This window comes from Nonomuraea deserti (assembly GCF_004348685.1).
Classification (GTDB): Bacteria; Actinomycetota; Actinomycetes; order Streptosporangiales; family Streptosporangiaceae; genus Nonomuraea; species Nonomuraea deserti.
On the sequence record NZ_SMKO01000078.1, the window covers coordinates 1 to 41,522 of the forward strand.

The 41,522-nt window shown below is 70.6% G+C and carries 36 protein-coding genes and 2 pseudogenes; 22 read left to right on the plus strand and 16 right to left on the minus strand.

From position 1 onward, the window contains the following. From E1292_RS52835 to E1292_RS26035, 5 genes and pseudogenes are all read left to right on the plus strand, one after another. Window positions 1–313 (plus strand): annotated as a pseudogene (locus tag E1292_RS52835) (hypothetical protein); the annotation flags it as partial. Window positions 314–667: 354 nt separating this feature from the next. After that, window positions 668–1,120 carry a dUTP diphosphatase gene (dut, locus tag E1292_RS26020; protein WP_132597832.1) on the plus strand — a complete coding sequence of 151 codons (453 nt, stop codon included), beginning with the start codon at window positions 668–670 and terminating at the stop codon, window positions 1,118–1,120. Window positions 1,121–1,194: 74 nt separating this feature from the next. Next, on the plus strand, window positions 1,195–1,833 hold the full coding sequence (locus tag E1292_RS26025; protein WP_132597833.1) for a DUF3710 domain-containing protein: 639 nt from the start codon (window positions 1,195–1,197) through the stop codon (window positions 1,831–1,833). Window positions 1,834–2,042: 209 nt separating this feature from the next. Next, window positions 2,043–2,249, plus strand: a complete 207-nt coding sequence (locus tag E1292_RS56145) for an OB-fold nucleic acid binding domain-containing protein (RefSeq protein WP_225289212.1) — start codon at window positions 2,043–2,045, stop codon at window positions 2,247–2,249. Between the two features lie 4 nt (window positions 2,250–2,253). Continuing rightward, window positions 2,254–2,922: a DUF3159 domain-containing protein gene (locus E1292_RS26035; protein ID WP_246090337.1), complete on the plus strand. Its 669-nt coding sequence runs from the start codon at window positions 2,254–2,256 to the stop codon at window positions 2,920–2,922. Between the two features lie 65 nt (window positions 2,923–2,987). Here E1292_RS26035 and E1292_RS26040 read toward each other — a convergent pair whose 3' ends face one another. Further along, the gene (locus E1292_RS26040; protein WP_132597835.1) at window positions 2,988–4,718 is read right to left on the minus strand and encodes an HAD-IIB family hydrolase; all 1,731 of its coding nucleotides are present in this window, start codon (window positions 4,716–4,718) and stop codon (window positions 2,988–2,990) included. 153 nt (window positions 4,719–4,871) lie between these two features. Between E1292_RS26040 and E1292_RS26045 the strand changes: the two genes are divergently transcribed. After that, the gene (locus E1292_RS26045; RefSeq protein ID WP_132597836.1) at window positions 4,872–5,099 is read left to right on the plus strand and encodes a hypothetical protein; all 228 of its coding nucleotides are present in this window, start codon (window positions 4,872–4,874) and stop codon (window positions 5,097–5,099) included. 52 nt (window positions 5,100–5,151) lie between these two features. On the opposite strand, the gene E1292_RS26050 is transcribed toward E1292_RS26045, so the two are convergent. Together E1292_RS26050 and E1292_RS26055 are read right to left on the minus strand one after the other, a co-directional pair. After that, complete coding sequence (locus E1292_RS26050) at window positions 5,152–5,811, minus strand: potassium channel family protein (protein ID WP_132332330.1); 660 nt, start codon at window positions 5,809–5,811, stop codon at window positions 5,152–5,154. Further along, complete coding sequence (locus tag E1292_RS26055) at window positions 5,811–6,476, minus strand: potassium channel family protein (protein ID WP_132597837.1); 666 nt, start codon at window positions 6,474–6,476, stop codon at window positions 5,811–5,813. Before E1292_RS26055 ends, E1292_RS26050 begins: the two co-directional genes overlap by 1 nt. 102 nt (window positions 6,477–6,578) lie before the next feature. Between E1292_RS26055 and E1292_RS26060 the strand changes: the two genes are divergently transcribed. After that, window positions 6,579–8,621, plus strand: a complete 2,043-nt coding sequence (locus E1292_RS26060; protein ID WP_132597838.1) for an APC family permease — start codon at window positions 6,579–6,581, stop codon at window positions 8,619–8,621. Here the strand turns inward: E1292_RS26060 and E1292_RS26065 are convergent. After that, the gene (locus E1292_RS26065; RefSeq protein ID WP_246090338.1) at window positions 8,608–10,245 is read right to left on the minus strand and encodes an alpha/beta hydrolase; all 1,638 of its coding nucleotides are present in this window, start codon (window positions 10,243–10,245) and stop codon (window positions 8,608–8,610) included. The genes E1292_RS26060 and E1292_RS26065 overlap by 14 nt on opposite strands. Window positions 10,246–10,334: 89 nt before the next feature. On the opposite strand from E1292_RS26065, the gene E1292_RS26070 reads away from it, so the two are divergent. Further along, window positions 10,335–11,585 carry a class I SAM-dependent RNA methyltransferase gene (locus tag E1292_RS26070; protein ID WP_132597840.1) on the plus strand — a complete coding sequence of 417 codons (1,251 nt, stop codon included), beginning with the start codon at window positions 10,335–10,337 and terminating at the stop codon, window positions 11,583–11,585. Window positions 11,586–11,708: 123 nt separating this feature from the next. Here the strand turns inward: E1292_RS26070 and E1292_RS26075 are convergent, their stop codons facing one another. From E1292_RS26075 to E1292_RS26090, 4 genes are read right to left on the minus strand one after another with little or no spacing between them, the layout of a single operon-like run. Continuing rightward, entirely contained in the window at window positions 11,709–12,308 is a 600-nt protein-coding gene (locus E1292_RS26075) for a response regulator transcription factor (RefSeq protein WP_132597841.1), read from the minus strand. Between the two features lie 34 nt (window positions 12,309–12,342). Further along, window positions 12,343–13,449, minus strand: a complete 1,107-nt coding sequence (locus tag E1292_RS26080; protein ID WP_165974743.1) for a sensor histidine kinase — start codon at window positions 13,447–13,449, stop codon at window positions 12,343–12,345. Then, the gene (locus E1292_RS26085; protein ID WP_132597843.1) at window positions 13,446–14,561 is read right to left on the minus strand and encodes a sensor histidine kinase; all 1,116 of its coding nucleotides are present in this window, start codon (window positions 14,559–14,561) and stop codon (window positions 13,446–13,448) included. Before E1292_RS26085 ends, E1292_RS26080 begins: the two co-directional genes overlap by 4 nt. 51 nt (window positions 14,562–14,612) lie before the next feature. Next, a complete protein-coding gene (locus tag E1292_RS26090) occupies window positions 14,613–15,602 on the minus strand; it encodes a glycoside hydrolase family 18 protein (protein ID WP_132597844.1) in 990 nt (329 codons plus the stop codon). 119 nt (window positions 15,603–15,721) lie between these two features. On the opposite strand from E1292_RS26090, the gene E1292_RS26095 reads away from it, so the two are divergent. The 4 genes from E1292_RS26095 to E1292_RS26110 are packed head-to-tail and all read left to right on the plus strand — an operon-like array spanning window position 15,722 to window position 22,242. Then, complete coding sequence (locus E1292_RS26095; RefSeq protein ID WP_132597845.1) at window positions 15,722–16,639, plus strand: LLM class F420-dependent oxidoreductase; 918 nt, start codon at window positions 15,722–15,724, stop codon at window positions 16,637–16,639. Window positions 16,640–16,681: 42 nt separating this feature from the next. Beyond that, on the plus strand, window positions 16,682–18,328 hold the full coding sequence (locus E1292_RS26100; RefSeq protein ID WP_132597846.1) for a 3' terminal RNA ribose 2'-O-methyltransferase Hen1: 1,647 nt from the start codon (window positions 16,682–16,684) through the stop codon (window positions 18,326–18,328). After that, window positions 18,312–20,786: a polynucleotide kinase-phosphatase gene (locus tag E1292_RS26105; RefSeq protein ID WP_132597847.1), complete on the plus strand. Its 2,475-nt coding sequence runs from the start codon at window positions 18,312–18,314 to the stop codon at window positions 20,784–20,786. The genes E1292_RS26100 and E1292_RS26105 overlap by 17 nt, the downstream gene beginning before the upstream one ends. 55 nt (window positions 20,787–20,841) lie before the next feature. Continuing rightward, window positions 20,842–22,242, plus strand: a complete 1,401-nt coding sequence (locus E1292_RS26110) for a sugar porter family MFS transporter (RefSeq protein ID WP_132597848.1) — start codon at window positions 20,842–20,844, stop codon at window positions 22,240–22,242. Between the two features lie 63 nt (window positions 22,243–22,305). On the opposite strand, the gene E1292_RS26115 is transcribed toward E1292_RS26110, so the two are convergent. After that, a complete protein-coding gene (locus tag E1292_RS26115; RefSeq protein ID WP_132597849.1) occupies window positions 22,306–23,121 on the minus strand; it encodes a CAP domain-containing protein in 816 nt (271 codons plus the stop codon). 506 nt (window positions 23,122–23,627) lie between these two features. Here E1292_RS26115 and E1292_RS26120 point away from each other — a divergent pair. The 7 genes and pseudogenes from E1292_RS26120 to E1292_RS26145 all read left to right on the plus strand — a co-directional run bounded on the left by E1292_RS26120 (window position 23,628) and on the right by E1292_RS26145 (window position 31,170). Continuing rightward, window positions 23,628–25,385, plus strand: a complete 1,758-nt coding sequence (locus tag E1292_RS26120; protein WP_132597850.1) for an ABC transporter substrate-binding protein — start codon at window positions 23,628–23,630, stop codon at window positions 25,383–25,385. 73 nt (window positions 25,386–25,458) lie between these two features. Beyond that, on the plus strand, window positions 25,459–26,454 hold the full coding sequence (locus E1292_RS26125) for an ABC transporter permease (protein ID WP_132597851.1): 996 nt from the start codon (window positions 25,459–25,461) through the stop codon (window positions 26,452–26,454). After that, complete coding sequence (locus tag E1292_RS26130; protein ID WP_132597852.1) at window positions 26,451–27,335, plus strand: ABC transporter permease; 885 nt, start codon at window positions 26,451–26,453, stop codon at window positions 27,333–27,335. Before E1292_RS26125 ends, E1292_RS26130 begins: the two co-directional genes overlap by 4 nt. Beyond that, on the plus strand, window positions 27,332–28,273 hold the full coding sequence (locus E1292_RS26135; RefSeq protein WP_132597853.1) for an ABC transporter ATP-binding protein: 942 nt from the start codon (window positions 27,332–27,334) through the stop codon (window positions 28,271–28,273). The genes E1292_RS26130 and E1292_RS26135 overlap by 4 nt, the downstream gene beginning before the upstream one ends. Continuing rightward, window positions 28,273–29,151, plus strand: a complete 879-nt coding sequence (locus E1292_RS26140; RefSeq protein ID WP_132597854.1) for an ATP-binding cassette domain-containing protein — start codon at window positions 28,273–28,275, stop codon at window positions 29,149–29,151. Before E1292_RS26135 ends, E1292_RS26140 begins: the two co-directional genes overlap by 1 nt. A 99-nt stretch (window positions 29,152–29,250) precedes the next feature. Beyond that, a pseudogene (locus tag E1292_RS56150) lies at window positions 29,251–29,700 on the plus strand (glycosyl hydrolase 2 galactose-binding domain-containing protein); the annotation flags it as partial. 84 nt (window positions 29,701–29,784) lie between these two features. Next, on the plus strand, window positions 29,785–31,170 hold the full coding sequence (locus E1292_RS26145) for a hypothetical protein (protein ID WP_439331905.1): 1,386 nt from the start codon (window positions 29,785–29,787) through the stop codon (window positions 31,168–31,170). Here the strand turns inward: E1292_RS26145 and E1292_RS26150 are convergent. From E1292_RS26150 to E1292_RS26160, 3 genes are all read right to left on the minus strand, one after another. Further along, window positions 31,134–32,075 (minus strand): NAD-dependent epimerase/dehydratase family protein, encoded by a 942-nt coding sequence (locus E1292_RS26150; protein WP_132597855.1) that lies wholly within the window; start codon window positions 32,073–32,075, stop codon window positions 31,134–31,136. The two genes, E1292_RS26145 and E1292_RS26150, sit on opposite strands and share 37 nt — an antisense overlap. A 154-nt stretch (window positions 32,076–32,229) precedes the next feature. Next, a complete protein-coding gene (locus E1292_RS26155) occupies window positions 32,230–32,733 on the minus strand; it encodes a DUF1707 SHOCT-like domain-containing protein (RefSeq protein ID WP_165974744.1) in 504 nt (167 codons plus the stop codon). A 56-nt stretch (window positions 32,734–32,789) separates the two neighbouring features. Further along, window positions 32,790–33,515, minus strand: a complete 726-nt coding sequence (locus tag E1292_RS26160; RefSeq protein ID WP_132597857.1) for a PadR family transcriptional regulator — start codon at window positions 33,513–33,515, stop codon at window positions 32,790–32,792. 309 nt (window positions 33,516–33,824) lie between these two features. Between E1292_RS26160 and E1292_RS26165 the strand changes: the two genes are divergently transcribed. The 3 genes from E1292_RS26165 (at window position 33,825) to E1292_RS26175 (ending at window position 38,943) form a co-directional block, all read left to right on the plus strand. Then, the gene (locus E1292_RS26165) at window positions 33,825–34,553 is read left to right on the plus strand and encodes a metal-dependent hydrolase (RefSeq protein ID WP_132597858.1); all 729 of its coding nucleotides are present in this window, start codon (window positions 33,825–33,827) and stop codon (window positions 34,551–34,553) included. A 320-nt stretch (window positions 34,554–34,873) separates the two neighbouring features. Then, window positions 34,874–37,603 carry an aconitate hydratase AcnA gene (gene acnA, locus E1292_RS26170; protein WP_132597859.1) on the plus strand — a complete coding sequence of 910 codons (2,730 nt, stop codon included), beginning with the start codon at window positions 34,874–34,876 and terminating at the stop codon, window positions 37,601–37,603. A gap of 308 nt (window positions 37,604–37,911) precedes the next feature. Next, window positions 37,912–38,943 (plus strand): endonuclease/exonuclease/phosphatase family protein, encoded by a 1,032-nt coding sequence (locus tag E1292_RS26175; protein WP_132597860.1) that lies wholly within the window; start codon window positions 37,912–37,914, stop codon window positions 38,941–38,943. 28 nt (window positions 38,944–38,971) lie between these two features. On the opposite strand, the gene E1292_RS26180 is transcribed toward E1292_RS26175, so the two are convergent. The 4 genes from E1292_RS26180 to E1292_RS26195 form a co-directional block, all read right to left on the minus strand. After that, window positions 38,972–39,721 (minus strand): endonuclease/exonuclease/phosphatase family protein, encoded by a 750-nt coding sequence (locus E1292_RS26180; protein WP_132597861.1) that lies wholly within the window; start codon window positions 39,719–39,721, stop codon window positions 38,972–38,974. Window positions 39,722–39,855: 134 nt separating this feature from the next. Next, complete coding sequence (locus E1292_RS26185; protein ID WP_132597862.1) at window positions 39,856–40,626, minus strand: neutral zinc metallopeptidase; 771 nt, start codon at window positions 40,624–40,626, stop codon at window positions 39,856–39,858. A gap of 79 nt (window positions 40,627–40,705) precedes the next feature. Then, the gene (locus tag E1292_RS26190) at window positions 40,706–41,038 is read right to left on the minus strand and encodes a type II toxin-antitoxin system PemK/MazF family toxin (protein WP_132597863.1); all 333 of its coding nucleotides are present in this window, start codon (window positions 41,036–41,038) and stop codon (window positions 40,706–40,708) included. Next, window positions 41,019–41,339 carry a hypothetical protein gene (locus tag E1292_RS26195; protein WP_132597864.1) on the minus strand — a complete coding sequence of 107 codons (321 nt, stop codon included), beginning with the start codon at window positions 41,337–41,339 and terminating at the stop codon, window positions 41,019–41,021. Before E1292_RS26195 ends, E1292_RS26190 begins: the two co-directional genes overlap by 20 nt. Between the last annotated feature and the right edge of the window lie 183 nt (window positions 41,340–41,522).

A 41,522-nucleotide genomic window follows, 5' to 3' on the forward strand; every position in this document is an offset into this window, starting at 1 on the left:
GGGGTCCCCCGCGCCCGGCGACATCCCCGGCCCTCGCCCGGCCGCCGGCTCGGGGGAAGCCGGAGACGTCCCCCAGCCCAGGGACGGCGACGCCGATGAGCACACGGACGGCACGGAGACGCGCTCCGAGTCCGCCGGCCAACAGGGCCGCACCGCGGCCCGGCCGCGGGGCGACGGTCCCGAGCAAGGCGGGGACGACGCCGGTCCGCGTCAACAGGCCGGTGATGCCGAGGAGCGCGGGCACGCCGCCGTTGACCGGCCGGCGGGCGGCGGGAGGGGGAAGACGGACGGCGGGTCAGCTGACACCGAGTAACCTCGTCACCCGTGACGCGTTCCTCCGTGACCGCCCCGCCGTCGGCGCGCCCCGAGGCGCCGCCGCCGGGCACCGCCCTGCGCAGCCGCTGCGACCGCGGCTTCGGGCACGGCCGCGATCAGCCGGGCGGCCCGCGCCTCCCCGTTCCCGTGGGCACGACACTCCACCTGCGTGCCTGGTGCAACGGCATCGCGGGCCGGAAGGCGTACCTTGAGGCTGAGGGGCGAAACGCGCCCCCGGCGGCGCGGTCGCCGTCCGCGTGGCAGCCCCGCGCATCGAGGTGAACATGGAACACTTCGCCAAGCACGGCGATCGGGCCGGCATCGCCGCCGAACACGACTACGAGGTGAACCCTTGACCAACGCAGGTGCGGGCCCCGAGGTCCTCATCCAGCGGCTCGACGCCGAGCTGCCGATGCCGTCCTACGCCCACCCCGGTGACGCGGGCGCCGACCTCTACGCGGTCGAGGACGTCGAGCTGATGCCCGGCGAGCGGGCCGTCGTCGGCACGGGAGTGGCGATCGCCCTTCCCGACGGCTACGCCGCGTTCGTGCATCCGAGGTCGGGGCTGGCATCCCGGCACGGTGTCACCCTGGTCAACGCGCCCGGCACGGTCGACGCCGGATACCGCGGCGAGATCAGGGTCACGCTGATCAACACCGACGCCAAGGAGCCGTTCCGCCTCCGGCGGGGCGACCGGATGGCGCAGCTCGTGGTCCAGCGGGTGGAGCGCGCCGCCTTCTACGAGGTCCAGCGCCTGCCCGGTTCGGTGCGCGGCGCCAACGGATTCGGATCGACAGGACGCTGACCGGCGGGCCGCGCCCGCGGCCCATCGACATGGCGGGCCGCCAGGCGGCCCGGTGAACAAGGAGAGTGAGGAACGTGTTCCGACGTCGTCGTCGTGAGCAGCCGGAACAGGCGATTGAGCAGGAGTCTGCCGCGCCCACCCGAGAGTCCGGCCCGTGGGACGCCGACGAGCCCCACCCCGACACCGACAGGATCGACCTCGGCGGCCTGCGGCTGCCGCACAATCCCGACTTCGACGTACGGCTGGCGTCGGTCGGCGACCAGCATGTCGGCGTCGTGGCCCTGTACGAAGACAGCTCGCTGCAACTCCAGGCCCTGGCCGCGCCGCGCAGCTCGGGGTTGTGGGAGGAGATCAAGGCCAAGATCCTGGCCCAGGCCAAGCACCTGGAGGAGCAGGAGGGCCCGTTCGGCAGCGAGCTGGCCGGCGAGATGAAGGCCGACGGCAACACCAGGCCCGCCCGCTACATCGGCATCGACGGGCCGCGCTGGTTCCTGCTCGCGGTGATCTCCGGCAAGGCGGCCCTCGACGAGACGATCGCGACGGCGTACATCGACTTCATCAAGGACGTCGTGGTCGTGCGGGGCGACGAGCCGATGGCCCGCGAGGAGCCGATCCCGCTGCGCCGCCCCAACGAGCCGGGAGCCGAGCAGCAGCAGGAGCAGCAGGGGTTCAACCCGTTCAGGAGGGGGCCGGAGATCAGTGAGATTCGCTGACGGCTGACATCACATAGGCTGGCTCCATCATGAGTACGGCAGAGCCCCAAAAACGCAGGGGATTGCGCGGGTTCTTGGATCGGCTGGCATCTTCCCAGTCCGAGATCGAGGCCCAGGAGCTGCGGGAAGACGTCGATGAGGTCGGCGCCACCCCCATCGCCTCGTGTGGCGGGCGCCGGCGCTTCTGCGTGGCGGGTACGCTACGTACAGTGACACTGCGCCCGAGGGGTGGTGCTCCCGCGCTTGAGGCCGAGCTCTACGACGGGTCAGACGTGATCGACCTGGTCTGGCTCGGCCGCCGCAAGATAGCGGGCATCGAGCCCGGCCGCACGGTCAAGGCCGAGGGCCTGGTCAGCATGCAGGACGGGCGCAAGGTGATGTTCAATCCGCGTTACGAGCTGCGCCCAGGGAGTTGATCGAGTGAGTGCCGAGGCGGAAGAGGTCGCCCACGACACGGTTGAGGCGGCGGTGCGAGCCCAGCTCGCCAAGGCCTTCGGCGGCGTGCGCGGCATCATCGAGGCGGCGGTCCCCACGATCGCCTTCACGGTGTCCTGGATCACCACGGAAGACCTGAAGCTGTCGTTGATCATCAGCGTCGCCCTGGCGGTCGTGCTGCTGGCGGTCAGGATCGTGCAGCGGTCCACGCCACAGTTCGTGATCAACAGCTTGATCGGCATCGCGATCGGCGCGTTCTTCGCCAGCCGCACGGGCGACGCGAAAGACTATTTCCTGCCCGGCATCCTCTGGAACGCCGCCTACATGCTCGCCATGCTGGTGTCGATCGTCACGCGCTGGCCGGTGGTCGGGTTCCTGATCGGCTCGGTCACGGGTGATCCGACGGCCTGGCATAAGGACCAGGGCATCGTGCGGCTCTGCACCCGGCTGACGTGGCTGCTCATGTTGCCGTGCGCGGTGCGGGTGGCCGTGCAGGGGCCCGTCTACCTGTTCGGGGGCGGCGACCAGGCGGTGGCGGCGCTCGGGTTCGCCAAGATCGTGATGGGCTGGCCGCTCCAGGTGGCCGCGTTCGCCGCGATGTTGTGGGTGCTCGGCCGCGGCCGCACCCCGGTCAAACCGGCCGCGCCGGCCTGACCGTTCCGTGGCGACGCCCGCCCTTCCGCGTCTTCCGCGTCCTTGCGCACCCTTGCGCGGGGAGCTCAGCGGTCGTCGTGGTCCGGGTCGAAGGCGGTGGGCTCGGCGGGGAGGGTGTAGCGCTCGCCGATGAGGTCGGCCACCCGCTGCCTGCTCTCCGCGGGCTCCGGCTCGTCGGCCCGCTCCAGCTCCGCCACTTCGTCGGCGAGGCCGGCGTCCCCGAGGCAGTCGCGGATCCACTGCGAGTAGTCGCCCCTGCGCAGGTGGTGCAGCCAGGTGTCGTCGTCCACGCCCTCGGCCAGCTCGACGAAGGTGTGCAGGTTACGCGCCCGCAGCCGCAGCCGCTCGCCGGGCCCGGTGAAGTAGAAGCTCTTGTCCTTGGCCATGGTGCCCGCCGCGTACTTGCGGCGGTGCCGGGTGCGTTCGACGGTGGCGGGCGTGAGGGTGAGGTGCTGGGCCGTCTCGTCCCCGCGCTGCCACAGCGCGATGTCGCCATCGGCGACCGGGTCGAGTGAGGGCGCCTCCTGGCCGAGGGCGCCGGCGAACGCGGCGAGCGTGCTTTCCGGTTCCTTGCCCACCGCGATCGTGGTCGTCACCAGGCGCAGCGCCTCGGCGCTCACCGCCTCGGGATGCACGGTGATCATCAGCAGCGAGCCGAGGTCGGCGGCCTCGCCCAGCGGCACGCGCCGCACCTCGGCGGGCAGCAGGTGGTGGACCTCGTCGACCACCACCCAGTGCGGATGGCCGAGCTTGGCGCGCACGCCGGTCAGCCGGGGCAGCAGCTCGGCGAAGTACGTGGGGCGGTCGCGCAGCTGCAGGCCGATCAGGTTGACCACGACGCTCTGCCGCGGCTGCTCCAGCACGTGCGTGACCTCCTCCACGCCGGGCACCCGGTCCGGGTCGCCGAGCACGGTGATGCCCGGGTAGTCGGCGTAGTCGCCTTCCGGGTCCACGATCACGCACTGGTAGCCGTCGCCGACGAGCCGCTCCAGCAGCGCCGTCGTCACTGTGGACTTGCCGCTGCCCGAGGGGCCCGCCACCAGGAGCCCGGAGCCGTACGGGCGCAGGCGCACCTCCTCGCCGTCGCGATGGCCGAGCAGGACGTGGCGGCGCGGCACCTCCACCGCGTCCAGGTCGCCCGAGAGCATCATCCCGGCCAGCTCGGCCACCCCGTCGCCGGCCTCGCCCGCCAGGCGCAGGTCGCACGAGTCCCTGAGCGCGGGCAGCGCGTTGGCGACGGCGGCGCCGCACTCGGCGGCGGCCAGGAACGCGTGGTCGTTCTCCCCGTCGCCGACCGCGACCGTGCTGTGCGCCGACAGCGACAGCCGGTCGAGGGCGGCGGCCAGGCCGCTCGCCTTGTTCACGCCCGGCGGCAGCACCATGACGGCGCCCTTGTTGTAGATCACCTGTAGCTCCAGCCCGAGCTCGCGGATGGCCCCCAGGACGCGTACGTCGTGCGGCTCCCGCGTGGCGACGACCACCTGCCCCACGCCCAGCGGGCTGACCCCTTCGCTGCGCAGCCGGTCGGCCAGCGCGGCGGGCGGGGGCGTGGCGAGGGCGTCGCAGGTGCGCTGCCCCGGGTCGTACAGCAGGCCGCCGTTCTCGGCGACGATCAGGTCGAACAGGCCGGGGTGCGGGAACACGGAGAGCAGGTCGTCGAGCTCGCGTCCGGTGACCAGCACGAGTTTGATGCCGGCGCGGGAGAGCCGCTCCAGCGCCTCGATCGTCGTCTCGGTCACGTGGCCCCCGCGGGCCAGGGTCTCGTCGTAGTCACAAGCCAGCACGTTGTGGCGCATGGGCTCCCCCTACCCGCCGTCGCGGGACATCCGGCCGGGGCGCGGGAAAGTCTGCGACGTTAAAGACCTCGGGAAGTATCTCTTAAGTACACGATTCGCTACGCAGGGTAAGAAAACCGGCAGAACTGCCCTCTCATCCGTACGGGAGCCATCATGCTCAGAAGCGTTGTCGCCGCCCTCACCTTGACCGCCGCGGCCCTGCTGCTCGCGGCCGTGCCCGCCATCGCCGATGACGACACCGACCCGCAGAACCTGACCTGCGGGAAGGACATCAGCAGCGAGATCGACGTCAACATCCCAGACCAGTCACCGCGCACCCACCGATTCTGCGCCGATGAGGACGACCCAGACCAGATCCACGAGTTCGTCTGGGAGTCCTGACGGGCGGCGCGGAGACAGGCCCCCTCGCGCGTCGCTCGCGAGGGGCCTTCCGTCAGTGTTGCGACAGCAGGTGGGCCAGCTCCTGCTCCACTTCCTGGTTGGCCACGAAGAGCAGCTCGTCGCCCGCCTCCAGCGGATCGTCCGCCGTGGGGACGAGCACCCGCCCCTCGCGCAGGATCGCCACCAGGGCGGCGTCGACGGGCCACGGCACCGAGCCGGCCCGCTGGCCCACCACGGGGGCGTCGTCGGCGAGGGTGAGCTCGACCAGGTTGGCCTGCCCTTGGCGGAACGTCATCAGGCGTACCAGGTCACCGACGCTCACCGCCTCCTCCACCAGCGCGCTCAGCAGGCGCGGGGTCGAGACGGCCACGTCGACGCCCCACGACTCGTTGAACAGCCACTCGTTGTTGGGGTGGTTGATACGGGCGACCACGCGCGGCACGCCGTATTCGGTCTTGGCCAGCAGCGACACCACCAGGTTGACCTTGTCGTCGCCGGTGGAGGCCACCACGACATGGCAGTTGTTGAGCCCGGCCTCGTCGAGGGAGGCGATCTCGCAGGCGTCGGCGAGCAGCCACTCCGCGCGGGGCACGCTGTCGATCTTGATGGCGGCGGGATCGACGTCGATGAGCAGCACGTCGTGGCCGTTCTCCAGAAGCTCGGCCGCGATGGAGCGGCCCACGGCGCCCGCTCCGGCGATGGCGACGCGCATCAGTCGTCCTCTTCCGGTGCCGCGGCGAGCACCTTGTTGATCCGATCCATGTCGCTCTCGGCGGCGATGACGTGCAGCCCGTCGCCCTCCTGCACCACCGTGTCGGGCCCGATGGTCACGGCCTCGCCCATGCGGTTGATGAAGGCGATGCGTGCCCGCGCCCGCTCCTCGAGCTCGACGACGCGCGTGCCGATCCAGGCCGGGTGCGCGGCCGCCTCGGACAGCACGACGGTGCCGGTGGGGTCGCGCCAGAGCGGCTCGGCGCCCTCGGGGAGGATGCGGCGCATGATCTGGTCGGCGGTCCAGCGCACGGTCGCCACCGTCGGGATGCCCAGCCGCTGGTAGACCTCGGCCCGGCGGGGGTCGTAGATGCGGGCCACCACGTTGTCGACGCCGAACGTCTCACGCGCCACGCGGGCGGAGATGATGTTGGAGTTGTCGCCGCTGGAGACGGCCACGAACGCGGTGGCGGACTCGACGCCCGCCTCGGTGAGCACGTCGCGATCGAAGCCCACACCCGTCACCCGCCGCCCGCGGAACCCGGCCCGCAGCCGCCGGAACGCCTGCGGGTCGCGGTCGATGATGGCGACGGAATGTCCGCCGTCTTCGAGGATGTGCGCGAGGGTCGAACCCACCCGGCCACATCCCATGATCACAATATGCATTTCCCCCCGCATGTTCGCGGTCGGCAGCTTGCTCGACACCAGTATGGCCCGATAGGGGCTGCCGCGTTCGATCCCCCCGGCAGAGGACTAGCATCTCGTTACGTGTCGAAGGTGACGGATCTCGTCAAACGCGTGCTCGTGGGGCGTGCCTTGCGTAGCGGGCAGCTCCACGAGCAACTCCTGCGAAAACGCATCGCCCTGCCTGTCTTCGCGAGTGACGCCCTCTCGTCCGTGGCGTACGCGCCCCAGGAGATCCTCGTCATCCTCTCGCTGGCGGGCGCCTCCTTCTACGCCTACAGCCCGTGGGTGGCGCTCGCCGTCGTGGTCGTGATGCTCACGGTCGTGGCGTCGTACCGGCAGAACGTGCACGCCTACCCCAGCGGCGGCGGCGACTACGAGATCGCGACCACCAACCTCGGCCGCAACGCGGGGCTCACCGTGGCCAGCGCTCTCATGGTCGACTACGTGCTGACCGTCGCCGTGTCGGTCGCCAACGGCGTCGACTACGTCGGCGCCACCATCCCGTTCGTGGGCCAGCACAAGACCGCCGTCGCCGTCGCCATCGTCATCCTGCTGACCGTGGTGAACCTGCGCGGGATCCGCGAGTCGGGCGCCGCGTTCGCCGTCCCGACGTACGCGTTCATGGTCGCCGTCCTGGGACTGATCGCCTGGGGCGGGTTCCGGCTGCTGGTCCTGGGCGAGCAGATCCAGGCGCCCAGCGCCCACTTCACCATCAAGCCCGAGCAGACCGACCTCACGGCCTTCGCCGCGGCGTTCCTGATCCTGCGCGCGTTCTCCTCCGGCTGCGCCGCCCTGACGGGCGTCGAGGCCATCAGCAACGGCGTGCCCGCGTTCAGGAAGCCCAAGAGCAAGAACGCCGCCACCACGCTGCTGATGATGGGACTGGTGGCGATCAGCATGTTCGGCGGCATCATCGCCCTCGGCCTGGCGTCAGGGGTGAAGGTGGCCGAGCCGTCGGTGGTCGCCGAGGACCTGCTCAGGCCGGACGGCACGCCCGTCGGCCCCGACTACTACCAGCAGCCGATCATCTCCCAGGTGGCCGACGCGGTGTTCGGGGGCGGGTCGATGCCGTTCGTCGTCGTCTCGGCGGTGACGGCGCTGATCCTCTTCCTTGCCGCCAACACGGCCTTCAACGGCTTCCCCGTGCTCGGCTCCATCCTGGCGCAGGACCGCTACCTGCCGCGCCAGCTGCACACCCGCGGTGACCGGCTGGCCTTCTCCAACGGCATCGTCATCCTGGCGCTCGGCGCGTGCCTGCTCCTCTGGGGGTTCGACGCGGACGTCAGCCGCCTGCTCAACCTCTACATCGTCGGGGTCTTCGTCTCGTTCACGCTGAGCCAGACCGGCATGGTCATCCACTGGACCCGCCATCTGAAGATTGAGACCGAGCCCAGGATCCGGCACCAGATGCACCGCTCCCGCGCGATCAACTCCTTCGGGGCGATCATGACAGGGCTGGTGCTCATCGTCGTGCTGCTGACGAAGTTCCTGGTCGGGGCGTGGATCGTGGTGATCGTGATGCCGATCCTGTTCCTCACGATGAAAGGCATCAGGCGCCACTACGACAACGTGGCGGCCGAGCTGGAGATCACCGAGGACTACGAGCCGGCCATGCTGCCCGCGCGCAACCACGCGATCGTGCTGGTCTCGAAGATCCACAAGCCGACCATGCGCGCCCTCGCGTACGCCCGCGTCACCCGGCCGTCCACGCTGGAGGCCGTCACCGTGGGCGTCGAGGGGGAGGAGGCGCGCAGGCTGCAGGAGGAGTGGGAGCGCCTGGGCATCCCGGTGCCGCTCAAGATGCTCGACTCGCCCTACCGCGAGATCACGCAGCCCATCCTCGACTACGTCAAGACGCTGCGCAGGCGCTCGCCGCGCGACGTGGTGACCGTGTTCATCCCCGAATACGTGGTCGGCCACTGGTGGGAGCACCTGCTGCACAACCAGAGCGCGCTCCGGCTGAAGGCGCGCCTGCTGTTCAAGCCGGGAGTCATGGTGACCAGCGTGCCCTGGCAGCTGCACTCCTCCGACCGGCTCAAGGGCAGGCCCGAGCCGTTCGCGCCCGGCGCGGTGCGGCGTCCGGCGCAGCAGAGCGACGACGAGGGGCGGGTCAGTTCCCGCTGATCAGCTCGCGCAGCCTGCCGGTGTCGTCCGCGCTCCAACCCGGCGGCGGGGCCACGGCGGCCCACCCGTCCACGATGTCGGAGTTGTACCGGTGCCCGTGACCGGGCGGCACCGACAGCGCGGCCGTCATGTCCACCAGCACCTGCCAGAACGTCACCAGCGGGAACCAGTTCATCTGCGGGTTCATGCCCGGCGCCCGCGGTTCCTCCAGCCAGGCCGGCCTGCGGTAGATCAGCTCCGGCGTCCACCACACCACCGGGTCGGAGGCGTTCTGCAGGTAGACCACCCGCGGGTGCAGCCACGGGCCGGGCGGGCGGCTCAGGTCGGCGGGGCGCTGGGCGAACCTGGCCGTCCTGCCGCCTTCGTAGACCGGCCGCCACACAGGGCTGCCCGGCTCGCGGCCCTCGGTGAGCCGCCGCCAGATCGGGTCGGCGTTCGGCGGCCCGACGAACAACGCGCCGTCCGTCCTGGCCACCATGTCGTCCAGGTCGCCGAACGCCCGCTCCAGCTCGTACGAGCCCAGGCTCTCCCCCGACAACACCAGCCGCGGCCGGTCATCGGGCGGCAGCAGGGCCAGCCGGGCGTGCACCGCCTCGAACAACGCCTTGCCCGCGGCCGCCGCCCTGCCCCTGTCGACCAGGAACGACACCCAGCTCGGCAGGTAGGAGTACTGCACCGCGACCATGGCGGAGCGGCCGTTGTACATGTACTCGAGCGCGTCGGCGATGTGCTCGTCCACCCAGCCGGTGCCGGTGGTGCCGAGCACGGCGATGATCGGCCGGTCGAACGCGCCGGTGCGCTCCAGCTCGCGCACGGCCAGCTCCGCCTGCGCCTCGGGTGTGGCCGCGGCGTCGAGGCCGACGTACACCCTGACCGGCTCGGCGGCCGGACGGCCGGAGAAGGCGGTCAGCAGGGCGGGGGTGACGGCGCTGCCGGCGAAGCTACGGCCTTCCCTGCCCAGGGAATCCCAGCTCACCAGCGAGCCGGGACCGCCCGACAGGGAACGCGACTCGGGCCGGCGCACGCCCGGGTTGGTGCCCTTGTTGGCGACCGACGAGACGTCGCTCACCCTGGCCACGAACCCGGAGAACAACACGTCGTTGGCCAGCACCCCCACCAGGACGGCGATGACGAGCACACCGATGGCGTGCCCCGCGTACGACGGCAAGAACCGGTCCAGCCAGCCGATCAGCCTGCGGCCGCCCAGGCGTACCAGCCTGCTCAGGAACAGGATCACGGCGAACAGGCTGAGGGCCACGGCGAGGATCACCGGCGGGAACCAGCTGATCCGGGTGTCCATGCCCATGAGTTCCCGCAGGTCGCGCTGCCAGTCGTAGCTGTACCAGAGCGTGATCGCCCCCACCGCCGCGCAGCCCGCGATCAGGACCTGCCAGGCGATCCACCGTGCCCGCTCGGACGGACGGTAGCTGATCACCGACCGCCCCAGCGCGCCCAGCGCCGCGCCCGCCGCATAGCCGATGACCCCGGTGACGGCGCCCATGACCCCCTGGTAGAGCCACGTGCGGGGCAGCAGCGACGGCGTCAGCGAGGCGCAGGCGAACAGCACGGCCAGCAGCGTCCCCCCGAACCCGAGCCGCCGACGTACCACCCGCCCCTCGTTCACGATCACCTAGGGTAACGGCCCGCCCGTAGCGGACGGCGGCGCCCCCCGCCCGTGACAGGCCGCCGCGCCCGCGCACATAGGGTGTCGGTGTGGAACAGGCATCTCTCGAGCTGACGGTAGGTCCGGTCGCCCATGGCGGCTGGTGCGTGGCACGCCACGAAGGGCGCGTGGTCTTCGTCCGCCACGCCCTGCCCGGCGAGCGGGTGATCGCCGACGTCACCGAGGAGACCACCCGGTTCCTGAGGGCCGACGCCGTGGAGATCCTCGAGCCGTCGCCCGATCGTGTCGTCCCGCCCTGCCCCTACGCCGGACCGGGGCGCTGCGGCGGCTGCGACTGGCAGCACGCCACGCCCGAGGCGCAGCGGCGGCTCAAGGCGCAGGTCGTGACCGAGCAGCTGCAGCGGCTGGCGGGCATCCGGCGTGAGGTCGTGGTCGAGGAGGTGCCGGGGGCCAAAGACGGTCTCGGCTGGCGCACGCGGGTGCAGTTCGCCGCGCTGCCCTCCGGCGAGCTGGGCTTCCGCCGCCACCGCTCCCACGAGATCGAGGTCGTCGACGCCTGCCTGATCGCCCACCCCGAGGTCGAGGCGGTCGCCGCCGAGGAGCACACCTGGCCCGGCGCGTCGAGCATCGAGGTCATCACCTCGTCCGGCGGCGACCGGGCCGTGGTCGTCACGCCCAGGCCCCGGCGCAGCGTCACGGTGCCCGACCTCGAAGCGCCCGCCTCCGTCCTGCTCGACCAGGGCAAGGGCCGCACGGTGCCGCGGCGCGGCTCGGGCGTGCTGCACGAGCAGGTGGGCGAGCGCCGGTTCCGGGTGGCGGGCAGCGGCTTCTGGCAGGTGCACCCCGGGGCCGCCGAGACGCTGCTGGACGCGGTGCTGGCGTACGCCGCGCCCGAACCGGGGGAGTGGGCGCTCGACCTCTACTGCGGCGTGGGCCTGTTCGCGGCCGGCCTGGCGGAGGCCGTGGGGCCCGAGGGAGCGGTGTTCGGCGTCGAGTCGGAGGAGTCCGCGGTCCGTGACGCCCGCGCCAACCTCCGCGACCTGCCGCAGGCGCGGGTGGAGCGGGGGCGCGTCGAGGACGCCCTCGACCGGTTCCAGATCGAGCGGGCCGACCTCGTCGTGGTCGACCCGCCGAGAGCGGGGCTGGGGCGCGAGGTGGTGACGCGCATCGCGTCCCTGGACGCCCTGCGGATCGTGTACGTGTCGTGCGACCCGGCCACCCTCGCCCGCGACCTGGCCTGGCTGGCGGAGCGCGGCTACACCCTGTCGGAGCTGCGGGCGTTCGACGCGTTCCCGATGACCCATCACGTGGAGTGCGTCGCGCTGCTCGTCCGGGCGTAGGCCGGGTGGCCTGGGCAGGCCGGATGGTCGTGTGCGGGCCGGATGGTCGTGTGCGGGCCGGGTGGTCCCGCGCGGGCCGGGCGGTGCCGTGGCGGGCGTGCCGGACGCCTCAGCGTGCGGAGCTCAGAGCCAGCCCATGCGCTGCGCCGTGCGGATCGCCTCCAGGCGGTTCTGCGCGTTGAGCTTGGTCATGGCACTGGACAGGTAGTTGCGTACGGTGCCCTCGGTCAGGTGCAGCTCTCCCGCGATCCTGGAGATCGTGGCCCCGTCGCCCGCCAGGCGGAGCGCGTCGCGCTCGCGCTCGGTCAGCGGGCTGTCGCCGGCCGCCATCGCCGCGGCGGCCAGCTCGGCGTCGAGGTAGCGCCCGCCCGCCTGGACCTTGCGGATGGCCATCGCCAGCTCCTCCGCCGAGGCGTCCTTACCGAGAAAGCCGCTCACGCCCGCCGCCATGGCCCTGCGCAGGTAGCCGGGACGGCCCAGGCTGGTCAGGATGACGATCTTGCACTGGGAGCTGATCTGCTCGGCGGCGCTGAGGCCGTCCATGCCCGGCATCTCGATGTCGAGGACGGCCACATCGGGCCGGTGCTCGGCCACCGCGGGCAGGATCTCGTCGCCCCGGCCCACCTGGGCCACGACCTCGATGCCGTCCTCCAGGTCGAGCAGGGCCGCGATGGCGCCCCTGACGAGGTGCTCGTCGTCGGCGAGCAGCACGCGGGTGGTCATGCGGGCGTCCTCCTCGTGCACGGCACGCGCGCGGTCATGCGGGCACCGCCGCGCGCAGGACGTAGCGGCCCTCGCGGGTCGGCTCGGCCTCCAGGGTGCCGCCCGCCGCGCGCACGCGCTGGGCCAGCCCTGCCAGGCCGTTCGGCGCGTGCTCGCCCACCGGCCCGTTCACCCCGTCGTTGGACATCTCCAGCACTCCGTCCTGGATCGTGATCGTGCAGCGTTCGGCCTTGCTGTGCTTGAGCACGTTCGTCGCGCCCTCGCGCACGACCGTGGCCAGCAGCGTGCGCGTCTCGGGCGACAGCGAGGAGATCTCGGCGCGCACGGTGCAGCGTACGTCCGCCGCCTCCAGCACCGCCCGCACGCTGGCGAGGACCTCGTCCAGGTCGATCGCCCGGTAGTTCTGGACGACGTTGCGCACCTCGCGCAGCGACTGCCTGGCCAGGTCGCGCACCTCGAACATCTCGGCCGCGGCCGCCTCCTGCCCGGAGCGCAGGGTCTGCTCGGCGTGGGAGGTCCTGGCCGCGATGTCGGTGAGGCTCTGGCCCAGCAGGTCGTTGAGGTCGCGGGCGAAGCGCAGCCGCTCTTCCGACACCGCCAGCCTGGACAGCGCCTCCTGCCCTTCGTGCGCCTCCTTGGTCAGGTGCCAGAGCCGCAGGTTGGCCCACGTCCCGCCGACCGTGAGGGCGGTTATCAGCACCTGGACGAGCGCCAGCTCGGGGAGGAAGGAGTTGGCCAGCGTCACGTACAGGTTGACTGCCACGATCGACGCGACGGACAGGGCGATGACGGTCGTCTTGCGGGCGAACGCGGCGACCAGCCCCAGCCACGTCGCGATCGCCCAGAAGACGGGGACGACCGACAGGAGCAGGACGATCACCCCGGTGACCGCGAGGATGGCTGTGGGCCGCTTCCCGCCCCTGGTGGCGATCCTGAACGGCCGCAGGCTCAGCACGATGAAGACCAGCAGCAGCCCGGCGGCGGTCACGGCCAGCGGCCAGGGCCAGCCCTCCTGCCATCCGACGTACAGCTGGACGAAGCCGAGGGCGGCCACGATCAGGAGCGTGTCGGAGGAGCAGATGATCACCCAGCGGGCCTTGTCGAACTTCGTCGCGTTCCGCACGCGGGAGATCACGCTCACGACGGCACCGCCGCGCGCAGCAGGAACTCGCCCGACCTGGTGGGCGCCGCGGAGAACGAGCCGCCCGCCGCGACCAGCCGCTCCGACAGCCCGCGCAGGCCGTTCCCGGGCGTGCCCGGGCGCCCGTTCACGCCGTCGTTGACCATCTCGAGCACGCCCCCGTCGATCGTGATGGCGCAGCGGGTGGCCCTGCTGTGCTTGAGCACGTTGGTGCCGCCCTCGCGCACCGCCCACGCCAGCAGCGTCCTGGCCTCCGGCGCCAGCCCGTCGGCCCTGGCCTCGATCACGCAGCGGGCGCCCGTGGCCTCCAGCGCCACGCGTACGCCGGCGAGCTCCTCGTCCAGGTCGAGCATTTGGTAACCGTGCACGGCCTGCTGCACCTCGGCCAGCGACTCGCCGGCCAGCTCGCGTACGGCGGCCATCTCGGCGGCCGCCCTCGCGGCGTCCTTGGTGGCCAGCTTGGCGGCCAGCTCGCTCTTCAGCGTGATCACCGCGAGGCTGTGGCCGAGCAGATCGTGCAGGTCACGTGCGAAGCGCAGCCGTTCTTCCGCGACGGCCAGGCTGGCCTTCGCCTCCCGGCTCTTGTGCGCGTCCCTGATCATCCACCAGAGCCAGCGCCACAGCAGCATGGCTCCGATCATGAAGACGGCCACGGCCGACTCGCCGAGCAGGACGCCCTGCCACGCCTGGCCGGTCATGTGGACGACGAACGCGGTGGTCAGGGCGACGGTGACCGTGGCCAGGCAGACCGTCGCCCACAGCGGCAGATAGAGGGCGGCGGCCGACAACCACAGGGTGACGCTCTCCCAGCGCAGGCCGGTGATGCTGCCGCTGTGCGGCATGAGCAGCAGCATGCCCGCCGCGAACACCGCCGCGAGCGCCAGTTTCGGCGTGGGCCCCGGCCGGTGGTCGAAGGACTGCCTGAGGAGGAGGGGGTAGAGCCCGAAGAAGCCGAGCAGGCACGCGAGGATGGCCGCCCCGCGGAGGACGGAGATCGTGCCGGCCGCCGTCTCCACGACGGTGATCGCGCCGAACATCACGGCCATGAGGGCCATCACGGCGTCCATCCAATAGAGGAGGAGCTGTCTGGCCGTGTCGGGACGTGCCGCCATCACGCCCTCCCCTTACTGACAAAGACCTCACCGCTCCCCGGAATCCTATATTCAGGACAGCGCCCGCCAGAGAATCCGTGAGACGCCCTGCGGTGGCTCCGCTCCGCGCAGCGACAACCAGGCCAGCCGGTGGCGGGTGGCGTAAGCGGCCAGCGTACGCGCGTCCGACGCGCCCAGATCGGAGCCGCCGGCCAGCACCGGGGTCAGCGCGATGCGCTCCCACGCCTCGCGGGGATCGTCCAGGTCCTGCGCCCGCGCGATCTGGACGCGGGCCGCTCGCACGGCCGTCGCCACCCTGCCCAGCCGGATGCGGTGCGCCGTGCTCCGCCCGAGAGCGGCCAGCAGGTTGACGGTCCCGATGTCCGCGCCCGCCCGGCGGGTGGTCCGCAACATCGCCGCGTCGGCCGGGCTCAGCCCTCCGGGCCTCAGCGGCAGGGTGAAGCTCACGCGCAGGTCGCGCTCCTGCTGCAGGGTGTGGATGGCGCGCGCCCTGCGCAGCACGGCGGCCTTGTCGGCGCTGTCGCGGACCTCGAAGTCGACGGCGGCGGCGTCGTACGTTCCGACGATCCTGCGGTAGGCGGTGGCGAGCGCGCCGGGCCGGGTGCACGTCGTGGCCAGCTCGCGCCCGCCCGGCCCGCCGAACACGAGCACGGCGTCGCCGCCCAGCGCCCTGAGCCGGCCGATCGGCTTGCCGGGAGCGGGGGAGCCCGTCCACGTCGGCACGCAGCCCTCGCCCCCCGCGACGAGGTGGCCGAGCGCGTACTGCCGGACGCCGGTGCGGCGGGACAGCGCGGGAAGGTCGAACTCGGGCTCGCCGGCGGTGTCGACGAAGGTCACGTACGTCGTCGGCGGCGGCTCCTCGGAGACCACGGGCGAGAGCGACGGCGACGGCCGCGCGACCGGTGGCGGCGCAGCCGGCGGAGGCGCGCCGTCCGCTGGGAGCAGGCGGATCGCGGCGCCGGTGCCCGCGACGAGCGCGAGCGCCCCCAGGATCGCCAGAGGACGCGGGAGCAGGCCGGGCTCCCTGGTGTGCCGCGGCATAGGCCACCCCGTGTGTTCGGTCGGCTACGTACAGCGCTGGCGGGTGCACGCTACCAACCACGGGCGGCACGGCGCGGCCCTTTTCAGATTCGCGTCCGTTGTGTGCGGATAATGTGGGCATGAAGCTGCGGATCTTCACCGAGCCCCAGCAGGGCGCGACATATGACGACCTGCTCAACGTCGCAAAGGCCACCGAACGCCTTGGTTTCGACGCTTTCTTCCGGTCTGACCACTACCAGCGCATCGGCCCCGGCGACCCGGGTCCAGGCTCGACCGACGCGTGGATCACGCTTGCCGGCCTGGCCAGGGAGACCTCGAGGATCCGGCTGGGCACGCTGGTGAGCCCGGCCACGTTCCGGCTGCCGGGGCCGCTGGCGATCAGTGTGGCCCAGGTCGACCAGATGAGCGGGGGCCGGGCCGAGCTGGGCTTCGGCACCGGCTGGTACGACGGCGAGCACGCCGCGTACGGCATCCCGTTCCCGCCGACGGGCGAGCGTTTCGCGCGCTTCGAGGAGCAGCTCGAGATCATCACGGGCCTGTGGACGGCGGAGAAGGGCTACTCCTTCGAGGGCAGCTACTACCGGCTCGCCGACTCGCCCGCCCTGCCCAAGCCCGTCCAGCGGCCCAGGCCGCCGGTGATCATCGGCGGGTTCGGCACCAAGCGCACGCCCCGGCTGGCGGCGACGTACGCGGACGAGTACAACGTGCCGTTCCGTACGCTGTCGGAGACCAAGGAGGCCTTCGACCGGGTGCGTGCGGCGTGCGAGAGCACCGGGCGCACCGTGCTGCTGTCGACGGCGCACACCACGGTCGTGGGAGCCGACCGGGCGGAGGTCGAGCGTCGTGCGGCGGCCATCGGCGAGAACCCCGACACCCTGCGCGAGCACGGCCTGGCCGGCACCCCCGCAGAGGTGGCCGAGAAGATCGCCAAGCTCGCCGAGCTCGGCGCGGAACATGTTTACCTGCAGATCCTCGACCTGGCCGACCTGGAACACCTGGAGCTGATCGCCGCCGAGGTGCTTCCGCACGTGGCGTAATCGATTGGCGGCGCTTCGCGTGGTTACGGCACACTTGGGCGGGTGCTGCTGACGATCACGACCACCGCGAGGCCCGCCACCGATCTCGGCTTTCTCCTGCACAAGCATCCCGAGCGCGTGCAGGAGTTCGGCCAGTCGTTCGGCACGGCCACGGTGTTCTACCCCGAAGCCGGCGACGAGCGCTGCACGGCGGCGCTCGTGCTCGAGGTCGACCCGATCGCGCTGGTCAGGTCGCGCGGCAAGGGCTCGCCCGACTTCAGCCTGTCGCAGTACGTCAACGACCGCCCCTACGCCGCCTCATCGCTGCTGGCCGTGGCGCTGGCCGACGTGTTCCGCACCGCGCGGGCCGGCCGGTGCAGGGCCAGGCCCGAGCTGCCGGGCACGCCGCTGCCGCTGGAGCTGCGGCTGCCCGCGCTGCCCTGCCGGGGCGGGCCCGACCTGGCGCGGCGGCTGTTCGAGCCGCTCGGCTGGGAGGTGGCCGCGCAGCCGATCGTGCTCGACGACGGCTTCCCGGAGTGGGGTGAGTCGCGCTACGTCCGGCTCACCCTGAGCGGGTCCGCCCGCCTGGCCGACGCGCTCAACCACCTGTACGTGCTGCTGCCGGTGCTCGACGACGGCAAGCACTACTGGATCGCGCCCGACGAGGTCGACAAGCTCATCAGGGCCGGGGAGGGATGGCTGCACGGCCACCCGGAGCGTGGCCTGATCACCCGGCGCTACCTGGGGCGGCGCTCCAAGCTGGCCCGCACCGCGCTGGCGCGCCTGGCCGAGCTGGGCGACGAGACCGAGGAGCAGCTCGAGCCCGCGGTCGAGGAGGACGCGCCCACCGGCGCGACCGCCGCCGACGAGGCCGCCGAGGCCGCCGAGGTGACAGAGACCGCAGGGCCGTGGAGCGCGGAGACGGAGACCGCTGCCGCCGCCGGCGAGCCCGCCGAGCCACCGGCCGGCGTCGGCGCGGCCCAGGACGCCGGAGCGCAGGACGCCGGAGCGCAGGACGCCGGAGCGCAGGACGCTGATGTTCAGGACGCTGATGTTCAGGACGCCGGGGTTCACGACGGTGGGTGTGGTGGCGCACCCAAGGGCAGGCCGCTCAGCGCGCGGCGGCGCGAGGCCGTGCTCGCGAAGCTGGAGCAGCTCGGCGCGGCCAGCGTGATCGACCTCGGGTGCGGCCATGGCGAGCTGCTCGGCGCGCTGCTGGCCAGGCCCCGGTTCGCCAGGGTCGGCGGCATGGACGTCTCGTCGATGGCCCTCACCATCGCCGCCCGCAAGCTGCGCCTCGACCGCATGCCCGACAGCAGGCGCGCCCGGCTCACCCTGTTCCAGGGCGCGCTCACCTACACGGACAAGCGGCTGTCCGGCTACGACGCCGCCGTCCTCATGGAGGTGATCGAACACGTCGACCCGCCTCGGCTGGCCGCGCTCGAACGCGTCGTGTTCGCCCACGCCAGACCCCGGCACGTGCTCGTCACCACGCCCAACATCGAGCACAACGTCCGCTACGAGTTCCTGACCGGGCTGCGCCACCCCGACCACCGTTTCGAGTGGACCCGCGCCGAGTTCGCCGCCTGGGCCACCCGGGTGGCCGGGGAGCACGGCTACCAGGTGGCGTTCGAACCGGTCGGCGACGACGACCCCGAGGTCGGCCCGCCCACCCAGATGGGAGTGTTCACCCGTGATCAGCGTTCCTGAGCTCTCCCTCGTGGTGCTCGTCGGCGTCTCCGGCAGCGGCAAGTCCACGTTCGCGGCCCGGCACTTCGGGCCCACGCAGGTCATCTCCTCCGACTTCTGCCGGGGCCTGGTCTCCGACGACGAGAACGACCAGTCGGCCACCCCGGCGGCGTTCGACCTGCTGCACCACATCGTCGGCGTGCGCCTGGCCAGAGGGCTGCTCACCGTCGTCGATGCCACCAACGTCCAGTACGCCGCCCGCAAGAGCCTCATCGACCTGGCCAGGAAGCACGACGTGCTGGCGGACGCGATCGTGCTCGACGTGCCGGAGGAGGTGGCGATCGAGCGCAACGCCGCCCGCCCCGACCGCGACTTCGGCCCCGGCGTGGTGATCCGGCAGCGCAAGGACCTGCGCCGCTCGCTCGGCAAGATCTCGCGCGACGGCTTCAGGAAGGTCCACGTGCTGCGTGGCCTCGACGAGATCGACGCCGCCACGATCGGCTACGAGAAGGCGTGGTCCGACAGGACGGAGCTGACCGGCCCGTTCGACATCATCGGCGACGTCCACGGTTGCCGCTCGGAGCTGGAGACCCTGCTGCTGGAACTCGGCTGGCAGCGCGGTCCGCAGGGGTTCACGCATCCCGGGGGCCGCACCGCGGTGTTCGTCGGCGACCTGGTGGACCGCGGGCCCGACACGCCGGGCGTGCTGCACCTGGTCATGGACATGGTCGAGGCCGGCGCCGCGATCTGCGTGATGGGCAACCACGAGCAGAAGCTGGTGCGCGCGCTCAACGGGCGCAAGGTCAAGGTCGCGCACGGCCTGCAGGAGTCGCTCGACCAGCTCGCCGCGCAGCCGCCCGGGTTCACCGAGCGCGCCAGGACGTTCATGGACGGCCTGCTCAGCCACTACCGCCTCGACGGCGGCCGGCTCGTCGTCGCGCACGCGGGGCTGAAGGAGGCCTACCACGGCCGCGCCTCGGGCAGGGTGCGCGCGTTCGCCCTGTACGGCGACACGACCGGCGAGACCGACGAGTACGGCCTGCCGGTCCGTTACCCGTGGGCCGACGAATACCGGGGCCGGGCCACGGTCGTCTACGGCCACACGCCCACCGTCGCCCCCGAGTGGGTGAACAACACGATCTGCCTCGACACCGGCTGCGTGTTCGGCGGCCACCTGACGGCGCTGCGCTACCCGGAGCGCGAGATCGTCCAGGTGCCCGCCGAGAAGGTGTGGTACGAACCGGCCAAGCCGCTCGGCGCCGCCCAGGTGCGCGATCCCGGCATGCTCGACATCAACGACGTGATCGGCACCCGGCACGTCGAGACCAGGTTCGGCGCCCGGGTCAAGATCATGGAGGAGAACGCGGCCGCCGCGCTGGAGGTCATGAGCCGGTTCGCGGTCGATCCGCGCTGGCTGGTCTACCTGCCGCCCACCATGGCGCCGCCGGAGACCTCCACGCTCGACGGCTACCTGGAGCACCCGCACGAGGCGTTCGAGGAGTTTGCCGCCGCCGGGGTGCGCGAGGTCGTGTGCGAGGAGAAGCACATGGGTTCGCGGGCCGTCGCCGTGCTGGCCAGGACGCCGGAGGTGGCCGCCGCCCGGTTCGGCGTGAGCGACGGCAGCGCGGGCGCGGTGTTCACGCGCACCGGGCGGCCGTTCTTCGCCGACACCGCGCCCCTGGTGGCACGGCTGCGCGAGGCCTGCGAGCCGCTCTGGGCGGAGCTGGGCTCCGACTGGGTGGTGCTCGACTGCGAGCTGCTGCCCTGGTCGGCGAAGGCGGGCGAGCTGATCAGGTCGCAGTACGCCTCCGTCGGGGCGGCCGCCCGCGCCGCGCTGCCCGAAGCGATTGCGGCCCTGGAGGCGGCGGCAGGTCGCGGGCTGGACGTCGGCGATCTGCTCGACCGCACCCGGCGCCGCTCCGGCAACGCCGCCCTGTTCCGCGACGCGTACGCGCGTTACTGCTGGCCGGTCGACGGGCTGGAGGGGATCCGGGTGGCGCCGTTCCAGATCCTGGCCTGCGAGGGGAGGGCCACGGCACTGGAGCCGCACGCCTGGCACCTGTCCACGCTGGGGCTGCTCGACTCCCCGCTGATCGCCAGGACCGAGCACGTCTTCGTGACGCTCGGCTCGCCCGAGTCCCGGGCCGGGGCCACCGCCTGGTGGGAGTCGATGACAGCGGCGGGCGGCGAGGGCATGGTGGTCAAGCCGGCCGCGTACGCGCCGGGCCGCGTGCAGCCGGGGGTCAAGGTGCGGGGGCGCGAATACCTGCGGATCATCTACGGCCCCGACTACACCGAGTCGCTCGACGTGCTGCGCAGGCGGTTCCTCGGCAAGAAGCGCTCGCTGGCGCTGCGCGAGTACGCGCTGGGGCTGGAGGCGCTGTCGCGGCTGGCCGACGGCGAGCCGGGATGGCGCGTCCACGAGCCGGTCTTCGCGGTGCTGGCCCTGGAGTCGGAGCCGGTCGACCCCCGCCTGTGATGGGCATACGTGCGTGACCTGCGGGTAGTTCCCCCGGCCTGGGGGAAGGACCTGCATGGCTACTCAGCACACCCATCAAGAGCATCTGAGTCACGTCGTGTTCATCACGGCGGCGGCGGCCGTCGGCGGGTTTCTGTTCGGGTACGACAGCTCTGTCATCAACGGCGCGGTCGTGGGGATCCGGAACCACTTCCGCGTGGGGGCGTTCGAGATCGGGTTCGTGGTGGCGATCGCGCTGCTCGGCTCCGCCCTGGGCGCCTGGATGGGCGGCCGGCTGGCCGACCGGCTGGGGCGCACCCGGTCCATGCAGGTGGCGGCGGTGCTGTTCGCGATCAGCTCGATCGGGCAGATGCTGCCGTTCACCGTCTGGGACCTGGGGTTCTGGCGGATCGTCGCGGGTTTCGCCATCGGCATGGCGTCGGTGCTCGGGCCCGCGTACATCGCCGAGGTCGCTCCGGCCGCCTACCGGGGGAGGCTGGGCTCATTCCAGCAGCTGGCCATCGTGCTCGGCATCGCGGTCTCGCAACTGGTCAACTACGTGATCGCCAGCCGCGCCGGCGGCAACGTCAACAATCTCCTGGGGCCGCTGCAGGCCTGGCAGTGGATGCTCGGGGCGTGTGTCCTGCCGGCCCTGCTCTACCTGCTGTTCGCCCTGGTCATCCCCGAGTCCCCGCGTTACCTGATCATGTCGGGGCGGAGCAGGAGGGCGCGCGAGGTGCTGGCCGAGGTCGAGGGTGAAGACATCGACCTCGACGCGCGGGTGGCCGAGATCCAGCACGTGCTGCGCACCGAGAACGTGCCGGGGCTGAAGGACCTGCGCGGGCCCGCGCTGGGACTGCTGGGGATCGTCTGGGTCGGCATCGTCCTCTCGGCCTTCCAGCAACTCGTCGGCATCAACGTGATCTTCTACTACTCGTCCGTGTTGTGGCAGTCGGTCGGCATCAACCAGGCCGACTCGCTGCTGATCAGCTTCTCCAGCTCGATCATCAACATCATCGGCACGTTCATCGCCATCTCGCTGGTCGACAAGATCGGCCGACGGCCGCTGCTCATGATCGGGTCGGCCGGGATGGCGATCTCGCTGGCCACCGCGGCGTGGGCGTTCAGCGCGGCGCGGTTGGTGGAGGGGACGGTGTCCCTGCCGAACCCGCAAGGGGCGATCGCGCTCGTGGCGGCGAACGTGTTCGTGCTGTTCTTTGCGCTGTCCTGGGGTGTGGTGGTCTGGGTGCTGCTCGGCGAGATGTTCCCCAACCGCATCCGCGCCGCCGCCCTGGGCGTCGCCGCCGGGGCGCAGTGGATCGCCAACTGGCTGATCACGGTGTCGTTCCCGGCGCTGTCGGCGTGGAACCTGTCGCTCACGTACGCCGCGTACACGATCTTCGCCGTCCTTTCCTTCCTGTTCGTCGCCAGGTGGGTCAGGGAGACCAAGGGACGCAAGCTCGAGGAGATGGGCTGAGCCGGCCGGCGTGGCCGGGGCCCGCGACCCCGGCCACCCTCGATCGAGTCCCCCGGTGGGGGATCACTTCGTGACGAAGTCCTGCGTCCAGTAGATCCGGCCCTGGCCGTCCTTCTTCGCGCCGACACCGATGAGGTTGTATCGGCAGTTCATGATGTTGGCCCGGTGGCCGGAGCTGTTCATCCAGGCCCGCACCACGGAGGCCGCGGAGGGCTGGCCCCAGGCGACGTTCTCTCCCCATGCCCGGAACCCGGTGAGGCCCGCCGCCTCGATGCGCTGCCGCAGGTCTGGGCGGCCGGGGAGTTTGTGCGCCATCTTGTTCTGCTCCGCCATGTCGGAGGAGTGGCCGACGGCGGCGGCGCGAAGCTTCGGGTCGTGCTCGAGCGGCCCGCAGCCACCCTTGGCGCGTTCGGCGTTGGTCAGCTTGACGACCTCGTTCTCCACGGCCGTGCCCACTCCGCCCGAGGACGGGGGAGGCGTCGACGGCGTGGGGGTGGCGTCGTCGCCGGGGTCGCACGTCAGCTTGGCGGCCTTGGACTTGACGGTGTGGCCGCGGTAGTCGGTGGCGAACGCGTAATAGGTGCCCGGCCGGCAGTTGATCTTCAAGGTGATGCGGCCGTTCCTGGTCGCGCCGCTCTTGACGACCGGGTCCCGGCCCGGCACGGCGCGCTTGATGCGGATGCGGAGGAGCGCGGGGCCGAAGCACCCGCGGCGGACGGCGAATGACGTGATCTTCTGTGCCTTGCTGCCGAGCCGGGGCTTGGCCACGTTCACCCGGCACGCGGCCTCGGATGTGGTGGCGGCCTGCGCCGTGCCGAGCGGCGCGCCCAGCGCCGCCACGGTCACGAGACCGGCGAGTACCCCAAGGGGTCTACGCATAACGGTGTGCCTCCAGTTGCGATAGACGCTGGATGGGACCGCATTCTGTCGGGAAAGCTATCGATTTGTCATCGAATCGCGATAAAAGCAGGTAAACCAGGGTGACTCCTGAGGCGACGTCCGCGATCACGCGGGCAGTCCGCTGTCTCCCGTGCTGGGTCGCCGGTTGAACCGGTTAGGCCGTACCCGCCGGAGTGCTCCCTTCATGCCCCGGCGCGTGGCAGGTCCGCCGTGGGAGCGTTTGCGGGGGCACGTCTCGAAAGCGTCACGGCCCTTGACGTAAGCGTCACCAGGAATTTACGTTCGCGGTACTTATCCGGTTCAGCAGGCCGTTACCGGCCTGCGACTACTGAAGAAGTGATCGCTCACCGGCCAGCGGGCGGGAGTGTGCTCGCCGTCCTGATGGGAGCGCTCCCATAGGGTGCCGACCCGTTCGAAGCCGCTCATCGGGGTTGCCCAGCAGACGTGCGAACCTTCGCGCCTGGCGCGGAGGAAGGAGAGAAGAGATGCGTATCCGGGCTCGGATCCTCATCCCGGTCGTGGCGGCGGGCCTGCTGGCCACGGCCTGCACCGGCGGCGGATCCACGCCGAACCCGCCGGCCTCACAGGCGCAGGGCCGGTCCGGCGCCGCCAGCGCCGACCCCAACCAGCTGCCGCGCAACGAGACCCTGTACACCACCGGCACCCAGTGGGGCCCGCCACTCAACTACAACCCCATCCGCGAGTGGGACTCCGCCGTGGGCACCAAGGGCCTGGTGTACGAGACGCTGTTCCACTACGACACCAACGCGGCCAAGCTCGTCCCGTGGCTGGCCGAGAGCGGCTCGTGGACCGATGACACCACCTACGAGCTCAAGCTCCGCCAGGGCGTCAAGTGGTCCGACGGCCAGCCGTTCACCGCCAAGGACGTCGCCTACACCTTCGAGCTCGGCAAGATGGAGACGATCCCGTTCCACAACCTCTGGGACTGGCTGGAGAGCGTCAAGGCGACCGACGACCAGACCGTGACGTTCACCTTCTCCGAGGCCAACTACCAGCAGTGGGACTACATGCTCTACAGCCGGGCCATCGTCCCCGAGCACGTCTGGAAGGACCGCTCGGAGAAGGAGGTGCTCGACGGGACCAACGACAACCCGGTCGCCACGGGCGCGTACACGTTCATGAGCAAGGACCAGGACCGCGTGGTCCTGCAGCGGCGTGACGACTGGTGGGGCAAGACGGCGCTCAGCATGGAGCCCAAGCCCCGCTACATCGTCGACATCGCCACGCCGAGCAACGAGGTCGCGATGGGCATGCTGCTGCAGAAGGGCCTCGACCTCAGCAACAACTTCCTGCCCGGCGTGGCCAACCTGGTGCAGGGCAACTTCGGCCTGACCACCTACTACAAGGAACCGCCGTACATGTTGTCGGCCAACACCGCCTGGCTGGTGCCCAACACCACGAAGAAGCCGATGGACGACCCCGCCTTCCGCAAGGCGCTGGCCTCGTCGATCGACGTCAAGAAGATCGTCGAGAGCGTGTACGGCAACCTCGTCAAGGCATCGAGCCCGACGGGCCTGCTCCCGCAGTGGGACGAGTACGTGGACCAGAACGTGGTGTCCGCGTCCGGCTTCGCCTTCGACACGGGCAAGGCGAAGAAACTGCTGGCCGACGCCGGCTACAAGGACGGCGACGGCGACGGGTTCGTGGAGAACAAGGACGGCTCCAAGATCAGCCTGACGCTCATCGTGCCGTCGGGCTGGACCGACTGGATGGAGTCGGCCCGGTCGATCGCGACCAGCGCCAAGGCCGCCGGCATCCAGGTCACGCCCGACTTCCCCGACTTCAACGCTCTGGTGGAGAAGCGCACCGAAGGCGACTTCGACCTGCTCATCAACAACGAGCGCCAGCTGTCCAACTCGCCGTACACCTACTACGAGTACATGTTCCAGCTGCCGGTCAGGAAGCAGCAGAACACGGTCAACTTCGCCCGCTACGAGAACGACAAGGCCTGGGACCTCGTGCAGCAGCTCGACCAGGTCAAGACCGACGACACCGCCGGCATGCAGAAGATCATCTCGCAGCTCCAGCAGATCCATTTCGACGACATGCCGATCATCCCGCTCTGGTACAACGGCCTGTGGGCGCAGCACAGCACCAGCACGTGGAAGAACTGGCCGGCCGCGGAGGGCAGCGCACCCAAGACGGGCGCCGTCATGTGGCGCAACTGGTTCGAACTGGGCGGCTTCGAGACGCTCACCCAGCTCCAGCCCGCCGGCTCCTGACCTCTGACCGTTCACCCCTCCGCCCCGCGCGGCTCGGGCCGCCAGGGGCGGAGGGCCCTCTCGGAGAACACGCGTGCGTCGCTACTTCAGCAGGAAACTGCTCATCTACGGATTGACCTTCTTCGTCGCCGTCACGGTCAACTGGCTGATCCCGCGCTTCATGCCGGGCGATCCGGTGGCCGGCATGGTGGCGCGGGCGAACGTCGCCCAGCCCGAGGCCGTCGAGGCGATGCGGGCCTACTACAACGACCTCTTCGGCTTCGACCAGCCGCTCTGGCAGCAGTACGTGAACTTCTGGGGCGCGATGTTCCGGGGCGACTTCGGGATCAGCATCTGGTTGTTCCCGACCCCGGTCAGCACCGTGATCAACGGGGCGGTGCCGTACACGCTGGGCCTGATCATCCCGTCGGTGCTGCTGAGCTGGGTGGTGGGCAACCGGTTCGGCGCCTACGCCGCCCGGCGCAAGCTGCTCGACAACACCGTGCTGCCGGTCGGCTACGTGCTGACGGCCATGCCGTACATGTGGCTGGCGGTGCTGCTGGCCTGGGCGCTCGGCGTGATCGCCGGCCTCTTCCCCGTCGCCGGCGGCTACAGCTTCTCGATGCGGCCCAACTGGTCGTGGACGTTCGTGCTGGACCTGCTGCACCACTGGACGCTGCCGTTCCTGTCGTTGTTCCTGGTGGCGCTGGGCGGCTGGGCGATCGGCATGCGCAACATGATCATCTATGAGCTGGAGTCCGACTACTCCAACTACCTGTCGGCGCTCGGCGCGCCCGCCCGGCTCATCCGCAGGTACGCCTTCCGCAACGCCGTCCTGCCCCAGATCACCGGCCTGGCCCTGCAACTGGGCGTGCTCGTGGCGGGAGCGCTCGTCACCGAGATCGTCTTCGCCTACCCGGGCCTGGGCAGCCTGATCCTGAAGGCGATCCAGAACCAGGACTTCTTCCTGCTCCAGGGCACGTTCCTGTTCATCGTGCTCGGAGTGCTGATCGCCAACTTCATCATCGACATCGTCTATGTCGTGGTCGATCCGCGGACCAGGGCGGGAATGGCGGGTGCGCAGGCATGACGACACTCCAGGAGACCGAGCCGCGCGAGCGGGAGGGGGTGCGCCGCGAGGCGCTCCACTTCGCCGTGCGCAACGGCAAGCTGATGGCCGGGTTCGGCATCGTGGTCGTGCTGCTCGTGCTGGGCCTGGTCGGGCCGCTGCTGGCCGGTGGCACGCCCAACGATTACGGCACCCGACCCATGAGCCCGCCGTCGGCCGAGCACTGGCTCGGCACCACCACGTTCGGCCAGGACATCTTCCTCCAGTTCGTGCACGGCCTGCGCGCCACCTTCCTCGTGGGCGTCATCGGCGGCGGCATCGCGGCGGTCATCGGCATGCTCGTGGGATTCGTGGCCGGCTACCGGGGCGGCGCGGTCGACGAGGTGCTCAACATGCTGACGAACGTCATCCTCGTCATCCCCACGCTGGCCGTGCTGCTGATCATCAACGCCTACCTCGGCATCCGGAGCGTGGCGGTGCAGGGCCTGTTCATCGGCCTGACGCAGTGGCCGTGGGCGGCGCGGGCGATCAGGGCGCAGACGTTCTCGCTGCGTACCCGGGAGTTCGTGGACCTGGCGCGGATGAGCGGATCGGGCACCTGGCGGATCATCTCCAGGGAGATCGCGCCGAACATGAGCTCCTACCTGTTCATGACGTTCATCCTGCTGTTCGGCGGCGCGATCCTCATCGCCTCCTCGCTCGACTTCATCGGCCTCGGCCCGACCGAGGGCGTCTCGCTCGGCCTGATGTTGCAGAACGCCAACCAGTGGAGCGCGCTCCAGCTCGGCATGTGGTGGTGGTTCGTGCCGCCGGGAGCCGGCATCACGGCGATCGTGGGCGCCCTGTACGTCGCCAACGTCGGGCTGGACGAGGTCTTCAACCCGAAACTGAGGGAGACATGAGCCTGCAGGTCAGCGAGCTGAGGGTGTACTACAGGACGCTCAAGGGCGAGGTGCGCGCGCTCGACGGCATGACCTTCGAGCTCGGCGACGGCGAGATCCTCGGCCTGGTCGGCGAGTCCGGCTGCGGCAAGAGCACCCTGGGCAAGAGCCTCATCCGCATGGACGGCCGCATGCGCCACGTCGGCGGCACGGTCGTGCTCGACGGCCAGGAGCTGCCGATCGGCGACGACCGCGCGATGAACGACTTCCGCTTCCGCGAGGTCTCCCTCATCCCGCAGTACGCCATGAGCGCGCTCAACCCGACCCGCAAGCTGCGCAAGATGGTCACCGAACTGCTCAGGTCCAGGGGCTCGGCGGTGGACACCGCCGAGCTGGAGCGCCGGATGGACCAGGTCGGCCTGCCCCGCGAGGTGCTCGACCGCTACCCGATCGAGCTGTCGGGCGGCATGAAGCAGCGCATGGTGATGGTGATCTCCACGCTGCTCGACCCGTCGCTGCTGATCGCCGACGAGGTCACCTCGGCGCTCGACGTCTCCACGCAGAAGGCCGTCGCCCGCGCCCTGCTGGGCTTCCGCGAGAGCGGCTACGTCAAGAGCATGATCTTCGTCACGCACGACATCGCGCTCACCCACCACATCGCCGACACGATCATGGTCATGTACGCGGGCAGGCTCGCGGAGAAGGCGCCGGCCGACGTGATCGTCAAGGCGCCCCGCCACCCGTACACGAAGCTGCTGCTCGACTCCCTGCCCGAGGTCGGCGTGCGGTACGCCGACCGCCGGCTCGAGGGCATCCCCGGAAGCCCGCCCTCGCTGCTCGACCCGCCCACCGGCTGCCGCTTCCGCGCCCGCTGCCCGATCGCGGGAGACGAGTGCGCGCAGGACCCGCCGGTGGCCGAGCTCGCCCCCGACCACCACGTCGCTTGCTGGAAGGCCTGATGCTCAGACTCGACGACGTCACCAAGGAATTCAGGATCGGCGCCTTCGGCGGCAAGAGCGTCACGGCCGTGCGGGAGGTGAGCTTCGAGGTCGTCCCCGGCGAGGTCGTCTCGCTGATCGGGGAGAGCGGCAGCGGCAAGAGCACGATCGGCCGGATGATCCTCGGCCTGAACCCGGTCACCCGCGGCTCGATCACCTTCGACGGGCGGCCCGTCCGGGCGGGCAAGGAGTACTACCGCCACATCCAGGGCATCTTCCAGGACCCGTTCAGCTCGTTCAACCCGGTGTTCAAGGCCGACCGCGTGTACAACATGATCAAGGAGGCGTACTACCCGGCCGTCCCCCGGGCCGAGTGGGCGGAGCGCGTCGAGGCGGCGCTGCGGGACGTGCGGCTCAACCCCGGCCAGGTGCTCGGCAAATACCCCCACCAGCTCAGCGGCGGCCAGCTGCAGCGCCTGCTCATCGCCCGCGCGCTGCTGCTGGACATCAAGCTGCTGGTCGCCGACGAGATCACCAGCATGCTCGACGCCTCCACCCGCATCGACGTGCTCAACCTGCTGGCCGAGCTGAAGGCCAGAGGACTGGGCGTGCTCTACATCACGCACGACCTGTCGCTCGGCACCTACCTGGCCGAGCGGACCGTGGTGCTGCGCCGGGGGAGCGTGGTGGAGATGGGGCTGACCGGCCGCGTCTTCGGGGACCCGCTGCACCCGTACACGCGCGAGCTGCTGTCGGCCGTGCCGCGCATGAACCAGGCCTGGGACGACGCCACGCCCGTGGACTCCTGCGTCCACCACGAGCGCGGGGCCTCCGGCGCCCTGATCGAGGCCGAGCCGGGGCACTTCGTGGCGTGCGCCCGGCTGGACACCTGCCCTTAGGAGACGCCTGTGAGTTCGTACCGTCCGCTGCACGACGGCTGGACCCTGTCGGCCGTCCCGGGGGGACCGGCGGACGTGCCAGCCCCGGCGATCGCCACGGTGGCGGCGACCGTGCCCGGGTGCGTGCACACCGACCTGCTCGCCGCCGGCCTCATCGACGACCCCTACCTCGACGACAACGAGCGGCGGCCGGCCTGGATCGGCCGTACGGCCTGGGCCTACCGGACCTCCTTCGCCTGATCGCCGGACGAGCACGAGCGCACCGACCTGGTGTGCGAGGGCCTCGACACGGTCGCCGCCGTCGAGCTCAACGGGGTACGGGTGGGCGCCACGGCCAACGAGCACCGCTCCTACCGCTTCCCGGTGCGCCACCTGCTGCGCGCGGGCGAGAACACCCTCACCGTCCGCTTCGGCTCGGCCTACGACTACGCCGAGGAGCACAGGGCGGCGCTCGGCGCGCGGCCCGCCTCGTACGCCGAGCCGTACCCGTTCATCAGGAAGGCCGCCTGCAACTTCGGCTGGGACTGGGGGCCGACCGTGGTCACCGCCGGGATCAGCCGCCCGATCGGGCTGGAGAGCTGGAGCGGCGCCCGCCTCGCCGAGGTGCGCCCGATCGCGCACGCCGACGGCCGCGTGGAGGTGCACGTACGGGTCGAGCGGGTCACCGAGGCGCCGGTCACCGTGACCGCCGAGGCCGCCGGGGTGACCGCCGGGCAGCGGGTCGGCGGGCGCGCGGCCGTGCTCGCGCTGCGGGTGCCCGACCCCGAGCCGTGGTGGCCCCGGGGGTACGGCGAGCAGCCCCTCTACGACCTGACCGTGCGCCTCGGCGAGCAGGAGTGGCGCGGCCGGGTCGGTTTCCGCTCGGTCGAGCTGGACCGGGAGGCGTTCAGGCTCCGGGTGCACGGGGTGCCGGTCTTCGTCAAGGGCGTCAACTGGATCCCCGACGACTGCTTCGCTCCCCGGATCACCGGTGATCGGCTGGCCGAGCGGTTCGGGCAGGCCACCGCCGGCGGCACGATCCACATCTGGGACGTGTGGAACCGCGCGGACTACACCCGCTACGCCGCCTACCGGCCCCGCTTCGTGGCCGAGTTCGGGTTCCAGGGGCCGCCGGCGTACGCCACGCTGCGCCGCGCCTCCTCCGACGAGCCGCTGACGCCGGACTCCTCGCACCAGAAGGCCGTCGACGGGCAGGGCAAGCTGCTGCGCGGGCTGGGCGAGCACCTGCCGGCGCCGGAGACGTTCGACGACTGGCACTACCTGACCCAGCTCAACCAGGCGCGGGCCGTGGCGTTCGGGATCGAGCGCTTCCGCGCCCTCATGCCGTACTGCATGGGGACGATCGTCTGGCAGCTCAACGACTGCTGGCCGGTCACGTCCTGGCCGGCGGTCGACGGCGACGGGCGGCTCAAACCGCTCTGGTACGCGCTGCGCCGCGCCTACGCCGACCGGCTGCTCAGCGTCCAGGACGGGGCGCTGGCCGTGGTGAACGACACCGGCGAGCCGTGGTCGGGCCAGCTGCGCCTCGTCCGGCGGTCCCTGGCCGGCGAGCCGCTGGCCAGGGAGGTCGTGCCCGTGCGGGCGGCGCCGAGGTCGGTGCTCAGGGTGGCGTTGCCGGGCTCCGTCGCGACCCCCGGCGATCCGGCGCGCGAGCTGCTCACGGCCGCGCTGGACACGGTCCGCACGGTCGGCTGCTACGCCGAGGACACCGCCGTGGCGTTCCCCGAGGCCGCCTACGACGCCCGCGCGGAACGCGTGCCCGGGGCACCGGGTGACCGTCACCGCCGCAAGCGTGCTGCGCGAGCTGACGCTCTTCCCCGACAGGCTCGACCCCGGAGCGGTCGTGGACGACCAGCTCGTCACGCTCCTGCCGGGGGAGAGCGTGGTCTTCCACGTCACCACGGACGGGAGCTGGACACCGGCGCGCTGACCCGGTTCCCCGTGCTGCGCTGCGTCAACGAGCCCGCGCCGGGCGGCATGCCTCAGTGCTCGTTGCCGGCACGCAGCCAGGTGATGTAGTCGGCGGCGGCGCGCTCGGTGTCGTAGGCGGGCCGGTAGCCGGTGTCCTGCCGGAGACGGGTGATGTCGAGGTGGGTCTGCTGCCCGGTCCCGCCTGTGGGCAGGTCGATCCTGGCGTCGGGGACGACCTTCTTGATCGCGGCGATGACCTCGGCGTTGGACGTCGCGCGGCCGGACGCGACGTTGTAGGTGCGGTGGCCGAGCCGGTCCGCCAGCTGGAGGAGCGCGATGGCCCGGCCCGTGTCCTTCACGTAGCACAAGTCGATCGAGTCCTCCGCGCGCGGGGGCGCGGCGAGAGTCGACAGGTCCGGTACGGTTCCGCGGGCGGCGGCATGGACGAGCTCGGGAGCGGCGAAGAACAGCGCGCCGTGGGGGTCGCGCGGTCCCCAGGTGGCCGAGACGCGGTAGTTGACGACTTCGATGCCGGTGGCGCCGGCCAGGTGCTCGTTGAGGAGCTCACCGATCTTCTTGAAGGTCGGGATCAGGTGGGGCGACGTCATGGGCAGGGGCATGTCCTCATGGAGCGCGCCGGTCAGGCCGGAGTAGACGCCGATCGTGCTCGCGACGCCCACGCGTCTCACCCCCCAGTCCTGGGCGGCCTGTATGACGTTGAGCAGGCCGCCCAGCGCCCTACGCGTGGCGTCGACGGGCTGATCGGAGCCGGGCGGCCAGGGCATGGACCCCGCGAGGTGCACGATGCCGGTGATCTTGTGGCGTTCGCCGACGTCGAGCAGGGCCGGCAGGTCCGTGATGTCGGCCTGCTCCACCGCCACCTGTGCGCCGGCGAGGTAGGCCGGCGCCTCGACCTTCCTGCGCTGGACCAGGACGCATTCCTCGCCCAGGTCGAGGAGTGCCTGGACGGTGTGGGACCCGATGAAACCAAGACCGCCGGTGACCAGAATCATGCCGAAACTCCTGTCTGGACTGTGTCCATGGCCGCCGCTGCTCATGTGGTGGTGGCGGGCGAACGCCCGCCGCGGCGGGCTCCGCATTAAACGGAGCGTTGTTCCGAAAACGATACGGAGCAGTGTTCCGTTTGTCAACGGCCGGCGGGGCCGGTCAGCGGCGGGAGTGGAACCGGCGGCGCACCACGCTGACGACCACGGCCGCGACCCACACCACGAGCAGCACCTTGAAGACGCCGAACCCGCCGAAGAACAGCCCGAGCATCATGGCCACGAACAACAGGGGCACGATCGGGTGCGGGCCGCGGTGCCGCCGCCACGGGTGGTGACCCCGGTGGTGGCGCAGGTCGCGGTGCGCGTGGCGCATCTCCTGCATCTGCCGCCGATGCGCGTGCATCGCCGCACGCCAGTCGCCCAGGTCGGGCTGGGGCGGGCGCGTGTGGTGACCGGGGCCGGGGAGGTCGGGCGCGTGGTGACCGGAGCCGGGGAGGTCGGCCGTGATGCTCGCCAGGTCGCGGGCCGTCCTGGCGGCCAGCGTCTGATCGAGGCGCTCGTCGAGCTCCTCGTGGGTCAGGCGGCCCTGGGCGAAGTGCTCGCGCAGGGCGGCCATCGTCTGCTCGCGCTCGGCGTCGCCGATGCGGAGATCGTTGCGGTCCATGTGCGGCTCCTCGCTCTCTCCGAACCGGCCATCGCGTGCGCCGGCCATCAGTGTGGTCATTCCTCGCCCGGCTCGTCGTCGGCCAGGATCTGGTACAGCCTGCGCCGGGTCTCCACTAGAGTCTTGCGCGCTTCGCGGATCTGCGCGTCGCTGCCGGTCTGCAGAATCTGCATCATGGCGAAGGCCGACTGCCGAGCGATGTGCCAGAGGTCGGCGGTGTTGTCGTCGATGTCCGGGCGCATCTCGTCCCATGGGGCCCTGACCTCGTCGGCGTGCGTCTCGACGTACGCGCTGCCTTCCTCGGTGAGACGGTAGGCCTTGCGGCCCTCGTGCTCCTCCGAGATCACCAGGCCCTCGTCGGTGAGCTGCTGCAACGCCGGATAGACGGCGCCGGGGCTGGGCTTCCAGCCGCCCTCGCTGCGCTCGGCGATCTCCTGGATGATCTGGTAGCCGTTGCGCGGCTCCTCGGAGAGCAGGGCCAGGATCGCGGCGCGCACGTCGCCCCGCTTGGCCTTGCGGCCCTTGCCGCCCCAGCCGCGGTGCCCGCCGCCCCAGGGGCCGCCGGGACCGCCGGGGCCGCCCCACGGGCCGCGCCCGAAGTCGAACGGGAACCCGGGTCCGCCTCGCCTGCCGCGGTGGCGGTGCTCGTGCGGGCCGCCGCGATGGTGGTGGCCGCCCATCTGCTCGAAGGCGTCGCTCATGGCCCTGAACGCCTCGCGGGCCGCTCGCTTGTATTCGCGCGCGCCGGGCCAGGGCCCGCCTGCTGCCTGTGCTGAACTCATTTTTCCCCCTATATCGCGATCTGTTCTCGATGCGTCAAAGATATATCGATGAAATGCCGTTCCGCAAGTCACGAAAAGGTGTGATCCAGATCACGAAAAAGTTGCGGAATCCGGGAACAGGCCGGGGGAGGTGGACGTTGTTCAGGTCAGACGAGGTCGTTCCGCGTCGGCAGGGCTGGGGGGTGCTGTCGCCGCGGAGACGACCTCGTCTGCGTTTGCGGGTGCCTTCCCCAACGTCGCGGCCTTCACGGCCTGGTCGCCCGGCATGCCTCGCCGCGTAAAGGACCTCTTTGCCGTACAGTCCGGATCATGATGGGGCACACGCATGCGATGACCGGGGCCATCGCCTGGCTGGGGCTGGCGCCGCCCCTTGCCGCACTGCCGCTGGTGAACGAGTCCACCCGGTTCGTGGAAACCGGGATCATGGCCACCGCGCTCAGTCCCGCCGAGTTGATCGCCGGCGCCATCATCTGCGCGGGCGCCGCGATGCTGCCCGACCTCGACCATCCGAACGCGACGATCGCGCAGACGTTCGGGCCGCTCACGTGGGCGCTCAGCAAGGTCGTGTCATGGCTCGGCGGCGGCCACCGCGGCGCCACCCACTCGCTCGTCTTCGCCGTCGCCATCGGGTTCGGGGCGCACTGGCTGGCCAACACCTATCCGATCGGGCGCGACATCATGGTCGTGCTGCTCATCGGCCTGGCGTTGCGCGCCATCGGCGTCGGGATCCCGGGGAACAAACTCGGCTCGATCATGATCAATATCGGCATGACCGCCGGGCTCTACGCCGTCTTCCTCTCTCTCGAGGTGGGCTACGCCTGGCTCGGGCTGGCCGTGGCGGTCGGAAGTTTCACGCACGTGGTCGGCGACTGCATGACCGAGCGCGGCTGCCCCGTGTTGTGGCCGCTGGGGGCGAAGTTCGTACTGCCCTGGAAGATCGGCATCAAGACGGGCAGGAAGTTCGAGCAGAAGATCCTCGCGCCGATCCTGTCCGTGGCCATCGTCGGACTGCTGTACTGGCGCCTGGCGCCCGTTTAACTTGATGTCGAGATACTTTTCCAGATATCTTGATGTCGAGACACCTGCTGCGCGGCCGCGAGTTAGGTTCACCTAACGTGCTTACTTGTTCGCTCGTGCGGCAGGATTTGGGGAGTGAACCCGACGCAGCGAGCGGAGTGGGGGCCCGATGAAGGAGGGACCCCGCGAAGTGAGTGAGGAGGGTGAGCGACCCATGAGCAGGAGTGAACCCGACGCAGCGAGCGGAGTGGAGACCCGGCACCACGGGAGCCGCGAAGCGCGTGAGGAGCGGGGAGCCACCCGCAAGCCTGAAAGATGTCTGATGGAGGAGGCGAACCACCGTGTCCGCGAACAGCTTCGGCAGCCGTGACACGCTACGCGTCGGCGACGCGTCATATGAGATCTTCCGGCTGGACGCCGTCGAGGGCGCCGCGCGCCTCCCGTACAGTCTGAAGATCCTGCTGGAAAACCTCCTCCGCACCGAGGACGGCGCCAACATCACCGCCGACCACATCCGCGCGCTCGGAGGATGGGACCCGAAGGCGGCGCCGAGCGTGGAGATCCAGTTCACGCCCGCGCGCGTCATCATGCAGGACTTCACGGGCGTGCCCTGCGTGGTCGACCTGGCCACGATGCGCGAGGCCGTGCGCGACCTCGGCGGCGACCCGGCCAGGATCAACCCGCTCGCGCCCGCCGAGATGGTCATCGACCACTCGGTCATCGTCGACTACTTCGGCCACCCCGACGCCTTCCAGCGCAACGTGGAGCGCGAATACGAGCGCAACCACGAGCGCTATCAGTTCCTGCGCTGGGGCCAGACCGCCTTCGACGAGTTCAAGGTGGTGCCGCCCGGCACCGGCATCGTCCACCAGGTCAACATCGAGCACCTGGCCCGCGTGGTCATGACCCGCGACGGGAAGGCCTACCCCGACACCTGCGTCGGCACCGACTCCCACACCACGATGGAGAACGGCATCGGCGTGCTCGGCTGGGGCGTCGGCGGCATCGAGGCCGAGGCCGCGATGCTCGGCCAGCCGATCTCCATGCTGATCCCGCGCGTGGTCGGCTTTAAGCTCAACGGCAAGCTGCCCGCCGGGGCCACGGCCACCGACCTGGTCCTGACGATCACCGAGATCCTGCGCAAGCACGGCGTGGTAGGCAAGTTCGTCGAGTTCTACGGCGAGGGCGTCGCGTCCGTGCCGCTGGCCGACCGGGCCACGATCGGCAACATGAGCCCCGAGTTCGGCTCCACCTGCGCGATCTTCCCGATCGACGGCCAGACCATCGACTATCTCCGCCTGACCGGGCGCTCCGAGGAGCAGATCGCCCTCGTCGAGGCGTACGCCAGGGCCCAGGGCTTCTGGCTCGACCCGGCCGCGCCCGAGCCGGAGTTCTCCGAATACATCGAGCTCGACCTCGCCACGGTCGTGCCGTCCATCGCCGGGCCCAAGCGCCCGCAGGACCGCATCGCCCTGTCGGCCGCCAAGAGCACCTGGCGTTACGACGTCCAGAACTACGTGGAGGACGGCGTCGACGAGGCGTCCAAGGAGTCCTTCCCGGCCTCCGACTCGCCCGCCTCCAACTCCACGGCCAACGGCGGGCGGCCGCACAAGCCGGTGCCCGTCACGCTGGCCGACGGCACCTCGTTCGAGATCGACCACGGCATCGTCTCGATCGCCGCGATCACCTCGTGCACCAACACCTCCAACCCGTACGTCATGCTCGGCGCGGCGCTGCTGGCCCGCAACGCCGTGGAGAAGGGCCTGACCCGCAAGCCATGGGTCAAGACCTCGCTGGCCCCCGGGTCGCAGGTCGTCACCGGCTACTTCGAGCGCTCCGGGCTCCAGCCGTACCTCGACAAGATCGGCTTCAACCTCGTCGGTTACGGCTGCACCACCTGCATCGGCAACTCGGGGCCGCTCCTGCCGGAGATCTCCGAGGCCGTCCAGGCCAACGACCTGGCCGTCACCGCCGTGCTGTCGGGCAACCGCAACTTCGAGGGCCGGATCAACCCCGACGTCAAGATGAACTACCTGGCCTCGCCGCCGCTGGTGGTCGCGTACGCGCTGGCCGGCACCATGGACCTCGACCTCGAGACCGAGCCGCTCGGCGTCGGCAGCGACGGCGAGCCGGTCTACCTGCGCGACATCTGGCCTTCGCCGGAGGAGATCGCGGCCGTGGTCCATTCCTCGATCGGGCGCGACATGTTCGAGCGCGACTACGCCGACGTCTTCAAGGGCGACGACCACTGGCGCTCGCTGCCGATCCCGACGGGCGACACCTTCGAGTGGGACCCCGACTCGACCTACGTCCGCAAGGCCCCCTACTTCGACGGCATGCCGGAGAAGCCGGAGCGGGTGACCGACATCACCGGGGCCCGCGTGCTGGTCAAGGTCGGCGACTCGGTCACCACCGACCACATCTCGCCCGCCGGCTCGATCAAGGTGGGCACCCCGGCCGCCCAGTACCTCAAGGCCAACGGGGTCGAGGTGAAGGACTTCAACTCCTACGGCTCGCGGCGTGGCAACCACGAGGTGATGATCAGGGGGACGTTCGCCAACATCCGCCTGCGCAACCAGATCGCCCCCGGCACCGAGGGCGGCTACACCCGCGACTTCACCCAGCCCGACGGCCCGGTGTCGTTCATCTACGACGCCTCCGTCCACTACGCCGCCGCGGGCACGCCGCTGGTGGTGCTGGCGGGCAAGGAGTACGGCTCCGGATCCTCGCGCGACTGGGCGGCCAAGGGCACGGCGCTGCTGGGCGTCCGCGCGGTCATCGCCGAGTCGTACGAGCGCATCCACCGCTCCAACCTGATCGGCATGGGTGTGCTCCCGCTGCAGTTCCCGGAGGGCGCCTCGGCGGCGGCCCTCGGCCTCACGGGCGAGGAGACGTTCGACATCACGGGCGTCGAAGAGCTCAACAAGGGCGGCATCCCGCAGACGGTGCACGTCAGGGCGGGCGACGTCGAGTTCGACGCGGTGGTGCGCATCGACACGCCCGGCGAGGCCGACTACTACCGGCACGGCGGCATCATGCAGTACGTTCTGCGGTCGTTGCTCGCCAAGTGAACTTCCCGAGCTCCCGGTCGGTCATGAGCCGGCCGGGGGCGACGGAGCCCGGCTCGTCGCCGGGGTTGGGCGCGATCCTCACGCGCCCGTTTCGGGGGAACCACCCGACACACTGAGAGCCGTCCGGCGGAACACCCTCCGCCGGGCGGCTCCTCGCATCGGAGGCCGCCTACCTCCCCGGAAGTAGCCGAAAAGGGACACTTTCCCCGGAACCACGCGATAGGGTCGGATTTTTAAGCGTGATCTTGCGGTTTGTCACAGGCTTGTGCAAGCCTTCTGCCGCTGCCCCCGACACCACGGAGAGGTTCATGGCCGAGGCACCTGAGGGTCCGCAGACACCCCAGCCGATCTCCACCACCGACGTGTGGGACCTCAAGGCGGACCCCGATCTGCTGGACACGCTGGCCACCGCATGGCGGAAGGTGAAGTCCAAGGCGAGCTCCGCCGAGGGCAAGGTCAACTCCGCCGCCCACACCGTGTTCTCCGAGGAGCACTGGACGGGTGACACCGCCACGTCGTTCAACGACTACCGCAAGAAGCTCACCCAGGACGTCGAGCTGTTCGCCAGCCACGCGGAGGGCGTCGCCAACGTGCTGACCCTCACGGCCAGCACGCTCCGCGTCCAGCAGGGGCTGCTCGACACCGAGCGCGAGAAGCTCAACGGGGTGCCCTCCAGCTCCGGCGCCGACGGGCAGCTGACCTTCCGGCCGCGCGACTCCGGACAGGCCACACTCGTCTCCGGCGCGATCAGCGCGGCCAGGGAGATCCGCGGGCGGGTGAACGAGGTGCTCGACGAGCGGCGCGAAGACCTCGAGTTCTACAAGGAGCAGCTCGACGCGATAGCCGAGCAGTGGCGGCCGCGTTCGGTCCGCCTCGTCAACCTCAACATCGGCCAGGGCGCGGGCAACGCACCCGGCGACTCGGGCGGCACCGACTCCGACGAGCTCGACGACATCGCCCAGGTGATCGCCGACGAGAACGCCGACATCGCCACCCTGCAGGAGGTCTTCGAGGTCGACATGGGCTCGCTGGAACGCGAGCTCGAGGAGCGCACCGGCGACGAGTGGGACGTCACGTTCGGGGAGGCGAGCAGCAAATACCAGGCCAGCGACGACTGGCCCATCCTCGGCGACCGCCCGTTCTCCCCGTTCGGCAACGCCGTCCTGGTGCGCGAGGGCGACGTCATCCAGGCGAGCGGCGACACCGAGAACGTCAAGCTCGACGTCGACGGCGGCAGCATCACCCTGCCGGGCAACCGTCCCGGCGAGGGCAACGCCGAGATCGAGGACGGCGAGGGCCGTTCGGCCGCCGTGGCGGAGGTCGAGATCCAGCCGAGGTGAGCGCCGGCCTGGTGGCCCGCCCGGCGGGTCACCAGTTGGGCAGCTCCACGTCGGCGCCCTGGCCGCCCATGTGATCGGAGGTGCCGTTGTCCGTCAGGGTGGGCGGCTCGTTGATCGGCAGGGCCGGCGAGCTGATGACGTGGTCGATCGGCTTGTCGCCCACCGGGGAGGTGCCGACGGGCTCGCCCTCGTCGTTCACGCCCCGCGAATAGACCGAGTAGCCCTCGTCCTGGAACTCCTCGATCGCCGCGCCCGAACCCGTGCCCTTGTGGTTCTCGCCGTCGAGGGTCGGGGCGTTCAGGTCGGCGCCCAGCAGCGACGGCCCGCGATTCATGGCCTCGTGCAGGGTGTCGATCTGGCCGGTGCGCACGTAATCGTCGTATTCGTGCAGGCCGTGGCTGTGGACGTGGGCGCTGTAGACGTCGAAACCCTTGGCGGCGTCGGCGAAGAGCCGGTCGGCGATGTCGTCATCCAGCGTCTCGAACGCGGTGACGACCTTGCCGAGCCTGGTCTCGTCGGAGTCGAGCACGCCGATGAGCACTCCGGACAGGTCGTCGGCCGACGCCGCGAGGTTGGCCAGCGCGGACCCGACCGGGGCGGCGTTGTCCGTGTCGCCGAACGCGTTGGAGCCGGGGACCGTGGGCACGGGCACGTAGGGGACCGCGTCCGGGCTTTCCGACAGGGCCCTGCGGCCCTTTTCCACTTCTTCGCGCGCCTTGCCGACCTCCCTGGCCAGCTCCCTGACGCGGCCGAATCGCATGCTTGCCTCGTCGCCCATGAACGCCAGCGTAGACGAAGGATCATCGGGTTGGTGACCGGTTGTCCCTTTCACCCCGAGCCCGCCGCTGTCGGGGCCGCTGTCGGGGCCGGGCGAAGACCCTGCCGGCAGTGCTTTTCGGCAGGGCTCGGCGGTCAGGCGACCCTGGTCGCGGGAGCCGACCAGGTGTCGCAGGCGGCGGGGGAGACGGCCCCGTAGCCGCGCTTGAGCCAGTGGACCCGGCTGGCGCCCTTGCCGTGGGTGCGGTGGCCGTCGTCGTCGCCGCTGGCCCGCGTCGCGTCGAGCAGCGCCGCCCAGTCGGCCTCCGAGCGGGCCAGGGAGCGCCAGACGCTGCCCAGGAACACTCCGGACAGGCAGTCGGCCTGGAGTTCGTAGCGGCGCTTCAGCTGGTCCTGGTGCGTCCGATCTGCCCGCGCCCTGACCTCGAAGGAGCGCCGGATGCCGAGCAGGCTCTGCAGGTGGTGGCCGTACTCGTGGGCGGCCACCTTGAACGGGTAGAGGTCGGTCCTGTTCTCGAGCCACCGGCCGGTCAGGGGGAAGACCACCGTGGCGCGCTCCGTGCAGTAGAAGGCGTCGGCGTACGCGGGCCAGCGCATCCCGCACACGGTGTCGGCCGGCTCCTCGAAGTAGCGGACGACGGGCTTGCGGAACGTACGCCCAGCCCGCTCAACGTACGCACCCCACGACTTGTCCAGACATTTCACGACCGTCTGAAGGTACTCCCGGGTGCGCGGGATGCCGCCGGAGACGATCGGCGTCTCGGGGCATGAGGTCGTGGCCAGCTTGCCCGCCTTCTTGGGGAACGGGTTGCGTACGGGCGCCGCCTGGGCGGAAGGGGCGGGCAGGCAGACGGACGCCAGGATCGCGGCGAGGGTCAGGACACGCGTCAACGGGAGGGATCGCACGATCGGCAGCTTAACGATCGGCGACGTGTGCACGATGAGAGCGCCATCCGGCGAAGCTCCCTTTCGCCGGGCGGCATGCTCATATCATCCGCTGGAGCACGGTGACCGCTTCCGCGACGACCTCTTCTGGAGCGGTGCCGACGAAGAAGTCAAGCCTGTCCGGCGAAATGGCGCGGATCTGCTCGATCATCGCCCAGCTTGTCTTGGCCAACCCGGTCCCGTCGCGGCCGATGCGGACGTGTGTGAGATAGCCGCGCTCCCGGGTGGTCAGCGGCACGGCGAGAATGAGCCCGAGCCTCGACTGGTTGAAGCGGTCGTTGCTGACGATCAGCGAGGGACGGTCGAAACCCTGCTCGCAACCGGTCGGACTGCTGAATCTGGTGAACCAGATATCACCTTGCGTGAGTTTCATCTTTCTCCTCGGGGAACGTGATCAGACCGTCCCACTCGGGCGCGATCCGGCGGGAGCGGGGGCGTGGTCCCAGCACGAACTCGCGTTCGGTGAGGTAGTCGGCCCATCCTTCGGGATCTTCACGCTGTGTGTGCTCGATCTGCTCGTTGACGGTCTGCCAGAACTGCTTCTGCTCGTAGTCGGCGATGGCGTCGTGCAGCACCTCGGTCATGGTTCGGCCCTCCTGGCGGGCGATTCGGGCCAGCCGGTCCCGGGTCGTGACGCTGACGCGTATCGTCGTCGCAGCTTTGGTGGACTTCATGCTCATACTCCTGAGGCTACGTCTGCGTCGCGAAAACCGTACACCAGCCATCACTCTCGTAGCCTGAATGGCAACGGAGAGTAAAGATGGTTGACTCTTCTGCATGACTGATACGGCATTTCTGCTGCTTGTTGGAGGTTTGGCGGTTTTCGCGGGCGCGATCGTGCAGGGCGGGGTGGGGTT

What these genes read in the sequence shown, in the direction of transcription:
- E1292_RS26095 (WP_132597845.1), top strand. Translation starts at nt 15,722, where the DNA reads ATGAAGCTGCGGATCTTCACCGAGCCCCAGCAGGGCGCGACATATGAC.
- E1292_RS26135 (WP_132597853.1), top strand. Translation starts at nt 27,332, where the DNA reads ATGAGCCTGCAGGTCAGCGAGCTGAGGGTGTACTACAGGACGCTCAAG.
- E1292_RS26195 (WP_132597864.1), bottom strand. Translation starts at nt 41,339, where the DNA reads ATGAAGTCCACCAAAGCTGCGACGACGATACGCGTCAGCGTCACGACC.
- E1292_RS26075 (WP_132597841.1), bottom strand. Translation starts at nt 12,308, where the DNA reads ATGACCACCCGCGTGCTGCTCGCCGACGACGAGCACCTCGTCAGGGGC.
- E1292_RS26150 (WP_132597855.1), bottom strand. Translation starts at nt 32,075, where the DNA reads ATGATTCTGGTCACCGGCGGTCTTGGTTTCATCGGGTCCCACACCGTC.
- E1292_RS26055 (WP_132597837.1), bottom strand. Translation starts at nt 6,476, where the DNA reads ATGCATATTGTGATCATGGGATGTGGCCGGGTGGGTTCGACCCTCGCG.
- E1292_RS26110 (WP_132597848.1), top strand. Translation starts at nt 20,842, where the DNA reads ATGGCTACTCAGCACACCCATCAAGAGCATCTGAGTCACGTCGTGTTC.
- E1292_RS26120 (WP_132597850.1), top strand. Translation starts at nt 23,628, where the DNA reads ATGCGTATCCGGGCTCGGATCCTCATCCCGGTCGTGGCGGCGGGCCTG.
- E1292_RS26140 (WP_132597854.1), top strand. Translation starts at nt 28,273, where the DNA reads ATGCTCAGACTCGACGACGTCACCAAGGAATTCAGGATCGGCGCCTTC.
- E1292_RS26130 (WP_132597852.1), top strand. Translation starts at nt 26,451, where the DNA reads ATGACGACACTCCAGGAGACCGAGCCGCGCGAGCGGGAGGGGGTGCGC.
- E1292_RS26175 (WP_132597860.1), top strand. Translation starts at nt 37,912, where the DNA reads ATGGCCGAGGCACCTGAGGGTCCGCAGACACCCCAGCCGATCTCCACC.
- E1292_RS26085 (WP_132597843.1), bottom strand. Translation starts at nt 14,561, where the DNA reads ATGGCGGCACGTCCCGACACGGCCAGACAGCTCCTCCTCTATTGGATG.
- E1292_RS26165 (WP_132597858.1), top strand. Translation starts at nt 33,825, where the DNA reads ATGATGGGGCACACGCATGCGATGACCGGGGCCATCGCCTGGCTGGGG.
- E1292_RS26180 (WP_132597861.1), bottom strand. Translation starts at nt 39,721, where the DNA reads ATGGGCGACGAGGCAAGCATGCGATTCGGCCGCGTCAGGGAGCTGGCC.
- E1292_RS26040 (WP_132597835.1), bottom strand. Translation starts at nt 4,718, where the DNA reads ATGCGCCACAACGTGCTGGCTTGTGACTACGACGAGACCCTGGCCCGC.
- E1292_RS26115 (WP_132597849.1), bottom strand. Translation starts at nt 23,121, where the DNA reads ATGCGTAGACCCCTTGGGGTACTCGCCGGTCTCGTGACCGTGGCGGCG.
- E1292_RS26090 (WP_132597844.1), bottom strand. Translation starts at nt 15,602, where the DNA reads ATGCCGCGGCACACCAGGGAGCCCGGCCTGCTCCCGCGTCCTCTGGCG.
- E1292_RS26045 (WP_132597836.1), top strand. Translation starts at nt 4,872, where the DNA reads ATGCTCAGAAGCGTTGTCGCCGCCCTCACCTTGACCGCCGCGGCCCTG.
- E1292_RS26155 (WP_165974744.1), bottom strand. Translation starts at nt 32,733, where the DNA reads ATGGACCGCAACGATCTCCGCATCGGCGACGCCGAGCGCGAGCAGACG.
- E1292_RS26160 (WP_132597857.1), bottom strand. Translation starts at nt 33,515, where the DNA reads ATGAGTTCAGCACAGGCAGCAGGCGGGCCCTGGCCCGGCGCGCGCGAA.
- E1292_RS26190 (WP_132597863.1), bottom strand. Translation starts at nt 41,038, where the DNA reads ATGAAACTCACGCAAGGTGATATCTGGTTCACCAGATTCAGCAGTCCG.
- E1292_RS26050 (WP_132332330.1), bottom strand. Translation starts at nt 5,811, where the DNA reads ATGCGCGTCGCCATCGCCGGAGCGGGCGCCGTGGGCCGCTCCATCGCG.